Source organism: Longispora albida DSM 44784 (assembly GCF_000379825.1).
GTDB lineage: Bacteria > Actinomycetota > Actinomycetes > Mycobacteriales > Micromonosporaceae > Longispora > Longispora albida.
In genome coordinates, this window is record NZ_KB903839.1 from 55,080 (window position 1) to 109,603 (window position 54,524).

The following is a 54,524-nucleotide window of genomic DNA, read 5'->3' on the forward strand; positions in this document are numbered from 1 at the left end:
GGTGCAGGTCAACCTGCCGACCGCCGACCCTGACGAGCTGCGGGACGTGATCACCGAGGCCTGGCGGCGGACAGCCCCGAAGAAGCTGGTCAGGGCGTTCGACGCGGAGAACTCACAGCAGTAGCAGCACGAGGGCCGCCGTCGCGGCCACCTCCACACAGGCGCCGAGCACGTCGCCGGTGACGCCGCCGAACCGGCGTACACAGTGGAAGGTCAGGGCGGCGGCAGCCAGCAGTGAGCAGGCGACGGCGAGCGGCGCACCCACGGCCAGGGCCAAGGTCAAGAGCAACACCCAGACCCATTTCGTCGTACCTGCGACGAGCGCGCCCAGCCCATCCGGCCGCGCGCTCGGCACGCCAGCCCGGCAGGCCCAGGTCACGGCCAGCCGCCCGGTAGCCGTGGCGATGGCGAGCCCGGCGACGAGCCGGCCGGACGGCAGTGCGGAGATCGCCGCCACCTGGATCAGCAGCGTGAGCACGATCGCCACCACGCCGAACGGGCCGACGTCCGGCTTCTTCATGATCTCCAGTGCCCGCTCGCGGCTCGCGTACGAGCCGAGGCCGTCCACTGTGTCCGCCAGCCCGTCGAGGTGCAGCCCCCGGGTGAACAGTGCTCCGAGCCCGACCGTGATCGCCGCTCCGACCAGCGGCGGCAGCCCGGCCAGCCGCAGCCCCCAGGTGGCGAGCCCGAGGACGGCACCGAGGGCGGCACCGACGACGGGAGCCCAGTACATCGCGGAGCGCGCGGTGTCCCGGTCGATCCGGCCCGCCCGGACCGGCAGCACCGTGAACGTGGTGAGGGCGAGCCTCAGCCCGTGCACAGGTTCGCGGCGAGGGACAGGCTCGACTGGAGCATGGGGAGGGCCGCCAGGGCGTTGGCGCCCTCGCCGAGGCCGAGTTTGAGGTCGAGCACCGGGTAGACGCCGAGCACGTCGGCGGCGAGCTTCACCGTCGGGTGGCCGCCGTGGTCGAGCAGCAGCAGCCAGTGCCGGGTCTGGCCGGCGATGTCCCTGGCGAGCAGGCCGGCCGCGACCCCGAGCGGGCCGTCGATCAGTACCGGAGTGCGGCGGGCTGTCGCGCCGAGGACCAGCCCGGTCGCCACGGCCAGTTCCGAGCCCCCGAAGGCCGCGAGCAGGGTACGAGGGTCGCGGGCACCGGCCCGCACCCGCCGGAGCGTGTCCCGGACACCGGCGGCCCGGTCCATCCACGCGTTGTCGTCCACGGAACCGTCCGCCAGGGCGACCGTGGCGAGCAGCGCGGCGGGTTCCGCGCCGGTCAGCAGCGCTGTGACGGCGGCAGCTGCCTGGCCGTTGTCCGAGGTGGAGCCGAGGATCAGCAGGTCGGCGCCGGAGTCGGCCGCGCGGGTGGCGAGCGTGCGGCCGTGGTCGATGGCCGCCTCGACCTGCTCGGCGGTGAGCACGTCCTCCTTGGCCGGGTCCACGTCGTCGGCTGCCATGACGGCGACCTCGACCCTGACCCCGGCCCGGTCGGCCAGCAGCGGGAAAGCGCCCTCGCCCCGGGCAGGCTTCGGGTCAGCGGCCGAGTTGAGCAGGACGAGCCGCACGTCGGTGAACTCCGAGGGCGTCGGCGTGCCCTGCAGCGCGGCGGCCAGTGCGACCTGACCGGCCATCCTGCCGAGCCCGGCACCGGAAACGTCCAGTGTGGACAGCCGGGCGCGGGCGGCCTCGCGGGCCTCCTCGTCGGGCAGTGGCAGGGTCAGCGGGTCGAACGGGTCGGGCAGCTCGCCCAGTTCCGTACCGGTGACGAGCACCCCGGGCCTGGCCGACGTCCGCTCGGGAGCCGTCCGGATCCGCCGGGTCAGGTCACTCGCCGACGGCGGCGTGCCCTTGAGCCAGATCGGCGCACCGGCCACGACGAGCACCACCCCGTCGCAGACCTCGGCGAGGCGGCGGTTGAGCGTGCCGAGCGCGTCGGCGAACCTGCGGCCCGACTCGGTGGCCGGCACGACAGCCAGGCCGACCTCCGGGCTGACCATGACCAGCGGCCCGCGCCGGGCGGCCACGGCGTCGACCAGCGCGCCGAGTTCAGGGGCCTGCTCCCACCGCACGGCGTCGAAGGCGGCGGTGAGCCACGAGCCGAGGTCGTCGACGAGCAGCGGCGCCGGGGAGTCCAGCTCGGCGGCCAGGTCCGTCGTCTCCCGGGTCGTCCAGTGCGCGGGACGCCGCTCGGCGTGCGCCTTGATCCGCTCGGCCCAGGCGTCGTCGTCGGCACTCGGGCCGGTGGCCAGGTAGGTGACGGCCGGAGCGCCGGACAGCAGCGACTCGGCGTACTCCGACTTGCCCGAGCGGATCCCGCCGAGCACGAGCACCCGCCCGTAAGCCTCAGTCATGAGCAGCATCCTGCCACCTTCGGGTTACGGCTGGACAACCGTGGGCCTATAGGCTGGTGCTCCGGCGATCATCGGCGACGAAGGGGTGCGCAATGGCGTGGATCTGGCGGTACGAGGACGCTGACGGCCAGTCGGTGACTCCGCAGGACGCTGACGGCAATCCGGTGGAGGGCTCGGCGGAGAGCTACCCGGCCCAGGGTGACGCCGAGAGCTGGCTCGGGCAGAGTTTCCGCGATCTCCAGGCCGCCGGGGTCACGAAGGTGGTCCTGCTGGAGGACGACCGGGTCGAGTACGACATGAGCCTGCTCGCGGGCTGAGCACCCAGGTGACCAGGCCCAGCCCCGTCTTCGCCTCGCTCGCCGCGGTCACCGTGGCGGGCGGGGTGATGGCGTACCTGCCGTACGGCAACGTGCGGTTCAACGTCTTCCTGCTGGTCATCGGCGGCTGGCTCGTGTCGCTGTGCCTGCACGAGTACGCGCACGCGCTGACCGCGTACCGCTCGGGGGACCTGTCGGTGGCCGACCGGGGCTACCTGACGCTCAACCCGCTCAAGTACACCCACGTCGTGTACTCGATCATCCTGCCGCTGCTGTTCGTCCTGCTCGGCGGGATCGGCCTGCCAGGTGGTGCGGTGTGGATCGACCGGCACGCCGTGCGCGGCCGGTTCCGGCGGAGCCTGATCAGCGCGTGGGGACCCGCGACGAACCTGCTGCTGGGCGTCGCCCTGTCGGTGCCGTTCTGGTTCGGCCTGCCGAGCGAGGAGCACCGCGGGTTCTGGGCCGGCATCGCGTTCCTGGCGTTCCTCCAGTTCACGGCGGGCATCCTCAACCTGCTGCCGATCCCGGGGCTCGACGGCTACGGCATGATCCAGGAGTACCTGCCGCGCGACTGGCGCAGCGCTCTCGACAAGGCCCAGCCCTTCGGCATGCTGATCGTGTTCGCGATCTTCTGGACGCCGTCGATCGCCGGAGTGTTCTTCGACGTCGTGTACGGGCTGTGCGAGCTGGCAGGCATCCCGCCGTGGCGGGCGAGCGAGGGCTCGCGGCTGATCCGGTTCTGGCTGTAGACCAGGTTCTCCTGGATAGGGTGGGGTTCATGGAGTTTCGTCATCTCGGCCGTTCCGGCCTGCTCATCAGCGAGATCTCTTACGGCAACTGGATCACCCACGGCTCCCAGGTCGAGGAGGACGCCGCGCTGGCCTGCGTGCGCGCCGCGCTCGACGAGGGCATCACGACCTTCGACACCGCGGACACCTACGCCGGTACCAGGGCGGAGGCGGTGCTGGGCCGGGCGCTGAAAGGCGAGCGGCGCGAGGGCCTGGAGATCTTCACGAAGGTGTACTGGCCGACGGGCGACGGGCCGAACGACCGTGGCCTGTCCCGCAAGCACGTCATGGAGTCGATCAACGGCTCGCTCCGCAGGCTCGGTACGGACTATGTGGACCTCTACCAGGCTCACCGCTACGACTACGCGACCCCGCTGGAAGAGACGATGGTGGCCTTCGCCGACATCGTCCGGCAGGGCAAGGCCCTCTACATCGGCGTGTCCGAGTGGCGGGCGGAGGAGATCAGGGCCGCCGCCGAGCTGGCCAGGGAGCTGAGGATCCAGCTGGTGTCGAGCCAGCCGCAGTACAACATGCTCTGGCGGGTCATCGAGGCTGAGGTCATCCCGGCCTGTGAGGAGCTGGGCCTGTCCCAGATCGTCTGGTCGCCGATCCGGCAGGGCCTGCTGACCGGCAAGTACCTGCCGGGCCAGGCGCCGCCGGCCGGCTCGCGGGCCACCGACGAGAAGTCGGGCGCGCACTTCATGAAGAACCTGGTCAGCGACGACGACACCCTGTCGCGGATCCAGCAGCTCAAGCCGCTGGCCGAGGCTGCGGGCCTGACGATGGCCCAGCTCGCCGTCGCCTGGACCCTCCAGAACCCGAACGTCGCCTCGGCGATCGTCGGCGCCTCGCGCCCCGAGCAGGTCCGGGACAACGTGAAGGCCGTCGGCGTCAAGCTCGAAGCCGAGCTGATGAAGCGGATCGACGAGATCCTCGACCCGGTCGTCGAGCGCGACCCGGCCAAGACGGTCTCCCCGGCTGGCCGTCCTTAGTGGACGAACGTGCGGGTGGTGGCGCGCCTGTGCGTGCCACCACGGGGGAGCTGCTCAAGATCGCGGAGGAGTGCTGCCGGGAGGCAGTGCGTTTTCTGCGTACCGGGGGAGCGGACGTCACCACCACCGCCAAGGGCCCCTTCGACTACGTGACCGGCGCGGACACGGCCGTCGAGGACCTGATCGTCGCGGCGCTGCGTGCCGCGCTGCCCGGGTCGGCGATCGTCGCCGAGGAACGCGGTACGCGGCCCGGCGACGGCGTGACCTGGTATCTCGACCCGATCGACGGTACCGGGAACTTCCTGCGCGGCCTGCCGATGGCGTGCGTCTCGCTCGGTGCGGCTGTGGACGGCCGGATGGTCGCCGGCTGCGTGTACGACCTGTTCCGCGACGAGTGCTTCACGGGCGGTGCCGGCGAGCCGTTCCGGGCCGAGCCCGCGAGCTGGCTGCCCGAGCCGCAGATCGCCGACCGGCCGCTCGTGCTGACCGACCTGCCGTTGCCCGGCCAGGTGAACGGGCCGGCGATGGAGCTGGTCGCGACGCTGCTGGGCACAGCTGAGGTACGCCGGCTGTACTGCACGGCGCTGTCGCTGGCCTGGGTCGCGGCCGGCCGGGCCGACGTGGCCTGCAACCTCGGGATCTGGCCGTGGGACGTGGCAGCCGGGGCCGCGCTGGTCGAGGCGGCCGGCGGCACGTACATCCCGGTGGGCGGGGAGAGCGCCCAGACGGCCCGGGGATTCGTGGCTGTCGCGCCGGGGCGTGACCTGGGATTCGGCGAGTGGCTCGCCGGGGAGCTGGCTGGTGTGGGACCCCTCATGTCGCTATAGCGACATGAGGGGTCCCACGATCTAGATGACGGGCCGGGCGTCGGAGAGCAGCCGTTCGACGTGCTCGATCACTTCGGCCCGGGAGGCGAACACCGGCTCGATGATCTCCTCGCCGCGCCGGTCGAGCGCACCCCAGCGGTGCTCGGCGGACACGACCAGGTACGCGACCGGGTGGATGACCAGGCCACGGTACGCGGGCTGGAGCAGCACCTTTCCCTGCCGGTCCACGACGCCCTTCCGGCCGCCCCGCTCGACGACCGCCAGGCCCTCCTCGGTGAACCCGTCCACGTACCTGCCGTCAGCCAGCGCCGTGCAGAACTGGTCGTACGAGCAGGACAGCACCACCTTGCCGTGCACGTCCACGGCACCCCAGCCACCGGCCCGCCTGACGATCGCGACCCCGTGCCGGAAGGGCCGCACGTCGTCGTACCCGGCGGCGATCACGGTCCGGCCCTCGCCGTCGATCGCCACCCACTCGTCGTCCTCGGTGTGCCGGACCCAGGCCCGGTCGTCCCGGTACGGCTGCGCGTCGAAGTAGTCACCCTCGGGCATCCGCTGCTCCGGCGGGTCGGCAGCCTCCGGTACCGGGCCGAAGCCTGAGCGTTCCGCCCGGGCTGCGATCGCGTCGAGCGCCGTCTCGACCTCGGTGACGAACTCCTGGTCGAAGGTGAGGCGGCGCAGTTCGAGGGCGCGTTCGAGCAGGTTGGCGGCCTCGACGAGGTGACCCTGTTCGAGGGCCGACCGGCTGGCGTGCGCGTACAGTGACGCCCGCAGCGGGGCCGGCAGCTCGGAGGAGTTGGCCTTCGCGTACAGCTCGTCGGCCTCCGCGTGCTCCTCCCGCCACTGGTGCACCCGGGCCAGCCTGGCCCGCGACAGCGCGATCCGGCGCAGCTGGCCGGTCAGCTCGGCCTGCGCGAGGGCCATCTTCGCGTCGCTGAGCGCCGAGTCGAGATCCCCGAGCAGCCGGCGGCAGACCGCGCGCAGCCCGAGCAGCCTGGCCCGCACCCCGGCGTCGCCCGCCTCGGTCAGCCGCTCGGTGAGCGCGTCGCGTACCGACCGGATCAGCCCGGGATCGGCGACGATCTCCCGGAGCGTGTCCGGGTCGAGGTCGAAGCGGATCGCGGCGAGGGTGCGCTCGGGGTCGCCGGTGAGGGGCTCGCTGGGATATTCGGCGAGCCGGGGCGCCGGAACGGGAACGGGATCGGGCTCCGGTTCGGGTGCGGATTCCGGTTGCGGTGCGGGTTCAGCGGGAGTGGCCGGGGTGGCCCAGGACCACGACAGGCCCGAGGGGAGCTGGGGAGGCTCGCCGAACGTGAACGGTGCTGGTTCCTCGGGCTCCGAGGTGTCAGGCTGGGCGGGCTGCGGGGGCTGAACGGCGGTCTGAGCAGGGGTTTCGGTGTCGGCGGGCGCGTCGGATTCCGGCGCAGGCTGCGCGGGGCGAACGGCGAACCAGCCGCCTGCCACATCCGTCTCGCTCATGTCAGATCGCTCATGTCCGCATCCCGAAATTGACACGACGGCAGACGCCACGAAGCGTAGGCTCGCACGCTTGTGTGTCGGAAAGGAGGGTACGACGTGTCCGCACCCGCCGCCAGTATTCCCGCCGGTTCGTTACGTGCCTTTCTAGCCCTGGTGGGCGCTGGTTATAGACGGTTTTCTACCTACAGGCAGGCGGCTCTCGGCTCCGCCTTCACCAATGCCGTGTTCGGTTTCCTCAGATGCTCGGTCCTGCTGACCGTGGCCGCGGCCGGAGCCGGGGGCACCCTCGTCGGCTACAACCCGGCCCAGCTCGCCACCTACGTGTGGGTCTCACAGGGCCTGATCGGCGTGATCAACTTCTGGACGCAGCTCGACCTGGTCGAGCGGATCAAGTCCGGCAACATCGCCGCTGACCTGCTCCGCCCGATGGACATCATGTGGATGCAGCTGGCCACCGAGCTGGGCCGGTCCCTGTTCGGGCTGGTGCTCCGCTTCACCCTGCCGATCACCGTCGGCGCGATATTTTTTGATTTGTACCTGCCGGGCAAGCCCCACGTCTACCTGCTGTTCGTGGTCGCGATGGTGCTGTCGGTGCTCGTCGGCTTCCTCTGCCGGTACATCCTGTGCTTGTTGTGTTTCTGGTTTCTGGACATCCGCGGGTTCTGGACGGCGTGGGTGCTGTGCTCTGGGCTGCTCGGCGGGCTGCAGTTCCCGCTGCCGGTCTGGCCGGACTGGCTGGTGACCACGTTGTGGGTGGCCACGCCGTTCCCGTTGCTGCTGCAGGGCCCGCTGGACGTGCTGGTCGAACGGGAGTCGGGCGCGGTGATCGGGCTCCAGGTGGTCTGGCTGGTGATCCTGTTCGGCGTCAGCAGGCTCATGCAGGGCCGGGCGCTGCGCAAGCTGGTGGTGCAGGGTGGCTAACCCCTACGTGAAGCTGCTCGGCGCGCAGATCCGCAGCCAGCTGCAGTACCGGGCCTCGTTCTTCCTCGACCTGTCGATGGCGACCCTGCTGTCCGCTGTGGACATCGGCGCGCTGTTCCTGCTCTTCCGCGTGACGCCGGCCCTCGGGGGCTTCGGGTGGCGGGAGGTCATTCTGATGACGGCCATCTCCGGGGCCGGGTTCTGCATGGCCGACCTGGCGGTCGGGGAGATCGAGCGGCTGAAGCACTACATCCGGACCGGGCTCCTGGACACCGTGCTGCTGCGGCCCATGTCGGCCCTCGGCCAGCTCCTCGTGCTCGACTTCGCGACCCGGCGCGCGGGCCGGGTCGTGCAGGGAACGCTGTTCTACCTGGTCGCGCTGACTGTCGCTCCGGTCAAGTGGGACGCCGCGCGGGTGGTGTACGCGATCGTGGCCCCGATCAACGCCGCCGTCTTCTTCTCGGCGGTGTTCGTCACCCTGGCGGCGATCGCGTTCTGGTGGATCGAGTCCGGCGACATCGCCAACGCGTTCACGTACGGCGGGCGGGACTTCACGGCGTACCCGTCGACGATGTTCCACGGCTGGTTCCGTGGCCTGTTCGCCTTCGGGCTGGGCTTCGCCTTCGTCGCGTACCTGCCGGCCCTGGCCCTGCTCGGGCTGAGCGAGCCGATCGGCCTGCCGGACTGGGCCCGGTGGTGCTCCCCGCTCGTCACGCTGGTCGTTGTCCTCATCGCCCGGGCCACGTGGCTGGCCGGGCTCCGCCGCTACGGGAGTACCGGATCATGATCATCAAGACGGCTGGGCTGCGCAAGGACTTCGAGGTCAGGAAGAAAGCCGGGCGGCTGCGCCGGGTGACAGAGACCGTGACAGCCGTGGACGGCGTCGACCTGACGATCGAACGCGGCGAACTCCTCGGCTACATCGGGCCGAACGGGGCCGGCAAGTCCACGACGCTGAAGATGCTGACCGGGATCATGGTGCCCTCGGCCGGGGAGGTGACGGTGTGCGGGCTCCGGCCGGTACCGGACCGCGTGGCCCTGGCCCGCCGGATCGGCTCGGTCTTCGGCCAGCGGTCGCAGCTGTGGTGGGACCTGCCGCTGCGCGACTCGTTCGCCCTGCTCCGGCACGTGTACCGCGTCCCGGAAGCCGAGCACACCACCCGGCTGAAAGCCTGCCGGAAGCTCCTCGAACTGGACGAGTTCATGGACACGCCCGTCCGGCAGCTCTCCCTCGGCCAGCGGATGCGCGGGGAGATGACGGCCGCGCTGCTGCACGGCCCCCAGGTGCTCTTCCTGGACGAGCCGACGATCGGGCTGGACGTGGTCAGCAAGCAGGCCGTCCGCGAGTTCCTGGCGTCACTGCGGGACAAGGGCGACACCACGATCGTGCTGACGACCCACGACCTCGCCGACATCGAGAAACTGTGCGAGCGGCTGATCGTGATCGACCACGGCCGGGTGGTGCACGACGGGAGCCTGGCCGCCCTGCACGACAGGTACCAGATGAAGAAGCAGATCGTCGTCGAGCTGGAGGAACCCTGGGCCGGTGACCAGCGGCTGGACGGCGCTGCGCTCGTCGGCGTGGAGGGGCTGCTGATCCGGCTCGAACTGGATGGTGCCTCGGTCGGGCAGGTCGTCGCCCAGCTGCCGGCCTTCCGGGACCTGGCGGTGGTGGAGCCGGGGATCGAGGACGTGATCACCCGGCTCTACGGCAGCGACAGGGGCTAGGACGGGTCGGGGTGCTCGGTGACGTTCTGGAGGTAGAGCTGCTCACCGAGCTTCTCGATCAGCGCGAGCTGGGTCTCGAGGTAGTCGATGTGGTGCTCCTCGTCGGCGAGGATGTGCTCGAAGAGCGCCGCCGAGGTCACGTCACCGATCTTGCGCATGTACTCGATGCCCTTGCGCAGCCGGTCGACGGCCTCCTGCTCGACCAGCATGTCGCACTCGAACTGCTCCTTGACCGACTCGCCGATCCGCAGCGGGAAGAGCCGCTGGTAGTTCGGCAGCCCGTCCAGGAACAGGATCCGGTCGGTGAGGATGTCGGCGTGCTTCATCTCGTCGATCGACTCGTGCCGGGTGAACTTGGCGAGCTTCGTGTGCCCCCAGTTCTCCTGCATCTTCGAGTGGAGGAAGTACTGGTTGATCGCCGTGAGCTCGGCGGTCAGCTGCTCGTTGAGGAACTCGATGACTTTCGGATCTCCCTGCATAATTGCAGGATACGAGGGGGTATGCCCGAGTTCCGACTAAGGGTATGCAATGCCCGAATTAGGATAGGCAAGGGTTAGAGCGCGCGGGGGGTGGCCGGCTACGCCGCGGCCGTGGCCAGCGCGGGGTGCTCCTCGTCGATCAGGTCTGCGATCCGGTCCAGGCAGGACCCGCATCCGGTACCGGCACCGCAGGCGTCTCCGACGCTGTCCTCGCACCGCGCGCCGCGCTGGATCGCCGAGCGGACCTCGCACTCGCGGACACGCGCGCAGATGCAGACATACATCTGAGAACACCCTTTCGCTCGCCCCGTGATGCCTGGCCGGTTTACCCATGTTTTCGCCCGGCGTGGCGAGTTGCTTAGCCTGGCCTAAGCAAGGATGGCCTAAGCCCTGGGGGCCGTCAAGCCTTTGCGCAGCTCAGCGACCAGATCACACCCGGAAGGATGAGCCGTTGACGACGGCACTGGTCGATTCCTGCCCGGGAGTCGGGTTCTCGGGCTCTCGGCTCTTGACCCTCGCTCTTGATCTAGCGTGAAGTGGCCCGGTGAGCGGAAATCTGACAAGCAGAGCAAAAGCCCTCGCACTGGTTGTACGTGGGCTTTTGTTCTGTGCAGCTCAGATTTCCGCTCACCGGGTCCAAACGGCCTAGTAGAGCCAGAGGCTGATGGTTGTGCCTTTGGGGACCTGGGTGCTTGCCGCGGGGGATTGGGTGTAGACGACATTGCGGCCGCCCGGCCAGTTGAACGCCCTGTTCGCCACCAGCCCGATCGCGTCGAGTGACTTCTTCGCGTCGTCGAAGGACAGGCCCGCGAGGTCCGGCACGACGACCATCGCCGGGCCGGTGCTGACCGTCAGGGTGATCTCGGTGCCGGGCTCGACACCCTTACCCGACGGGAGGCTCTGCCCCACGACGTGGTCCTTGGGCTGGTCGCTCTCCTGGGTCGTCACCTTGACCACCAGGCCGAGGCGCTCCAGCTCGGCCTTGGCCTCGTCGAGCTTCTTGCCGGTCACCTTGGGCACGCTGATCGGCGGCGGGCCCTTGCTGACCACCAGGGCGACAGCGGCTCCCCTGGCGAGCACCGCTCCGGCCGGCGGGTCCGAGGAGATGACCTTGCCGGCCGCCGCCTCGTTGTACTGCTGGGTCTGCGTCGTCTTGAGCCCCATGCTGCCGAGCAGCTTCACGGCCTCGGCGGCGTCCATGCCGATCAGCTCGTTCGGCAGGGTGTAGCGCTCCTGGCCCTTGGAAACCGTCAGCGCGATCGTGCCGCCCCGGGAGATCGGCTTCCGGGGCTCCGGGTTCTGCGCCATGACGGTGCCGGCCGGGATGGTCTCGCTGTACTTCTCGGTGCTCGTCACGCGGAAACCGGCCTGCCCGGCCGTCGTCATCGCCTTGTCCTGGGACATCGCGAGCAGGCTCGGCGTGTCCACGTACCGGCCGGCGCCGAACCACCAGCCGCCGAGTGCGGCGATCAGGCCGATCGTGACGAGCACCGCGGCGATCACCAGCGGCGGGCGGCGGAGCGGCCTGCGCTTTGCCTTGACCGTCTGAGGCGGCCTGACCACCGGGATGAGCTGCGTGGCTGCCGAGGAGGTCTGCGGCGGGGGCTGGTGCCCCGGGTACTGGCGGAGGGGAACGAGATCCTCACGGGCTGCGGTCAGCTCGGCCAGCAGCGCCCCGGCGTCGGTGGGCCGGGCGCCCGGGTCGCGGCGGGTGGCCCGCGCGATGAGCTCGTCCACGATGGCGGGGGTACCGGGGGCGTAGGCCGAGGGCGGCGGGACGTCCCGCTCGACGTGCTGCCATGCGACCTCGACGGCCTTGTCCCCGTCGTAGGGCACGCGGCCGGTGATCAGCTCGAACAGCATGATCCCGGCCGAGTACACGTCGGCGCGCGGGTCGGCGTGGCCGGCGCTGACCAGCTCCGGCGCGACGTAGGCGACCGTGGCCAGCAGCTGCCCGCTGGAGTGGTCGTCGCCGCTGGCCTCGACCGCGCGGGCCAGGCCGAAGTCGGCGACCTTGATCTGGCCGTCGTCGGCGAGCAGCACGTTCTCCGGCTTGACGTCCCGGTGGACCATGCCGGAGCGGTGCGCGGCGGCCAGTGCCGCCAGCACGGGGGCCATGAGGCCCAGCGCCTCGGCAGCCGGGAGCCGGTGCCGCTCGGTGAGCAGGTCGCGGAGCGTCCGGCCGCGGATGTACTCCATGACCAGGTACGGCAGGCCCTCGTGGCGGCCCTCGTCGTACACGGCGACGATGTTCGGGTGCGCGAGACGGGCGATCATCTTCGCCTCACGCTCGAACTTCTCGGTGAACTGACGGTGCCCGGCGTGCGTGGCGTGAATGATCTTGATGGCGACCGTGCGCTCGAGGCGCTCGTCGATCGCGTGGTACACCGTCGCCATGCCACCACGGGCGACCCGGCCGCGAATGCGGTACCGGTCGTCCAGCAGGGCCCCGATCAACGGATCGGCAACAGTCGTGTCCATCGCAGGCAGTGTACGGGCCACGCGCCGCCGTGTGGCCGAGCCTGGCCGTCTGGCATAGGTCGGCGCTGGCGGGAGTAACCGGCTCACCGCCGCGGCGCCACGGAACCGGGCGAACCCGGCGTGCTCGGACCCGTCGTCGGGGCTGGCGAGGAACCAGAAGGCGAGGGCGTCGGCGTGGGAGACGGCGAGGCCGTCGGCTTCGGAGTGCTCTCCGGCGGCTGGGTACCAGGGGTGGTCGGCTGGGGGCCGGGGAGCGTGGGCACGGCGGTGGCTGGCCTGGCCGGCGTGCCGGTACCGGATGAGGGTCTGGCGCCGGGGGTTGAGGTGGGTGCCGTGGTGCCCCTCGGCGTGGGAGTGGTGCCGGCCGGGCCGCGGCTGGCGCGCGGAGTCGAACGTGCGCCGCGCGCCGGGCCGCCCTCGGCCCCGTTGACGACCTCGCCCGGCCCGGGCGGCGCCGCGGCGGGCGGTTCTGGTGCGCGCATGTGCCCGGCGACGGCGAGCACGATGGCGTACGACACCACCGCGACCACGCCGACCAGGAAGGCGAGCCCGGCCAGCGCCACGCCGCGGTGCGCAGGACGGCCAGGCTGGATACCCCGGCGGAGCAGGTCGTAGCGGAGTGAGCGCACGATGCCGCCAACCTCTCGTCGGAGGTTCATGATCGATTCCCTTCCAGCGGCCAGCCTGAGGGGAGGGGAGGACAGGCCCTAACCTGTGGATGTGACTACGGAAATTCCGCCAGCCGGATGGCTGACTCTGCCCGACGTTGCCGATCTTCTCGGCCTGCCGATCCTGAAGGTGCGGCAGCTGCTCAAGGACGGGGCGATCCTTGCCGTCCGCCGGGACGGGGTGCTGCGGGTGCCCAGCGAGCTGCTCGCTGGTCCACTCGTGATCAAGCACCTCCCGGGTGTGCTGAACGTGCTTCGGGACGCTGGGTATAACGACGAAGAAGCACTCAGGTGGCTCTATACCCCGGACGAAACGCTGGGCGGGACGCCTGCCGAGGCGCTCAACCACAGGTCGACCGAGGTCAAGCGCCGCGCGCAGGCGATGGGCTTTTGAGGCATCTGTCCTTCCTGGCCGTGCTGGCCGGCTGCCTCGTGTGCGCGCTGTGGCTCGAACCGGTGCTCCGGGTCGGCGTCCTCCGCCAGTGGCGCCGGCTCGCGCTGGCCATCGCGCCGGTCGCGGTGGTGTTCGTCGCGTGGGACGTGGCGGCCATCGCGGCCGGTCACTGGTGGTACGACCCGGCCCAGATCCTCGGCCTGCGCCTGCCCGGCGGCCTCCCGCTGGAGGAGCTGCTGTTCTTCCTGGTCGTCCCGCTGTGCGCGATCCTGGGCTACGAGGCTGTCCGGACCAGCCTGCCCAGGGTCCGGGCGGTGCTCGCCAGGAGCAGGCGCGGCCGATGAGCTACACCCTCGCCGCCGGCCTCGGCCTGACCGTCGCGGTCCTGCTCGATTTCTTTGTACTCCGTACGAGAGTCCTGCGATCCGCGGCGTTCTGGTGCACCTACCCGATCGTGCTGTTCTTCCAGCTCGTGAGTAACGGAATCCTCACCGGCCGTGGCATCGTGCTCTACGATCCTGGTGCGATCGTCGGCTGGCGGCTGGCCAACGCACCCGTGGAGGACCTGGTCTTCGGCTTCGCCCTGGTGCTGGTGACGCTGTCCCTCTGGACCAGGCTGGGTACCCGTGAATAGTAAGAAGAAGACCGGCCTGCTCCTGGCCGGCCTGCTGGTACTGGCGGCCATCGCCGGTGCGGTGCTGATCGGCAAGTACAGCGGCACTCCGGACGCGCGCCCGACGGCCACCGCCACTGCTGTGGTGTCGGCGTCGGCGACGCCCAGTTCCCGGCTCGCCACCATCAGCGCCGCGGAACTGCCCGCGGAAGCCCGGGACACGCTGGCACTGATCGACCAGGGTGGGCCGTTTCCCTACCGGCAGGACGGCGTCGTCTTCGAGAACCGGGAGAACCGGCTGCCGAAACGGGCGGGCGGCTACTACCACGAGTACACGGTGAAGACGCCCGGAGAGCGCGACAGGGGACCACGGCGGATCGTCGTCGGCTCGGACGGCGACACCTACTACACGGCCGACCACTACGCGAGCTTCCGGCACGTGCTCCGGTAGCCGCCGATACTGTCGGACCCGGCTGGAATACTCGCACACATGTACGAAGCTTTCGGTGTACTGCTGCTCCGGTACCGGCTGGCGCTCGGCTGGAGCCAGCGTCGCCTGGCCACCCGGCTGTGCGAGGCCGCAGGCACGGCGACGCTGAGCCGGCACGAGGTGTCGCGCTGGGAGCGCGGCCAGCGGGTGCCGGGGCCGTTCTGGCTCGGCTGGCTGGCCGACGTGCTGTCCGTACCGGAGCCTCAGCTGGCAGCGGCGGCAGCCCGCGCGGCCCGGCAACACCGGCCGGCGCGACGGCTGCGCGCGAGGGCCGCCCGGCAGCCGGTGACGCCCCGCGCCGCCGTCCGCAGGCCCCGCAACGGCGTCACCAGGCCAGGACCGGCTGTGCGTCGCGGGCGGAGCACCCCGAGCCGGCGAGCCACCGCCGGCACGCTAGCGTCGGATCCGTGACAGACGAGCACACCAGCCTCTTCCGGCACCGGGTCAGCGCGGCCCTCGAAGGCTTCCTGGCCGCACAGCACGCCCGGCTGGGGACGATCGACCCGGCGCTGATCCCGGTCGCGGAGACCCTGGCTGAGTTCGTGCTCGGCGGCGGCAAGCGGATGCGGCCGGCCTTCGCGTACTGGGGCTTCCGTGGCGCGGGCGGCACCGACACCGACGAGGTCGTCGCCTGCCTGTCAGCCCTGGAGCTGGTGCAGGCCAGCGCGCTCATCCACGACGACGTCATGGACTCCTCCGACACCCGGCGCGGGCTGCCTGCCGTGCACCGGAGGTTCGCGACGCTGCACAGCGCCGAGGGCTGGGCCGGTGACCCGGAGAGCTTCGGCCAGTCGGCGGCCATCCTGCTGGGTGACCTGTGCCTGTCCTGGTCGGACGAGATGTTCGACGGTTCCGGGGCCGACCCGGTGGCTGTGGCCAGGGCCCGCCCCCTCTTCGACGAGATGCGCACCGAGGTCACAGCCGGTCAGTACCTGGACGTGCTGGCGGTGGCCACCCGGGACACGAGCCTGGAGCGGGCCAGCAAGATCGCGGTGTACAAGTCGGCGAAGTACACAGTGGAGCGCCCGATCCTGATCGGCGGCGCGCTGGCCGGCGCCCCCGCGAGCCTGATGGCCAGCTACTCGGCCTACGGGCTGCCGCTGGGCGAGGCGTTCCAGCTCCGCGACGACGTGCTCGGCGTCTTCGGCGACCCGGCTGTCACCGGCAAGCCAGCCGGGGACGACCTCCGTGAGGGCAAGCGCACGTACCTCGTGGCCGCGGCGATGGCCGCCGGATCAGCCGCGGAACGGGAAGCGGTCAGCACCCTGCTCGGCGACCCGGGCCTCGACGAGCCCGGCATCGACCGGCTCCGCGAGATCATCGTGTCGACCGGCGCGCTCGCGGCGGCGGAGGCGCGGATCGCCGAGCTGACGGCAGCGGCGTACGCGGCCCTCGAAGCGGCAGAGGTCGCCGACGACGCCCGCAAGGTACTCGCCAGCCTGGTGGAAGCGGCCACCCGCCGCACCGTCTAGCCCCCGCCCGGCCAGCCACCCCACCGACCCGGCCTAGTCCCACCCGCCCACCCGCACCCGGCACCCACACAACACCGGCCACCCCTCACCGCACCGCAAACGGCCGATCCTGCGGCACCTCAATCCGCAAACGGCACCTCCAGGCCCAAGCCGCGCACCTCCATGCCTGACCGGCGCACCTCCAGGCCTGAGAAGTGCACCTCCAAGCCCAAGCAGCACACCCCATGCCGGAGCGGCGCACCTCAACCACCAACGGGCACCGTCCAAACCCAACCGGCATCACCCCGCCCACGTCGGTGTTCACCACGCTCCACCCAAGCTGGATTGTCGCCACTCATGACCACCACGTGAGCGCCGTTCACCCTGCCCGCACAGTGCCCCGAAAAAGATGATTCGCACGCAATAGCCGACCCCACCCACCTGGATTGTCCGATCAGGACGCCACTCCTGACCACACCTTCGCCCCGCCTCCCCGGTTCGTTCGCTGGCTACTCCCACGCCCCGCCCCGACCGGTTGGATGAACGGTGTCACTGGCTCACCTGCCCGAACAGGAGGCCCAGCAATGGTTGACCCCGGCATGCCACCGCACGGCGTGACGCATCCGATGTCGTGGCGCCTGGCCGCACTGCTCTACACCAGTCACGACATGCGCCCGCAGGTACCAGGTGAGCGTGCTGCCGGACCACCACGGTGCAAGGAGTGCGGGCAGGCGTGGCCCTGTTTCGGCCGGCAGCTGGCCGAGCTCGGCCTGGCGCGGTCCGGGACGACCCAGTCCGGCCCCCAGCCCGATCCCTGGAGCGATGTCGAACACACTGACCAGGCCAATCCTGACCCGGATTCTGGCTGGAATGAGTACTTCGGCCCCGAAACGGCGCCGGAGGGGCCATGATGGCTGCAATGGTCAGCGCACCGGTCATCACGCCACGCTGTGAGACGCCCACTGCGTGCTTTATCGAAGCACGGAGTGGCCGCTACCCTGACCCCGTGGCCTTCACCAATCCGTACCTGGCAAGCCCTGCCTCGATCGGCGACCTCGTGCGCGCCGGTGAGCCCACGTTCTCCTTCGAGTTCTTCCCGCCGAAGAACGCCGACGGGGAGCAGGTGCTGTGGCAGACCATCCGTGAGCTGGAGCAGCTCCGGCCGACGTTCGTCTCCGTGACCTACGGGGCCGGCGGCACGACCCGTGACCTGACCGTCGAGGTCACCGAGCGGCTGGCCACCGAGACCACGATGCTGCCGATGGCCCACCTGACGGCCGTCGACCACTCCGTCCGCGAGCTGCGCCATGTCGTCGGCCGGCTCGCCGCCGCCGGCGTGCACAACATCCTCGCGGTCCGTGGCGACCCGCCCGGCGACCCGAACGGCGAGTGGATCCGGCACCCGGAGGGCCTGCTCTACGCAGCCGACCTCGTCCGGCTGATCAAGGAGTCCGGTGACTTCTGCGTCGGCGTGGCGGCGTTCCCGTACAAGCATCCGCGCTCGGCCGACGTCGCCAGCGACACGCGGCAGCTGATCAGCAAGCTGCGGGCCGGCGCCGACTTCGCGATCACGCAGATGTTCTTCGATGCCGACGACTACCTGCGGCTGCGCGACCGGGTCGCGGCCGCTGGCTGCGACGCCCCGATCCTGCCGTGCATCATGCCCGTCACCAGCTTCGGCACGATCGCCCGTTCGGCGCAGCTGTCCGGCGCGCCGTTCCCGCCGGCGCTCGCTGCGGAGTTCGAGGCGGTCAAGGACGACCCGAAGGCCGTCCGCGCGCTCGGCATCGAGCACGCTGGCGAGCTGTGCAGGCGCCTGCTGGACGAGGGCGCCCCGGGGATCCACTTCATCACGTTCAACCGGTCGACCGCGACGCGGGAAGTGTGGCAGAACATCACGGGGGTTGGTGCGCATGCCCGATGAGGGAATCACTGTCCTGGGGGCCGGCCTGGTGCCGGTCACGCCGGACGTGCTGGTGGCGAGGTTCGGCGCCGAGGTGACGGCGGAGTCCGTCCAGGCGGCGCTCGACCGGTGCTCTTCGGCGCTGGCCAAGATGAACGGCGTGCTGAAGGCAGCCGAGATCGCCGCGAAGGACCGGCAGACCGCCGGTGCCCGGGTGTACCAGGCCTATGACGGCAATGGTTCCCCGCGCGGCTGGACGGCCAGCCAGCAGCTCACCGCCCGGCTGCGCGACCTCGGCACGGCTGGCGACCTGATCAGCTCGGTCATCGGCGCGGCTGGTGACGCCGCCCGCCTCCACGACCTGAGCTTCACTGTGGACGACCCGGCCGAGGCGCGGAACGCGGCCAGGGACCTGGCGTACGCCGACGCGAAAGCGAAGGCCGAGCGCTACGCGCACCTGGCCGGCCGCAGGCTCGGCCCGGTCGAGGCGATCCGCGAGTCCGACGGCGGCGGGTCCTCCCCGATGCCGGGCGGCGCGCGCATGATGGCGTTCGGCGGGGCTGCCCCGCCGGTCGAAGCAGGCGAACTGGAGATCTCTGCGTCGGTGGAGGTGCGATGGGGGTTGCTGAGCTGACCACGCTGAGCTGGGACGGGTACGCGGCGCGCTGGGCGACGCTGCACGGCGAGGATCCCCGGCTGGTTCCCCAGCCGAACAGGTTCTGGCTGCGGCTGTCCTACGCTCTGGCCAGGCCGCTGGCTCGTTTCGGGGTGACGGCTGGCGCGGTGACGGTGTTCGCCCTGGTGGCGAGCCTGATCGCGCCGGGTCTCGCCGCGCGGGGCGGTGGCTGGCCGGTCCTGTCGGCTGTCGCGGTGGTTCTCACCGTCGCGGCCGAGGGCGTGAGCCGGGCGCTGTCCGTCCTCACCGACCGGATCACACGGCTGGGCTACGTCTACGCTGCGCTCTGCGAGCGGATCGCCGAGGCGGCCTGGCTGGCCACGCTCTGGGTGCTGGGCGCGCCCGGTGGCCTGCTGGTCGCCTGCGGTGGGCTGACGCTGCTGCACGAGTACCTGAGGAGCCGCACTGCCGAGACCGGGTCGGTGCTCCCGCCCGGGCAGACCCTCGGCGACCGGGCGGGCCGGGCTGCGGTGGCTGCCGGCGGCCTGCTGGTCTGCGGGCTCAGCGGGCTGCTCTCCGACACGCTGGCCAAGGGTGCGGCGACGCTGGCCGGGGCTGCCTGGCTGCTGCTCGCGGTCCTGGGCTTCGCGTCCCTCCTGACCGCCGTCCGCCGCACCCTGAGCTAGGACCTCTAAACCTCCGAGGAAAGCTCCAGCGGGAGGGTCCGGCCCAGTACCGCGAACGGCCGCTCGTCCCCCGGGAAGTGGAAGTCGCGCAGCACGTCGCGGAAGCCGACCCGGCGGTAGAGCCGCCAGGCCCGGGAGGCCTCGCGGGGTACCTCCGGTGTGGACAGCAGCACCGTCCGCTGTGGAAGCCCGGACAGCAGGGCGGTGAGCTGCTGGTACCCGGTGCCGTGCCCCTGGGCTCCCGGCGCGACGTGCAGTTCGACGAGTTCGAAGCAGTCGCCCAGCCAGCCGGTGTAGTCCGGCTGGCTCAGGGCGCCCTTCACCTGCTCGTGCCACCACTGTCCCGGCGAGGACTGGTACCCGTAGCCGAAGCCGAGGAGCGTCCCGTCGTTGTCGTCCACGGTCGCGACGGCCCGGAAGCCCGGCCGGCGGGTGTGCCCGGCGACGAAGGTCCGGCGGGTCAGGATCAGGTCGGCCGGGTAGGACATGGCCGCCCCGTACACCCCGAGGACGTCGTCGAGGCGGCGGATCAGGTCGTCGGGTCCCCAGCTAATGAGCGGCACGACTACACATCTTGGCGGATCACGACAAGGTCTGGGGAGCGGCCAGCCGGGAGGACATCCAGTCGAAGGCTCCCGGGATGAGGATCACCCAGGGGGCCAGCGTGTGCCCGCCCTTCGGGATGAACTCGGTGGTCAGCCGCATCGGGGCCTTCACGAGCGCCCCGAACTCCCTGATGTTGCTGACCGACCGGGTGTCGTCGAGCGGCGCGCCGTACCAGAGGTCCATGTCCGGGACCGGCAGGTTCTGGATACGCCACAGCGGGGCGTGTTCCTTGCGCAGCTGCTCGTTGCCCCGGAAGAGGTCCTGGTTGCCGCCGGGGCCGCCGGGCATCGTGGTGAAGTACCCGGCCAGCGAGGCGGCCACCCTGTACTTGTCGGGGTGCCGCATCGTGTGGTTCACCGCGCAGTACCCGCCGAGCGAGAAGCCGATGATGCCCCAGGCCGCGGCTTCGGTCCGCGCGCGGTACCTGCTGATCACCGCGTTGCGCACGTCCACGGTCAGGTACGTCTCGAACTGCGGCCCGCCGACGGCGTCCACGCACTGGCTGTCGATCTTGGGGTCGGGGTGGTGTACCGGCCAGATCACGATCGTCGGGGCCATCCGGTGTTCCCGGATCTCCTTGTCCAGCGTGGCCTGCGCCTGCACCTCGGAGATGATCCAGGTCTGCGGGGTGCCCGGGAAGCCGGAGTACGCCGTGATCACCGGGTATCGCATGTTCGGCGACTGGTCGTAGCCGGGCGGCAGGTACACGTACACCGGCAGGCTCACCCCGGACTTGCCGACCGGCGGGTTGAACACGTCCATCCGGCTCGCGCCGGGCTTCGCCGCGATCGGCACCCCGTCGTCGTCCCGGGGGACTGGCGGCGCGGCGGCGGCCTTGGCGTCCTGGCCGAGCAGCGCGTCCCAGGTGGGGTAGAGGAACAGGATCCGGTTGACCAGCACGCCGACGACAGCCAGCGCGGTCAGGGAGCACAGTGTCAGCAGGGCTGGCCGGACGAGCCACCGGAATCTCCGGTTGCGCGCCCATGCCCAGGCCGCGAACGTGCTCGCGGCGACGGCAGCGCCGAGGCAGATGTAGAGCAGGCTGGTGCTGGTCGGGCTCACGGTAGGGGTGACTCCACAGTTCCGGGGCGGCTGACTTTATGGCCGGGGCGTCGTGCCCGGCTTCGTCGGCGTGGCCGGCGGCGCGGTCACGCTCGGGGTGGGCAGGGGCGGCGGGATGCTCGGCGGCAGGGTCGAATGACTGACCTTCCCTGCGGTCTGTGCCGGGTCCAGCGGCGCGGGCAGCTGCGCTGTGGCCCACCGCAGTGCCGCCACGATCGGCTCCTTGCCCGCTTCTGGTTCTTTCTCTTTCTGGGTACCTGCGGAGGCAGTCGCCCTGCCACCAGCCCGGCTCGTCGGCGGCCGGCTCGCGGCACTCGTCGCCGGCGCGGCGCTCGTCGGCGGGACGCTCCCCGTCGGTACGGCTGACGGATACACCGGGGGTGTCGGCAGCCCGGCCGGTGGCTGGGCGCCCTGCGGCATGAACACGGCCAGCGGCTTGTGCGCGGCCGTCAGTGCCTTGCCCGGCCCGGCCAGCTCCCCGGGAGCTGAGGGCAGCAGCGCCGCCGCAGCCCGGTACCGCTCGGGGTGCCTCGTGACCAGTTCCAGCCCCCCTGCCGCGTGCTTGCCGACCCCGACCACGCTCCACCGGTCGGTCAGCGCGCGCAGGTCCCGGGTCAGCTCGACCGGCAGTTCCGTACCGAGCAGCCTCACGCTCGCCTGGTCGGCGGCCTTGGACCGGACGAAGACCACGATCGCCGGGTCGGCCTGCCGCCCGGTGACCCTGGCATCGGCCCAGCCGCCCGCCGCCGGCGTGACCCCGGGCGCAGCGACAACCACGATCACGGGGAACCGGCTGCTCACCTGGCTGAAGTACTGCGGCGGCAGGCTGACGACCGGGTGCTCGGCCAGCGGCCAGTTCCCGCCGCCGGCCGGCTGCCAGGGGAAGGCCAGCCCGGCCCGGCTGCCCTGCTGCGAGCGGGCCTTGAGCCACTCGTCGAGCCCGCCGCTGGACACGCCCTCTGCCACCACGGGCTGCTGCTTCTTCTTCGGCGGGCTGATCAGCGTCTCGAGCGTCGGGTACAGCTGCTCGGACGTGTTGAACACCAGTCCGGCGGACACCAGCACCATCGCCTGGCTGAGCAGAAGCGACAGAGTGCGAAGGACCAGCCTGCCCCGCCGGGGCCACCGCCGCCAGAGCAGCGAGGTGGAGACGATCACGGCGGCGGTGAGCACGAAGGCCGCAACGAGCGTCGATGTGGCGGTCAGGGACATGCGACCACTGTAAGAGCCGCGTTCGGCGTGCTCGCCGGAAAGTGATCTCCATGACAGCCGGTGTTCGCCGTGCGCGGCATAGAGCCAGCTTTATCCCTTCCGTCACGTGCGGTGCCCGGAATGGGGCTTGCTGCCTGGGTGCCGGACGCGTTACTGTGCGCTTGTTCGAACATTAGTTCGATAAGGAGCCTCGCATGCTGACCATCCCGGCGCACGCCTTCCCCCACCGCACCCCTCTCGAACTGTTCGCTGTGGCCCGTCGCGGGCTGGCCGAGGCAGCCGCCGCGAAGACAGCCGAGGAGCGCTACGCCACCGCCCACCTGGCGGCCCTGCGCGCCGCCGCCGCGATCCTGGCGGCCAGGGCCCGGCCGGCCCCCGGTGGCCGCGGCCGCCCCACCAGCGTCTGGGGCCTCCTCAGCCAGGTCGCTCCGGAGCTCACGGACTGGGCGTCACTCTTCGCCGCAGGCGCACGCCGCCGTGCCGTCGCCGAGGCGGGCGTGCCGGGCGTGGTCACGGCGGAGGAAGCGGCCACGCTGCTGCTCGACGCCGAGCGTTTCATCGCCGTCGTCGCGGACGCGCTGTCCATCACGTACCGCTCGGCCGGCATCCTCGGCCAGGCGGCCTAAGTCGTCAGAACCTCAGCCACCGGGCTCTCTGGGGAGGGCAGCCCGGCGCACGGCGCGAGACGCGCCTTGGGAGCGGCGGGGGCCGTGTCCACCCTTGCGGACACGGCCCCCGCCCCCAGAACCATCCTCAGCCGGATACTCCGCAGTTGACCCAACCAGAGACAGTCCGGCACTACCCAGCCAGCCGGTTTACTGCTTCGGTGAGCACCTCGGGGCGCTTGCAGTAGGCGAAGCGGATCAGATGCCGGCCCGCCGACTGGTCGTCGTAGAAGACCTGGGCCGGGACGGCGACCACGCCGCTGCGTTCCGGGAGGGAACGGCAGAAGTCGAGCCCGTCGACGCCGCCGAGCGGCCTGATGTCGGCCGTGACGAAGTACGTGCCCTCGGCTGGGAGCACACCGAAGCCGGCCTTGGCCAGGCCCGCCGACAGCGCGTCCCGCTTCGCGAGCAGCTCGGCGCGGAAGCCGGTGTAGTAGCTGTCTGGCAGGGCGAGGGCCACGGCGACGGCGGGCTGGAAGGGGCCGGCGTTCACGAACGTGAGGAACTGCTTGACCCGCAGTACGGCCGATACCAGCCGGGCCGGGCCGCAGACCCAGCCGACCTTCCAGCCGGTACACGAGAAGGTCTTTCCCGCCGACGAGATCTGCAACGTGCGATCACGCATGCCGGGGAAGGCGGCCAGCGGCAGGTGCTCGCCGTCGAAGACCAGGTGCTCGTAGACCTCGTCGCAGAGCGCGGTGACGTCGTGTTCCGCGCAGAGTTCCGCGATGAGGGCCAGTTCCTCGCGGGTGAAGACCTTGCCGGTCGGGTTGTGCGGGGTGTTGAGCAGGAGCAGCCGGGTACGCGGCCCGAAAGCCGCCCGCAACTCGTCCGGGTCGAAGGAGTAGCCGTCCTCGCCGGCCCGGAGCGTCACCGGCCTGCGCACGGCACCGGCCAGCGCGATCGAGGCCGCGTACGAGTCGTAGTACGGCTCGAAGCACACCACCTCGTCGCCGCTCTCGCACAGCGCGAGGATGCTCGCAGCGATGGCCTCCGTCGCACCCGCCGTGACCAGCACCTCGCCGTCCGGGTCGTACTCCAGGCCCCAGAACCGGCGCTGGTGGTCGGCGATCGCCTGCCGCAGCACCGGCTGACCCGGCCCCGGCGGGTACTGGTTGTATCCACTGTGGATGGCCGAGACGGCTGCGTCGAGCATCTCCTGTGGACCGTCGGTGTCCGGGAAGCCCTGTCCGAGGTTGACCGCGCCCGTCCGGGCGGCCAGCGCGGACATCTCCGCGAAGATCGTCGTGCCGAACGGGCGCATCCGCGCGATGAGCGGATCGGCTGCGGGGTCGGTCATACCGGGAGTGTACGGGGATTCAGGGCCTTCGGACCCCAGTCGAGCCACGCCCCGTGCGCCCCGGTACCGGCCAGCGCCCGGGCCCTGACGAGCTGCCCGCCGCTGATCTCGGCGCTGACCAGGACGCCGGGCGCGTCGAACGGCACCGGGTCATCGGTCAGGAGCGCCAGGCCGGCCGGGGGCGCCTCGTTCAGGATCAGCACGAGGTCGCGTCCGGTCGCGGCGAGCGCCTGGACGAGCCGGGCCGGCTCGTCCAGGTAACAGACCGCGTTCGACGCGAACACGACTGGCAGGTGATCGCCGGGCACAGCGCCGATCGCGCCGGGGACGGCGTCGACCATGTCACCGGCGATCCAGGTGATATCGGCCGTCGCGCGCGTGGCCAGTGCCGCGTCGAGCCGGGCCAGCCGCTCGGTGTGCTCGGGCCAGACGCAGGCCCGCAGCCAGGTCTCGCCCTCGGTGTCCCCGGGCCGGACCGGGGCCAGGTCGATGCCGGTCCGGCCGCCGATCCGCAGGTCACGGTCGAGGTAGCCGGGCTCGGGGCCACGCAGTTCCGTCTCCTGTTCCGTCAGGTCGGGGACCAGCAGGACACCCGCCGACGTGCCCAGCTCGACCAGGCTCAGCGGCCGGTCGCCGGCCAGGCTCGCCGCGTAGCCGAAAGCCGGGCGGAGCTGGGCGGCGCGCCGCACCTCGTTCGTCTGCGTGGTCCGCCGCGCGCACAGCCCGCTGAGCACGTCCCAGTGCGTCTTCACCAGGTCCGTGAACGCGTCCACCAGCCCGGCGCCCGGCGAGGCCGTCCCGCCCAGCGCCGGGTAGTAGCCAGCGAGCGGATGACCGGCAGCCGTCGTCCGCAGCGCGTACTGCACCGCGCCGAACAACAGGAGTGGCCGCCGCAGCGGCTCCGGCGCGCTCAGCAGGGGAGAGGCCAGCTCGGGCCGCTCGGCGATCACCCGGGCGAGCAGGGCGTAGGTCGGCGAGGAGCCGTCGAACTCCCGCTCGGCGCCGAGCAGGAAGGCCGCACGAAGATCCGTCATGGCACGAAAGCTTGCGGCCGTGCCGCCCGTTCGCGCAGCGACCTGGGTCACTGTCTTTCGCAAAACCCACCATTTGGTACCGGGCGGTAGCGGCACCCCCGCATCGTCGCCTACGGTCCCAAGTCGTGGACGGACAACGGAACTACCCCGACGAGCGCTGGTACCCGGAAGAGCGGCCCGAACGACCCGCCGCGGCCTGGGACGCCCCGCGCCCCGACTACCGCGGCCCGGCCGGTCCCGCCGGACAGCCCGAACCCGAGGGCTACCGGGTACCCGAGCCGCGCGGCAACCAGCAGTCCTGGGGCGAGCCCCGCCCCGAGCCCGGCACCGGCTGGGGCGAGGCCCGCACCGAGCCGCCCGCCGGCCGGTACTCCGACGCGCCGCCGGCCCCGCAGGCCTACGACGCCCCGCAGGCCTACCCGGCCGAGCGCCCCACCTCAGGCTCCGGCTACGACAGCGGCGCCACCGCGTACCAGCCGGAGCCGGCCACGGCCGGAGGCTCGGTCCGCCGGGAAGCCGAGCGCATCCCGCAGCTGAAGCCGCAGCGCAGCACCGGCCCGGCGCCGATGGCTCCCGTACCGCCGCAGGCCGAGCCCGAGCGGCCCTTCGACCCGCCGACCAGCCGCATCCCGCTGGTCAGCGCGCCGCAGCAGCCGCAGTACGAGCAGCAGGCCCCGGCACCCGCCGCGCCGCAGCAGCCGTACGCGACCGAGGTCGTCCCCCCGCGCCGCCCCCAGGCCGAGCCCTCGGCCGACGGCGACGGCGTGTACCGCACCCGCCGCCCGATCGTCGGCATCGGCCTGGCCGTCATCGCGGCGGTGTTCTCGATCCCGGCCCTCGTCCTGCTGGTCGGCGCGCTGACCACCAAGGGCACGACCCCGCCGTCGAGCGTCGTGGCCGGCACGCTGCTCCTGCTGGGCCTGCCGGCCCTGGCCGCCGGGATGTACGGCCTGATCACCGGGGCCGGGCGGGCCGGGGAGAAGCTCGGAGCCCGGGTCCTCCTGCGTACCCCGCTGGCCTACCTGGTCATCGGGCTGACGCTGCTGCTCGGGGCGGCGCTCGCGACCGGGTGACCGCGCAGCGGGTACACAGGTAAAAGGTTTGCGGTTTTCGTGTCGGGCTGGGCGGGTCTCCGGGCCTGTCCAGCCCGATTTCGCTGCTGACCTGCCCGCACCGTAGACTTCCTTCTGGCGGCTGCCCATGCGGCCGACCTCGCGCGCCCTCCGCACGTCAGGTGCGGCGACGGCCCCCTGGTCCGCGAAGCGGGATTCCGCTCGCGGTCCGACAGGCCGGCGACCAGGCGCTAGGGCCCCGGCACCTGCCGGGGCACAACCAGGGAACAACACAAGGAGACACCGTGGCAGTCGTCACGATGCGTCAGCTCCTCGAGAGCGGCGTGCACTTCGGTCACCAGACCCGGCGCTGGAACCCGAAGATGAAGCGGTACATCCTCACGGACCGCAACGGCATCTACATCATCGACCTGCGTCAGAGCCTCGACTACATCGAGAAGGCCTACACGCACATCAAGAACACCGTCGCCTCCGGTGGCACCATCCTGTTCGTCGGCACCAAGAAGCAGGCCCAGGAGGCCATCGCCGAGCAGGCCACCCGCGTCGGCATGCCGTACGTGAACCACCGCTGGCTCGGTGGCATGCTCACCAACTTCCAGACCATCTACAAGCGGCTCCAGCGCATGAAGGAGCTCGAGGCGATGGAGCAGACGGGTCAGGGCGCGACCGGCCTGACCAAGAAGGAGCTCCTCACCCTCTCGCGTGAGAAGGACAAGCTGACCCGCACCCTCGGTGGCCTGCGGGACATGCAGAAGCTCCCGGCCGCGGTGTGGATCGTCGACACGAAGAAGGAGCACATCGCCGTCGACGAGGCCCGCAAGCTGAACATCCCGGTCATCGCGATCCTCGACACCAACTGCGACCCGGACGAGGTCGACTTCCCGATCCCGGGTAACGACGACGCGATCCGTTCCGCCGCGCTGCTGACCCGCGTGGTCGCCGACGGTGTCGCCGCCGGCCTCATGGCCCGCGCCGGCAAGGGTGGCAAGGACGAGAAGCCGGAGCCGGGCGTTGTCGCCGGCGACGAGCCGCTCGCCGAGTGGGAGCAGGAGCTGCTGGCCGGCAAGACCGCCGAGGGTGAGGCCGCAGCCGCCCCCGAGGCGCCCGCCGCTGAGGCCGAGGCCCCGGCCGCCGAGTAGTCCTGACCTCCACTTTCGCTCACTCACAGTCAGAGAGAGAACCATGTCTAACTACACCGCTGCGGATGTCAAGAAGCTCCGCGACCTGACCGGTGCCGGCATGATGGACTGCAAGAAGGCCCTCGAGGAGTCCGCTGGCGACTTCGACAAGGCTGTCGAGATCCTGCGGATCAAGGGTGCCAAGGACGTCGGCAAGCGCGCCGGCCGTACCGCGGCCAACGGCCTGGTCGCCCAGTCCGGCAACGCCCTGCTCGAGCTCAACTGCGAGACGGACTTCGTCGCGAAGAACGGCGCGTTCATCGAGCTGGCCCAGGCGCTGGTCGAGCACGTCGCCGCGGTCAAGCCGGCCGACATCGACGCCCTGCTCGCCTCCGAGCTCGGTGGCAAGAAGGTCGCCGACCTGGTCCAGGAGGAGTCGGCCAAGATCGGCGAGAAGCTGGTCCTGAACCGGTTCGCCGTCCTGGACGGCCAGACCGCGGTGTACATGCACCGCAAGGCCGCCGACCTGCCGCCGGCCGTCGGCGTCATGGTCGAGTTCACCGGTGACGACATCGACGCCGCCCGGGGCGCCGCGATGCAGATCGCGGCGATGCGGCCGAAGTACGTCACCCGTGACGAGGTGCCGGCCGAGATCGTCGAGTCGGAGCGCCGGATCGCCGAGCAGACCTCCCGCGAGGAGGGCAAGCCGGAGGCCGCGCTGCCGAAGATCGTCGAGGGCCGGGTCAACGGCTTCTTCAAGGACGTCGTGCTGACCGAGCAGGCTTCGGTCGTCGACTCGAAGAAGACGGTCGCCCAGGTCCTCAAGGACGCCGGCGTGACCGTGACCCGGTTCGTCCGCCTCGAGGTCGGGCAGGCCTAAGCACGTTTTACGGGGCCGCGGTGGTGTGTTTGGACGCGCCGCTGCGGCCCCTTCGCACGTAGGGAATCATGGACCCGGGAGGTATGCCGCAGATGACTGAGACCGAGACGATCAAGTACCGCCGGGTCGTGCTGAAGCTGTCCGGCGAGATGTTCGGTGGCGGGGCCGTCGGCGTGGACCCGGATGTCGTCTCGGGTATCGCGCGGCAGATCGCCAAGGTCGTCACCGACAAGGGCGTGCAGGTCGCCGTGGTGGTCGGCGGCGGCAACTTCTTCCGGGGCGCCGAACTGCAGAAGCGCGGCATGGACCGGCCGCGTGCCGACTACATGGGCATGCTGGCCACCGTCATGAACTGCCTGGCCCTCCAGGACTTCCTGGAGAAGGAGGGCATCGACACCCGGGTACAGACCGCGATCCACATGGCGCAGGTCGCCGAGTCCTACATCCCGCGCCGGGCGATCCGGCACCTGGAGAAGGGCCGGGTCGTGATCTTCGGCGCCGGTGCCGGCATGCCGTTCTTCTCCACCGACACCGTCTCGGCCCAGCGGGCGCTGGAGATCGGCGCGGACGCGGTGCTGATGAGCAAGCACGGTGTCGACGGCGTCTACACCGCCGACCCGCGGACCAACCCCGACGCCGTGAAGCTCGATACCCTCTCCTTCGAGGAGGCGCTCAGCCGTGGCCTGCGGGTGGTCGACGCCGCCGCGTTCAGCCTGTGCATGGAGAACCGCCTCCCGATGCTGGTGTTCGGGGCCGAGGGCGACGACATCATCGTCAAGGCGGTCGGCGGCGAGCGGATCGGCACCCTGATCACGTCGGCTTCGGCCTGAGTCCAGCTCTGCTAGCAGCCAGCCACACATTCTTTAAGGAGACGCGAGCCAGGTGATCGACGAGACACTCCTCGAGGCCGAGGAGAAGATGGATTCGGCAATCGAGCACGCCAAGCAGGAGTTCGCCGCGATCCGCACGGGCCGGGCGAGCGCCGCGATGTTCTCCAAGATCGTCATCGACTACTACGGCACGCCCACCCCGCTGCCGCAGATGGCCTCGATCGGCGTGCCCGAGGCCCGCATGGTGATCATCAAGCCGTACGACGCCGGTCAGCTCGGCAACATCGAGCGGGCGATCCGCGACTCGGACCTGGGCGTGAACCCGAACAACGAGGGCACCCAGATCCGGATCAACATCCCGCCCATGACCGAGGAACGCCGCCGGGACATGATCAAGATCGCCCGGCAGAAGGGCGAGGACTCCAAGGTCGCGGTGCGCAACGTCCGCCGCAAGGCCAACGACGAGCTCGGCCGGATCCAGAAGGACGGCGAGGCCGGCGAGGACGAGGTCAAGCGGGCGGAGAAGGAGCTGGACGCGCTGACGGCCAAGTACGTCGCGCAGGTCGACGAGCTCCTCAAGCACAAGGAAGCCGAGCTCCTCGAAGTCTGATGACGGACTTCGACCCCTTCGCGGACCAGGGCGGGCGTGCCTCACGCCGTGAGCGCGCCGCCCAGGCCCCGGAAGACGATCACCCAGGCTGGATGGACCAGGCGTGGGACACCACGACCCCGGACCAGGCCCCGGAGCCCCGGTGGAGCCAGGCCGAGGACGAGTTCGACCCGTTCCACCTGCCACAGGAACACGCTCCCGAGCCTGAGCCTGTGGCGGTGCCCGAGGCTCCTCAGCCGAAGGCTTCCAAGGCCGGCCGGAACCTGCCGGCCGCGATCGGCGTCGGCGTCGGGCTCGGCTCGCTCGTGGTGGCCTCACTGTTCGTCCAGCGGGAAGGCGCGCTGTTCCTGCTGGCAGCCGCAGTACTGATCGGCATCTGGGAACTGGTCCGCGCCCTGGGCGAGGGCCCGCGGCGCCCGCCGTTCACCCCGCTCGCGGCCGGCGGCGTGCTCATGATCGGCCTAGCCTGGTACGGCGGGCTGCCAGCCCTCGTGATCGGCCTGCTGCTGACCATTTTCGCGGCGGCGGTGTGGCGGATCGCGGACGGCCCGCCCGGTTACCAGCGGGCGACGACGTCAGCGGCCCTCGTAGCCGCGTACGTGCCGTTCCTGGGCTCGTTCTTCGTCCTGCTGCTCCGTCCCGAGGACGGGGCGCTGCGCGTGGTGGCCGTCGTCGCGGCGGTCGTGCTGTCCGACACGGGCGGTTACATCGCCGGTGTCCTGTTCGGCAAGCATCCGATGGCCCCGACCGTGAGCCCGAAGAAGTCCTGGGAGGGCTTCGGCGGCTCCGTGCTCGCCTGCGCCGTCGGCGGCTCCCTGATGCTGTACTTCATGCTCGACGCTCCGTGGTGGTCAGGCATCATCTTCGGCGTGCTCCTGGCCGCCGGATCGACCCTCGGAGACCTCGCCGAGTCGTTACTGAAACGTGACCTCGGCATCAAGGACATGGGCACGCTGCTCCCCGGCCACGGCGGCGTGATGGACCGGCTGGACTCCCTGCTCGTAGCAGCACCCCTCGGGTACATGTTGCTGAGCGTGTTCGCGGCTCCGACGGTGTGAAGTGGCCCGGCTCATCCCGGCTGGGGCGGTCCCGGCGTGACTGACGTGGGACACTAGCTTTTGTCATGACGACCCTGCCTCTGCTTTCGGAGCCACGCGGCACAGCCCGCCGTGGCCTGCCGTCACGCCATCTCGCCGACCTTGACCTGGCCGCTCGCCGTGCCGCCGTCGAGGCGCTCGGCGAGAAGGCGTTCCGCGCGAACCAGCTCTCCAGCCACTACTTCGGCCGCCTGGTCAACGACATCGGTCAGATGACCGACATCCCGGCCAAGGTCCGCGACCGGCTGGCGGCGGAGCTGTTCCCGCCGCTGCTCACGCCGGCCCGCAGGCTGGCCACCGACGACGGCACCACCCAGAAGACCCTCTGGCGCCTGCACGACGGCTCCCTCGTGGAGAGCGTCCTGATGGGCTACGCCGACCGGGCGACCGTGTGCATCTCGTCACAGGCCGGCTGCGGCATGGCCTGCCCGTTCTGCGCCACCGGCCAGGCGGGCCTCACGAGGAACCTGTCCACGGCCGAGATCGTCGACCAGGTCGTCGACGCGGCCCGCTCGGCTGCCAGCGGCTCACTGGGCGGCGAGCCGACCCGCCTGTCGAACGTGGTGTTCATGGGCATGGGCGAGCCGATGGCCAACTACCAGCGGGTGATCGACGCGGTCCGCCGGATCACCGACCCCGCGCCCGAGGGGCTGGGCCTGTCCCAGCGGCACGTCACGGTCTCCACCGTCGGCCTGGTGCCAGCGATGCGCAAGCTCGCGGCTGAGGGCCTCCAGGTCACCCTGGCACTGTCCCTGCACGCGCCGGACGACGAGCTGCGCGACGAGCTCGTCCCGGTGAACCAGCGGTGGAAGGTCGCCGAGGTTCTTGACGCGGCATGGGAGTATGCCGCACGTACGGGTCGCCGCGTCTCCATCGAGTACGCGATGATCAGAGATATGAACGATCAGCCGTGGCGTGCCGACCTGCTCGGCAGGCTACTGTCTGGTCGGCTGGCGCATGTGAACCTGATCCCGCTCAACCCCACACCTGGCAGCAAGTGGGATGCGAGCCCCAAGCCGGTGGAGCGGGAATTTGTCCGGAGACTGCGGGCGGCCGGTGTGCCGACTACAGTCCGGGACACGCGAGGCCGTGAGATCGACGGGGCATGTGGGCAGCTCGCTGCTGCGGAGGTGGATGAGTGACGAGTCAGGGTGGTCAGCGGTTCCGTCGCAGGGCGCTGCGCCGCGGCTACAAGGTGGTCGAGGTCGACAAGTTCCTCGACCGGGTGGAGGCGACTCTCAACGGAGAGGCGCAGGGCAGCCCGGTGACCGCGCAGGAAGTCCACGACGTGATGTTCGGCGTGCGCTTCGGCGGGTATGACGAGTGGCAGGTCGACCTGCACCTCGACCGGGTGGAGCGCCAGCTCGCCGAGCTCGAGGAGCGCGGCGGCCTCTACCAGCGGGTCGAGCAGCGACTGGCCCCGCAGCCGATGCCGCCTCGCGAGATGCCACCGGCGCCACCGGCCCCCGGCTTCGACCGGCCTGCCGGGCCGCCGCAGGGCTTCGAGCAGCAGCAGCCCGGCGGCTTCCCGCCGCCGGCCGCCCAGCCGCCCGTCCGGGAGGACTTCCCGACCCAGGGTTTCCCGAGCGTGCCGCAGCCCGGCCAGGCCGGCCCGCCCGTGCCGCCGCCGGTGCCAGCCGCGCCCCCGGTGCCGCCGCCGTCCCGCCCCGAGTACAGCCGGCCGGATGTGACCAGCTACAACAGCGGCGGGTACGACGCGCAGGGCCGTCACGGCCGCGCCGACATGACCGGTGAGATCCGGGCCGTCGACGGCGCGTACACGCCGGACGAGGTGGCCAAGGTCGACGCGCTGCGCCGGACCTTCCAGCCGCGCCGGTTCGGCAGCGGCTACGATCCGGCCCAGGTCGACCGGCTCTTCGACGGGGTGATGGCCTTCATGACCGGCCGGTCCTCCGTGCCGGTCGCCGACGGCGAACTCGACCCGGCCCAGTTCAGCCTGGTCCAGGGCGGGTATTTCGAGGCTGACGTCGACGGCGCGCTGAAAGAGGTCCGCGACCTGCTGGCCCGCGGCCGCCGGTAGCCAGGACAAGCGACGAAGAAGGGGAGCCCGCTACTGCGGGCTCCCCTTCTTTCTGCTTGTCAGCCGGTCAGTTCGACTTGAGGCCGTTCTTCCGGAGCAGCCAGTCGCCGATCATGATGATGGCGAGGAGGGCGGCGAGTGCGCCGAGCCACAGGTCCTCGACCCGGCCCTCGTGGTTGCCGATCATCATCACCAGCAGCACGACGATCGTGATGGTGCCGCCGAGCCGGGCGAGCTTGAGGTTCGTCGGCTTGTGCTGGTCCGGCGCGGTCACCGGTTCGGAGCTGCCAGCCACGTTCGTGTCCTTTCCTTTGCTGCGGTCGGGTTCAGTGTGGCATGCCGATCACTGCCCGGTGTCGGCAGCCCGAGGAACTGACCGGGGAATGTGGAGGCTCGCGAGCTCGATCGGAGCGCCGGTGTGAGAGTGGTGGGCCTCGTACTCCACAAGCTCCGGTGCCGCGACGCCGTGCACCTGGCGCAGCGTCTCGACGGCGGCGGACGCGAGGGCGCGGAAGTCCTCCGGGCCCGGGTCGCCCGGCGTGCCCAGGCTCCAGTTCCGCTGGGTACGGCGCGCGAACAGCCTGGCGGGCATGTGCCATCCGAGTGATCGCAGGAGGGCCTCGTCGCCGGGTGTGAAGGCGAGATGCCCGGGCCGGTGGGCGTTGCCCGGCACGTCGGCGAGCAGGTCCTTGTCCTCGTCCCGGACGAACTGCACGATGTTGGCCCGCTCGGCCCGGCTGGCCAGGACGAGGACGCTGTACTCCCCGAGCGCCGCGAGCGCCGCCGACAGGTCGCTGGTGAACTCGTCCCAGGTCTGCGTCATGACTGCAGGGTACGGCCGGACGTATCGCCTGAATAGTCCGCGGGCAGGCGGGTGGCCTCCTTCGGGTAGCGTCTAGACGGTCATGGACGTGGCAGCGATGATCGCGGAAACCAGGAGGTAAGGGCAGTGCGGGTCACCGGAACCGGTCATGCGGGCATGTTCATCGAGACCGGCGCGGGCAGCATCCTGTGCGACCCCTGGGTCAATCCCGCCTATTTCGGGTCATGGTTCCCGTTCCCCGACAACGAGCCGCTCGACTGGGACCGGCTGGGCAAGCCCGACTACCTCTTCGTCTCCCACTTGCACCGCGACCACTTCGACGCCGCGTTCCTCCGGGACCGGATCTCGAAGAAGGCGACCGTCCTGCTGCCGGAGTACCCGACGTCGCAGCTCGAGGACGAGCTGCGCGAGCTGGGCTTCACGTCGTTCCTCCGCACGGTCAGCGACGAGGTGCACGAGCTCGACGGCGGCCTCAAGATCATGATCCAGGCGCTGACGTCCCCGACCGACGGGCCGATCGGCGACTCCTCGATCTGGGTGGAGTACGACGGCGTCCGGCTGCTCAACCAGAACGACGCCCGCCCGACCGACCTGTCCCGCTTCGCCGAGCTGGGCCACGTGCACGCGCACCTGCTCCAGTTCTCGGGCGCGATCTGGTACCCGATGGTCTACGAACTGCCCCACGCCGCCAAGACGGCCTTCGGCAAGCAGAAGCGCGAGCGCCAGTTCGACCGGACGGTCCGCTACATCGACGACCTCAAGGCCTCCTACGTCTTCCCGATCGCCGGCCCGCCGTGCTTCCTCGACGACAAGCTCTGGCAGTTCAACGACATCCACGGCGACGAGGGCAACATCTTCCCCGACCAGCAGGTCTTCCTCGACCACATCGCCGGCCTGGGCTACGACAACGGCGTGCTGCTGCTCCCCGGCTCCGTCTCCGACGTCAGCACGGACGACGTCAAGACCTCTCATCCTGTACCCGACGTGCGCGAGTTCTTCGCCAGCAAGGCGGAGTACCTGCGTGACCTGGCCGAACGCAAGCGCCCGGCGCTCGAGGCCGAGAAGGCCACCTGGTCGCACCCCGAGATCGACGTGCTCGCCGAGCTGAAGCGCCGGATCGAGCCGATCATGGAAGAGTCGGAGTACATCGCCGGCGGCATCGGCGGGCCGGTCCGCTTCGACCTGCTCGGCACCGACTCCGAGGAGGTCGTCGAGAGCATCGTCTTCGACTTCCCGGCCAACGAGATCCGGATCGCGGCCGACGAGAAGGTGCGCTACCGGTTCCGTACCGAGCGCCGCCTCATCGAGCACCTCATCCACATCGACGAGGGCGACTGGGTCAACAGCCTGTTCCTGTCCTGCCGGTTCTCGGCGGCCCGGATCGGCCAGTACAACGAGTTCGTGTACGCCTTCTTCAAGTGCCTCTCCGAGGAGCGGATCAACTACGCCGAGGGCTGGTACGCCGAGCAGAAGCCCGACGCCGAGGACATCGACCTCGACGGCTGGACGGTCCAGCGCCGCTGCCCGCACCTCAAGGCGGACCTGGGCCGGTTCGGCAAGGTCGAGGACGGCGTGCTGACCTGCCAGATGCACGGCTGGAAGTGGAACCTCGGCTCCGGCAAGTGCATCACCAGCGCCGGCCACGAGATCCGCTCCTCCAAAGCCGAATAACTTCTCTCTCGTACCGCCCCCGGAAGCCCTCATCCTCCCTTGTGGAGAGTGGGGGCTCCTTTTTGTCCACAACGGGACAGTTCCGGGTCAGCGAAACTTGCCTATCTCCACTACTGTGTCCACAGAGATGCGGTGTGTGACGAAGGGGCTGGACACGTGCTGGCAAAACGGCTCGCAACGGTCGGCGTACTGGCAACCACGGCCCTCCTGGCCGTACCCACAGCAGCACAGGCGGACACCATCCGGAGCCTGTCCTGGCACCTCGACTACCTGAAGATCCCCCAGGCGCACACGATCAGCCAGGGCGAGGGCGTCATCGTCGCCGTGATCGACTCCGGAGTCGACGCCACCCACCCCGACCTCCAGGGCCAGGTACTTCCCGGCAAGGGCATCGGCCCCGACACCACCCCCGACGGCCGCACAGACCCCGACGGCCACGGCACCGCGATGGCAGGTCTGATTGTCGGTCGTGGCGGTGGCGACGAACACGTCCTAGGTGTCGCACCCCGAGCCAAAGTGCTGCCAATAGCCCTCGGACGTTCAGGAACGAGTGAAGGGACAGCACAGGGGATCCGCTGGGCTGCTGACCATGGAGCACACGTCATTAGCATCTCTCTGGGCGGCCAAGCCGAGGCCACGGCCGACGAACGTGCTGCAGCGGAGTACGCAATGGCCAAGGGCTCTCTTGTTGTCGCGGCAAGTGGTAACAAGGACCAAGGTGACACCCGAGTGACCTCGCTTGGGCGAGTTCCAGGTGTTCTTACTGTGGGCGGGATTTCCAGATCCGGGGCGATGTGGTCAGGGTCGGTGTCGGGTCCCGAGGTTGCAGTGGTGGCGCCTGGAGCGTCGATTGTATCGACTGACCGTCGTTCTGCTACCGGATATGGAAGTTCGAGCGGAACTAGTAACGCGGCGGCCATCGTGTCCGGGCAAGCGGCGTTGATTCGAGCGAAGTTCCCCACTGCGGCCCCGGCAAGCGTCATCAATAGGATCGTCCGCACGGTCAAGGATGTAGGAAGACCTGGCCGGGACGACTCTTCGGGATTCGGAATTATTGACCCGGTGACATCGCTGACTGCGGCTATCCCAGACGTCGGCGTAAACCCACTGAGCACGCAGCCAGTCAAAACGCAGGCTGCGGCCAAGTCTGCCCCCAAGGAACCCCAGATCGGAGTTTCGATCAAATGGCGGATTATGGGGCCCCTACTGGCAGGCGTAGTTCTCCTGGTTGCCCTCGTGCTCTTTGTTCTTGTCCGAGCTAATCGCCGAGCTCGCCGTAGACAGCTTGCCCAGCGGGCGCTCATACCGCCTGGGTACGGACCTTCAGCTAGGTAGTAATCCACAACTTCACACATGGGGAGATCAGCAATGGGCGACGCCAAGCCGCCGCAGACTATGGCGGAAATCGCTGACCAGGTTCGTTCCTCGCGCCGGATTGACGAGAACACCTGGGAACTGACACTCAAAGACGGCTCGATAGTCCATGTTGGCCGAGATGGCAGTCAGCCGGAGGGTGCGTCGGGAACGGTTCCCGTCATGGTACCCGGCTATGGGATGGCAGCTGTTGACGGCGAGAACCGGAGCGTTGCCGCCGCAAAGGTTCCGGATTCGCTCAACTTTGCTTCGCCGGCTGGCGGTCGTGTCCAATACGACCTGCGGTCGATCGCGGATGCTCAGCGCTGGCTACTGGACAATGGCGACTTCATTGTGAGACTCAGTCACGGTATGGCGGATATCAAAGCCTTATTGGACGGGCGAGTGTCGGATGGTTCATCCAGCCTCGGTGAGTTTCCCGAAGCGAAGGCGTTGAAGACGAAACACGATGAGCTGTACAGCAGCTTCCACTCCGGACTGCGTGGCGTTGCCGAGGACCTGTACGACGCTCACGACGCGCTGGGCAAGGTCGTCGAGAACTATCGGACGACGGAGGAGCGGAATCGCATGACCGGTGAACAGATGCAGCAGGTTCTGAACGAGCAGAAGAACAGCCAGCACGACCTGGAGGCGCGGCGATGAGGCTGGACTGGAGCACGATGGTCGAGCACGTGGTCATCGCGGGCCGGCCAGCGGACGTGAAGAGTGCGGCGCTCGGGTGGGAGCAGGTACTCAAGCAGGTTGGCGAGGTAAAGGCCACGTTGGAGCAGGACATTGACGACCTGTCCTCGTTCTGGAGCGGCCCGGCGTTCGAGGCATACAAGAAGCACATGCTGGGCATCGCCAAGCGCCTTGGCGACCTGATGGAGCAGGCGAAGAAGGGCGCGGGCATCGTCGGCTCCCTGAACGAAGCGGCCGGAAAGCTGAGTAAGGCACAGCATGAGATGCCCGTTCCGGCAGGCATGGTTGGCGACTTGTTGGCAGCCCGGAACGGGTCCATCAAGTTCGGCCCGAGCTTCTGCGAGATCAAGCTGACCGGGGACTTTCTTACTCAGAGCGGTGTCAACCCAGCAGTCAAGTTCGTAGGCGGGATGGCCGACACGGTGAGTTCCATGCTGACCAACGTCAAGGCTGAAGCCAAAGCCGCATACGAGAAGGTGAATCGGGAGTACCAAGACGTTAAGAACCGTGCGCCGGGTGAAGCGGAAAGCCGGACTGGTCGGCAAGCTGACCACAGCGCCGTTGGCCCCCAGGGCGCTGGTGCTGGTGGTTACGGGGGTTTCTCCGGTGCTGGGGCCGGGTTGGAGGCTGACGGTGGGGCCGGGGTTGGGCCATTGAATGGGTACAGCCCGTGGCGGGGTACGGGGAGTGAGGGCGGCGCGAAGGTGACCGGCCCGAACAACCCCGAGGCGTGGAACAAGGGCTGGGAGCATCTCGGGGATCACCGGGTCGCGCCGAGCGGCGGGCTGGGGCCGGGGAGCGGTGTGGACCCGGTGGAGCGTGGCTCGGGGCTGGCTGGGTTGAGCCCGGGCTTGCCGGGGCTGGGTTCGCCGGGTTCGCCAGGTGGGATCGGGGGTTCGTGGCCGTTCACGGGTGGTGCGGGGGCACCCGGTGGCGGTGGCGGTCCGGGGTTCCCGGCTGGTGGCGGATTGATGGTGCCGGGTGGCGGCGGGCTGGGGCGTCAGGTGACCGGGCGGCAGGCGTTGCGGGGTTTTCAGGGTACTGCCGGGCAGGGCCGGAGCGGAGCGCCCGCGATGGCTGTCGGTGGCCTCGGGCCCGCGCAGGGTACGGGTGCGGACGAGGGGGAGTACTCCACGTGGCTCAAGGAGGACAAGAGCATCTGGGGCGGCGATGACGAGGAGATCGCCCCGGCTGTCCTCGGCAAGGTGGAGGAACCGGTGTCCGACTGGCCCGAGGGCATGGAGGTGCTGCGGATCGTCCGCCGGGACGTGGAGTCCTGATGGCTGGCCAGCCTGGTAGCGAGACGCTGGCCGAGCGGGCCGCTGAGTACGCGCGGGTGTTCGGTGCCACCGCTGTCACTGTGCTGTCCGAGGGCGGGGAAGTGGCCGTGACGGCCGGCCCGGCTGGCGTACTGCTGGGGATCCAGGTCAACTCTGCTGGCCTGAGTGCGGCCGCACTGTCCACATTGATCAGTGACGCGTTGCGTGCCGCTCAGGCGGTCGTCGGCGAACGGGCGGCGTTGCCAGGTGCGGGTCCTGGGCAGCTGGAGCCGCCGGATACCGATATTCCCGAGGTCGCTGAGCTGCTCGGGCATGCGGAGCGGCATCGGCAGCAGGCCGCACAGCTGGGCGGTCAGGTGACTGTTGTCGAGCATGGTGGCATCACGGTGCATGTCCGGGGCGTGACGCTGGAGCGCGTGGTGCTGGCGGAGGCGGCGCTGGGGCCGGGGCTGCCGGAGCGGATCATGGCTGCCGCCAGGCTGGCGACGAAGCACGCGGCGGAGCGGCTGATGGCAGGTACGCGATGGTGAGAGGGTTTGGGGTTGACGCCGGGCAGCTGGATGCCTGCCGCGACCAGGTGACGGAGCTGAAGCGCCGGGCAGCGGAGATCATCAAGCTCGCCGTGCGCGCGGATCCGGCCGACGGCACATGGGGCCTGCTGGGGCAGCGCCATTTCGAGCCGGGGTACGAGAAGCAGGCTGCGGCGGTGTTCGGGCAACTGCGGGAGCTGGCCAAGGCCTTGCAGGATCGGTCGGACACGCTTGGCAAGACGAGTGCCGCGTACAAGCGTTCCGAGCAGGCGATCGCCGAGGCTTTGCAGGGGCTCGCGACGAAGCTGGAGCGTGACCGGTAATGGGTGAGGCTCCCGACAGCGACGTGACGAACGACCAGCCGTCCGACGACCGGATCAGGGCCGGGCACTTCAGTTTCGGTGCGACGAAAGACGTCCCGGTTGTCTCGCCGCTCGTGCGCGGGTACGCGAAATCGAGTTCTGCCGACGACGAGAGCTGGAAGGAAATCGACGACATCGCCTCGGCGGTCGCCGATGCGGGTTTCACGGTCGCCGCCTACATGGCTGATCCCCTGAACGCCCTGATCAACGCCGGGCTGTCGTTCCTCGTGGCTGTGGTCGATCCGCTGAATGACGCACTGGGCTGGGTGACCGGTAGTCCGCGCAAGATGGACGAGGACATTCAGCAGTGGAACAGGGTCGGTGACGCGCTGGTGCCGCTGGCTGCCGAGATCGGGCAGCTCGCCGAGGCCGGGCTGCTCGGCTGGCAGGGTAATGCGGCGGACAAGGCGCAGGAGAGTTTCACCAGTCTCGCTGAGGGCGTCGCCACACTGGCCGACGACGTGCGGCTCATGACTGCGGCACTCGTCCTCATGAAGTCCATTATGGAATTCGCGCAGCAGTTCCTAATCGGCCTGATGTCCACACTGGTGGAATGGTTGTACTTCACCTGGGTCGCGGCCCTCAACGCCGCAGCGGTCACCGGTGGCGCCTCGACCGCAGCCGCCGCGGTCGCGACGCATACCCGGGCCGGTCAGGTCATGACGCAGGCCGCGCACAAACTCGCCTGGGTCGTCAAGCTGATGCAGCGGCTCGAAAAGCTCATCAACAAGCTGCACGGCAAGGGCACGATGCAGAAAGTCCGGCAGGGCTTCCGAGGACGGACGGAAGGGGGCCAGTACACCAGCGGGTACTCGGCGCAGAAGGGCGTGCGGAACTACGTGACCGACCCGTACACATATGCGCCCGCCGTCACGCAGGCTGGCATCGGGTTCACGGGCCAGGTCGCCGAACATACCCCGTATGACGACGAATAGTGACGGGTGACGACCAGCAGTTCCCGGTGGCAAGCTGGCCCCATGACCGTCGTTTTCCGTACTGAGCGGCTGACCGTCCGCCCGTGGGCAGAGCCCGACGCCGAGCGGCTCTTCGACATGTACTCCAGGATGGACGTCGTCCAGTACCTCGGCGCCACGCCGCAGGTGATGACCGAGCCGGCTCAGGCCCTGCGGACGCTCGCCCGGTGGCACGAGCGCTCCGCCGATCCCCGGTTCGGGATCTGGGCCGTCGAGCGGGCCGATGGCGTGGTCGCGGGTACGGTGCTGCTCGTGCCGTTGCCGGACGACGCCGGTACCGGGAGAGGCGAGGTCGAGGTCGGCTGGCACTTCCACCCCGACTCGTGGGGTAACGGGTACGCGACGGAGGCGGCGCGCGGCGCGATCGAGAAGGGTTTCGCCGAGGGCCTCGACGACATCTACGCCGTCGTCCACCCGCCGAACACCGCGTCGATCCGGGTGTGCGAACGGCTCGGCATGACGGCACTCGGCCGGACATCGCAGTGGTACGGCCTGGAACTCGAGGGTTTCCGCATCACCAGGTGACCCGGAATGTTCCGGTGAGTGGTCCCCGCCTGCCCGGCACCGAACCGGGGTCAGGGAGAATGGCGCGGTGACCCGCGACCTCGTCCTCCTCGGCTCCACTGGTTCCATCGGCACTCAGGCGATCGACGTCGTCCGGGCCAACCCGGACAAGTTCCGGGTGGTCGGCCTGGGCGCTGGCGGTGGCAGTGTCGGCCTGCTCGCCGAGCAGGCGCTCAGTCTCGGGGTCGAGGTGGTGGCCGTCGCCAGGTCGAGCGTGGTGCAGGATCTCCAGCTCGCGTTCTACGCGGAGGCGCAGCGGCGGGGCTACGCGCAGGGCCAGTTCAGGATCCCCCGGATCCTCGCCGGGCCGGAGGCGATGACCGAGCTGGCCGCGCACCCCTGCGACCTGGTGCTCAACGGGATGACCGGCTCGATCGGCCTGCGCCCGTCCCTCGCAGCCCTCGCGGCTGGCCGGATGCTCGCGCTCGCCAACAAGGAGTCGCTGGTGGCCGGCGGCCCGCTGGTCCGCAAGGCTGCCAAGCCCGGCCAGCTCGTGCCGGTGGACTCCGAGCACACGGCGCTCGCCCAGTGCCTGCGGGCCGGAGCGCCGCACGAGGTCCGGCGGCTGATCCTGACGGCGAGCGGCGGCCCGTTCCGGGGCAGGCGGCGCGAGGAGCTGGCCGATGTCACCCTCGAACAGGCGATGGCCCATCCGACCTGGGACATGGGCCCGGTGATCACGATCAACTCCGCGACCCTGGTCAACAAGGGGCTGGAGGTCATCGAGGCGCACGAGCTGTTCGGCACGCCGTACGACGACATCGAGGTCATGGTGCACCCGCAGTCGGTGATCCACTCGATGGCGGAGTTCACGGACGGCTCGACGATCGTGCAGGCCTCCCCGCCGGACATGCGGCTGCCGATCGCGCTGGCGATGGGCTGGCCCGACCGGGTACCGGGGGCCACGGCGGCCCTCGACTGGACCCGTTCGCACGAGTGGACCCTGGCCCCGCTGGACAACGAGGCGTTCCCGGCCGTGGAGCTGGCGAAGGCCGCCGGGCGGGCCGGGCAGTGCCGTCCGGCGATCTACAACGCGGCCAACGAGGAGTGCGTGGAGCTGTTCCGGGCGGGGCGGCTGCCGTACCTGGGGATCGTGGACACCGTGGCGCGGGTGCTCGACGGAGCGCCCGGCTACGCTGAACCGGGTACCGTCGAAGAGGTGCTCGCTGCCGAGGACTGGGCGCGTGCTCGCGCCCGGGAGCTGGCCGGGGCGTACTAGAGAGGGTTTTCATGGCGTTCACGCTCGGGGTGATCTTGTTCGCCCTCGGGATCTTTCTCGCGGTCTGCCTCCACGAAGCCGGGCATATGTGGACGGCGAAGAAGTTCGGGATGAAAGTCACCCGGTACTTCGCCGGTTTCGGCCCGACCCTGTGGTCTTTCCGGCGCGGCGAGACGGAGTACGGCCTGAAAGCCATCCCGGCCGGCGGGTTCGTGAAGATCGTCGGGATGACGCCGCTGGAGGAGGACGAGGAAGAGCTCTCCGAGGCGGACAAGCAGCGCGTCTTCTGGCGTAAGCCGCTCTGGCAGCGGACGGTCGTCCTTGCCGCCGGTTCGGTGACCCACTTCATCATCGCTTTCCTCGTGCTGTGGATGTGCGCGCTGTTCTTCGGCCTGCCCAACCCGGTCTACGCCGACGCGGCGACCGGCAAGAACGCGGCGCAGATGAAGATCCTCGAGTGCGTCGTGCCAGCCAACGAGGTCCGCGAGTGCAAGGCCGGCGACCCGGTGTCCCCGGCGAAGCAGGTCGGCCTGGCTGACGGCGTCACGATCGTGGCGGTGGCCGGCAAGCCCGTCGTCTCGTACATGGACGCGGTCATGGCCATCCGGGAGCACCCGGCAGGCAAGACGAGCTTCACGGTGAAGGACCGGGGCGCGAGCGCGACCCGCGAGGTCACGCTCGACCTGATCGCGGCCCAGCGGCCCTCGCTCACCAAGAAGGGCGCGACGGTCACCGTCTCCGCGATCGGCGTGACCGGCTGGATCGACCCGGCCATCCCGGAGACGGTCACGTACGGCCCGGTGGACAGCATCGGCAAGTCCGCCGAGTTCTACGGCACGATCGTGACCGGCACGTTCGAAGCGCTGAAGAAGTTCCCGGAGAAGATCCCGAAGCTCTGGGAGGCCATCACAGGCGGCGACCGGGACGCCGACACCCCGATCAGCGTGATCGGCGCCAGCCACATCGGCGGGCAGTTCGCCGAGCGCGGGCTGTGGTGGGCGTTCGCGCTGACGTTCGTGTCGCTCAACATCTTCGTCGGCATCTTCAACCTGCTGCCGCTCCTGCCGCTGGACGGCGGGCACATCGCGATCGCCTGGTTCGAGCGGGCCCGGTCGTGGCTGGCAGCCCGGCGCGGCAGGCCGGATCCGGGCAGGGTCGACTACGCCAAGCTGATGCCGCTCACGTACGTCGTGATCGTCATCTTCCTCGGCTTCACCCTGCTGACGGCCGGGGCTGACATCATCAACCCGATCAAGCTCAGGTGACGGCGGGCGGCCGGGTGACCCATGAGACCTCAGGTAACAGCGGTAACTGAGAAGTAGTGAGAGAGACAGTGACTTCGATCAGCCTTGGTATGCCCCCGATGCCGCTGCCCGCTCTCGCGGAGCGGCGGAAGTCCCGTCAGCTGATGGTCGGCAGTGTGCCGGTCGGCGGCGGGGCTCCGGTGAGCGTGCAGTCGATGACGACGACGCTGACCTCCGACGTGAACGCCACGCTTCAGCAGATCGCCGAGCTGACGGCTTCCGGCTGCCAGATCGTGCGGGTGGCTGTGCCCTCGCAGGACGACGTGGAGGCGCTGCCGGCGATTGCCCGCAAGTCGAACATCCCGGTTATCGCGGACATCCATTTCCAGCCGAAGTACGTGTTCGCGGCGATCGACGCTGGCTGCGCTGCCGTCCGGGTGAATCCGGGCAACATCCGCCAGTTCGACGACAAGGTCGGCGAGATCGCGAAGGCGGCGGCTGCTGCCGGCACGCCGATCCGGATCGGTGTGAACGCCGGCTCCCTCGACAAGCGGCTGCTGGAGAAGTACGGCCGGGCGACGGCTGAGGCGCTGGTCGAGTCGGCGCTGTGGGAGTGCTCGCTGTTCGAGGAGCACGGTTTCCGCGACATCAAGATCTCGGTGAAGCACAACGACCCGGTGGTCATGATCCGGGCGTACCGGCAGCTCGCCGCGCAGTGCGACTACCCGCTGCACCTGGGTGTGACCGAGGCCGGTCCGGCCTTCCAGGGCACGATCAAGTCGGCGGTGGCGTTCGGCGCGCTGCTGGCCGAGGGGATCGGCGACACGATCCGGGTCTCGCTGTCGGCCCCGCCGGCCGAGGAGGTCAAGGTCGGTAACCAGATCCTGGAATCCCTGGGCCTGAAGGAACGCGGGCTGGAGATCGTGTCCTGCCCGTCGTGCGGCCGGGCGCAGGTCGACGTGTACAAGCTGGCCGAGGAAGTGACCGCCGGGCTGGAGGGCCTGCCGGTGCCGCTGCGTGTGGCGGTCATGGGCTGCGTCGTCAACGGCCCCGGCGAGGCGCGGGAGGCCGACCTGGGTGTCGCCTCCGGTAACGGCAAGGGCCAGATCTTCGTGAAGGGCCAGGTCATCAAGACCGTGCCCGAGTCGCAGATCGTCGAGACCCTGATCGAGGAGGCGCTTCGCCTGGCCGAGGAGATGGGCGCCGACCTGCCGGAGGAACTGCGCGGCCTGACGCCTTCGGTCACCGTTCACTGAGGACAGTGGTCTGCTGTGCGGCGCTGCCTGGTCAGCGCCGCACATTTTTTGTACCTGTGAGCAGGTACCCTCCTGCTCATGGGAAACGGGGTCCTGGTCGCGTACCGCAAGTTCGACGGCAAGCTGCACTACAACGTGGACATGATCCGGCTGGGTGAGGACGAGCACGGCACGTGGCTCGGCGCCCCGCTCGGTACCCGGGTGCGCAAGGGCCTGTTCGACGGGTTCACCCCGCGCTGGGCCAGCGTCAAGCTGGTCCCGGAGGGCCAGAGCTGGTGGACGGCCTCGTTCATCACCGGCGAGTCCGAAGTGGACATCTACTGTGACGTCACCACCCCGCCGGCCTGGTCCGGCGACGACGAGGTGACGATGGCTGACCTCGACCTCGACGTGGTACGCGACCGGGCCACCGGCCTGCCGAGCATCGTCGACCAGGACGAGTTCGCCGAGCACCAGGTCACCTACGGTTATCCGGCGGATGTGATCGCCGCTGCGGAGGCAGCCGCCGAGTGGCTGCACGCCAGCATCAGTGCCGGGAGTGGCCCGTTCGGCGGGGCCCACCTGCCCTGGCAGCGCGTGCTCGACGCGCAGGTCACGGCCCGTCGCTGACTCTTGGTCAGCCAGCCGTGACAGGCTGAGCTACCACCGCTGCCGGCCGGGTCCGGAGTCCCCACTGGACGATCGCCTGGTACGCGAGGCCGCACACCGCGAACATCACGCCGAGCCCCACCCAGCCGGCCGTCCCGCTCGCGACGACGAGCATGGTGAGCACCGGGGGAGCGATCATGTTCCCGATCTGGCGGCCCATCGTGTAGGCGCCCTGGTACTGGCCCTGCGCGTTGTCCGGTGCCAGCCCGTAGACCACGGCCCAGGTGGCCGTCGACGACCAGATCTCGCCGATCACGTGTACGACGGCCGCCGCCAGGACTAGCCCGATGACCGCCCAGGACGGCAGCCCGGCCGTGAGCCCGAAGAGCACGCAGGACGCGCCGACGACCAGTGCGCCGCGCCGTCCGGTACGGATACCGGCCTGCGGGGTGTCCACGCCCTTCGACGCCCAGAGCTGGAGCGTGACGCAGCCGATCGTGTTGACCAGGAGCGCGGCCGGTACCAGCCACAGTGGCCCGTCGGCCTGCGCGACCAGCCACAACGGCAGCGCGATGCTCAGCATCTCGTTGTACATGCTCGCCATCAGCCCGTCGACCAGCGCGAACGTGAGGAACGGCTTGTCGCGCAGCGCGACCATGCGCGGCCCATCGGCGGGCTTCGGTACCGGCGGCACAGCCCTCGCCCGGGTCAGGATCGCTGCTGCGGCGACGAAGGACACCGAGTTACCCAGCAGCAGGACCACGTACCCGGCCCGCGAGTCGAGCATCAGCGGGACGCCGCCGAGCAGCGCGCCGATCGCGATGCCGCCGTTGTTGACCGTGCGGTACATGGCCCGGAGGCGGAGCCGCTGCTCCGGCGGGACGGCGCTGGCGATCATCGCGCCGTTCGCCCCGCGTACCGTCGCGTCCCCGGCCGCGATCAGGCAGGCCAGCAGCGTGAACGTCCAGAACCCCGTGACGGCGAGCAGCCCGGCGTAACAGGCTGCCAGGCCGAGCATCGCGCCGATCTGCACGCCTTTCGGCCCGAGCCGGTCGGCCAGGTACCCGAGCGGGGTGCTCAGCACGATGCCGGTCACCGCCGCCGCGCCGAGCCCGATGCCCAGCTCGGCGGCGGTGAGGCCGGCCGAGCGGGTGAGGAAGAGGGTGCTGGTGGCCAGGTACGCGCCGTTGCCGAGCGTATTGACGAGGGTGGCCAGGAGCAGGATGCGCGGGGTACCGGGCGGGGGAAGCATGATCACGATTCAACAGTACGTACGTACGGTTTGTAAAGCCGCCGGGGAGGAACCCGGCCGGGATGGTGCACGATCTTGGGCGGAACATGGCACGCTACTGCTGTGCTGACGTCCACGGTGCCGGTCAGGCTGCTGGGCGACGGTGACCGCGCCGACGTGCTCCGCGTGCTGGCCCGGACGCCGGTCGCCGCCGCGCCGATCGCCGAGCGGGTCGAGGCCGGCGGGATCGCCGCCTGGCGTACCGGCGGCCAGATCTTCGGGCACGGCCAGCGCGGCAGGCTGGAGGCGGTCTGCTGGCGCGGCGCGAGCCTGATCCCGACCGGGGCGGCCCGGCCGTTCGCCGACCTGCTGGCCGGCCAGCCCCGTACCGTCGGCTCGATCGCCGGGCCCGCCGACACTGTGCTGGAGCTGTGGCGCGGGCTCGAACCGGCCTGGGGCCCGGCGCGCAGTGTCCGGGAGTGCCAGCCGTTCCTGGTCACGGGCAGCCCGGCGGCGGTCGAACCCGACCCGCACGTCCGGCTGGTCCGCCGCCGCGAACTCGCGGTGCTCTACCCGGCCGCGGTCGCGATGTACTCGGAGGAGCTTGGGGTCCAGCCATCCGCCGACGAGTACCGGGAAAGGGTTTCGGGGTTGATCCGGGCCCGGCGCTGCTACGCGCGCATCGAGAACGGTGAAGTCATCTTCAAAGCTGACCTGGCGGTGGTCAGCCGCAGCACCGCGCAGGTGCAGGGGGTGTGGGTCGCGCCGTCGCATCGGGGGCGCGGGCTCGCCGCCGCGGGCATGGCCGCCGTGATCGCCGATGGCCTCAGACGGCTCGCCCCGACGATCAGCCTCTACGTGAACGACTACAACGCGGCGGCCCGGCGGGTCTACGCACAGTGCGGATTCCGGCAGATCGACACCTTCGCCACAGTGCTCTTCTAACGGCAAAGTGGGCCGGATCCAACGTGAGTGAATGACTCGCTTACCGGCAAGCCGTGATTTAGACCACGCCTGCCACTACTGTAGGTAACGACAGTAGGGCTCACGAGTGACGGGGTGACGCTGCCATGGGGAGGATCGTCAAACAGATCTCCGAGAACACCACGAAATATTATTGGTATCCCGGGGACAAACAGGACTGGATCCGGGCCGCTATCGCGGTCGGCGCGGGCGTTGCCATGTTCGTCATCACGCGGGCACTCACGGACGGGCCACTGTGGGGTGCCGTGCTGGGTGCTTCGACGACACTTGCGGTCGCAGGATTCAATTTCGGACGGCGCGACGCCAGAGCGCTGGCCACGTTCCCGGACATCGCGGCCGCCCGGCGCGCCGCGATGGTCGACACGGGGCGGGCCGCGTGGCGTGCGCTGGTGGAAGGCTTCGGTGCCGCCGCCGCCGCGGTGCTGATCGTCAACATCCCCCGGACCGGCTTCGCGTACAACTGGATCCTTCCGGTTGTGCCTGCCGTGATCGGGGCGCTCGGCCACCAGGCCGGCATGCTGTACGAGCGGATGCAGCAGACGGCCGCAGCGGCAGCCGCCGCGACGAAGGAAGCCAGCCCGGTGCCCGCTCCGCCCGCCGAGGCAGAGGCCGGAGCCGCGCCCGAGCCGGCCGCCGCAGCAGCGGGGAGCTGAGGGAATGTCGTAGGCCGGGGCTAGATTGGGCGGATGGCGAAGACCTACGAAGGCACAGATGCTGGGCTGCGAGTCTCCCTCGCGGCCCAGCGGCTTTTCCGCACGCTGGAGGGGGTTCTGTGATCAGCGAACTCCGCGAGCGCGCCGAGGAGCTGCTGCGTGACCTCGCCGGTCCGCAGGCTGTCCTCCGCCCCGACCAGTGGACGGCGATCGAGGCTCTGGTCGAGGGCAGGCACCGCGTGCTGCTCGTCCAGCGCACCGGCTTCGGCAAGTCCGCCGTGTACTTCGTCGCGACGGCCCTGCTCCGCGAGGAGGGCGCTGGCCCGACCGTCATCGTGTCCCCGCTGCTCGCCCTGATGCGCAACCAGGTCGAGGCCGCGGCCAGGGCCGGGATCCGCGCCGCAACGATCAACTCCGCGAATCTGGACGAGTGGGGCCAGATCGAGGCCAGCATCCTGGCCGGAGAGGTCGACGTGCTGCTCGTCAGCCCGGAACGCCTGAACAACCCCGACTTCCGCGACCGCGTCCTGCCGACCCTCGCCGCGACCTGCGGCCTGCTCGTCGTCGACGAGGCGCACTGCATCTCCGACTGGGGCCACGACTTCCGTCCCGACTACCGCCGGATCGCCACGTTCCTGGCCGGGCTGCGTGAGGGCGTGCCGGTGCTGGCCACGACCGCCACCGCCAACGAGAGGGTCAGCGCTGACGTCGCCGAGCAGCTGACCGCCAGCCACGACGGCACCAGTCCGCACGTGACGGTGCTGCGCGGCTCGCTCGACCGCGACTCGCTCCGGCTCGGCGCGCTCCGGCTGCCCGGCACGACCGACCGGCTGGCTTGGCTCGGCGAGCACCTGGCCAGCCTGCCGGGCTCCGGCATCGTCTACACCCTCACGGTCGCCGCGACCGAGGAAGTCGCCGCGTACCTGCGGTCCTGCGGCTACGAGGTCGCCGCCTACTCCGGGAAGACCGACCAGGCCGAGCGGCTCGCCGCCGAGGAGGCCCTCCTCCAGAACAAGGTCAAGGCGCTGGTGGCCACCTCGGCACTCGGCATGGGCTACGACAAGCCGGACCTCGGGTTCGTGGTGCACCTCGGCGCGCCCAGCTCGCCCATCGCGTACTACCAGCAGGTCGGCCGGGCCGGGCGTGCCGTGGACAACGCCGACGTGCTCCTGCTGCCCGGCCCGGAGGACGAGGCCATCTGGCGGTACTTCGCCTCGGTGTCCTTCCCGGCCGCCGACCAGGTGAACGTGGTGCTCGCCGCGCTCGGCGACTCCGGCACCCCGCTGTCCACCCAGGCGCTCGAAGCGAAGACCGACCTGCGCCGGACCCGGCTCGAACTGCTGCTCAAGGTGCTCGACGTGGACGGCGCCGTCCGCCGGGTCAAGGGCGGCTGGGTGGCAACCGGGCAGCCCTGGGAGTACGACGCGGAGCGGTATGGCCGGGTCGCGGCCGCCCGGGAGACCGAGCAGCAGGCGATGCGGGACTACGCGGCGCTGACCAGCTGCCGGATGGAGTTCCTGCGGCACCAGCTCGACGACCCCGACGCCGTCCCTTGTGGACGGTGCGACGGCTGCACCGGCTCCTGGTACCCGGTGGAGATCTCCCCGGCCGCCCGTGCCCAGGCCGCCACGTTTCTCGGCAAGCCGGGTGTCGAGCTGGAGCCGCGCAAGCTGTGGCCCGGCGGCCCGGCCAAGGGCAAGATCGCGGAGCAGGCCGAGTCCGGCCGTGCCGTCGGCCGCCTGTCCGACCTCGGCTGGGGACCGCGCCTCCGTGAGCTGCTCCAGGCCGACGCCGAGATCCCGGACGACGTGTTCGCCGCGGCGGTCGGCGTGCTCAAGGGCTGGGGCTGGGCCGAGCGCCCGGTCGGAGTGATCTCCATCCCATCCCGTACCCGGCCCCGGCTCGTGTCCTCCCTGGCCCGCCGCCTCGCCACCGTCGGCCGCCTCGCCGACCTGGGCGAGCTGCGCAGGATCGGCGGCGGCCCGCCCGGCGCGTACGCGGACGCCAACAGCGCCCACCGGCTCGGCGCCGTGTACGGAGCCTTCGAGGCGCCTCCGATCGAGATTGCCGGCCCGGTGCTCCTCATCGACGACTACCTGGACTCCGGCTGGACGATGACGGTCGCGGCCCGCGAACTGCGCCTGGCCGGAGCCCCAGCGGTACTCCCGTTGGTACTGGGGCTGGTGGGGTAGCCGGTCTCCCGGACCTGGGCCCCGCCGGCCAGTCCAGCCCGCCACGGGTTTTCCGAGCGCCACAACCGGGCTGACCGTGAAGCGCCGGCAGGCGTCGTAACGGCGCCCGGGCACGGGTTGGGTGGAGCCGTCCTGGTTCACTTTGTGCTCCGGCCCCCAGGCCGGAGTGCAAAGGGAACCTGCGGGAGGACGGCTCCACCCAACCCCAGCCAGCCCAGTACGCTCAAGGGATGACCGTTCGCGCTCCGTTGACTCCTGGTGTTCAGTCTCCCTGGCGGGACGTTCCGTCCCAGATCGTCCGGCCCGAGTATGTCGGGAAGAAGCAGTCGAAGAAGATCGGCTCGGACGTCCAGACCCCGGAGATCATCGAGCGGATGCGCTTCGCCGGGAAGCTGGCGGCGCAGGCGCTCCAGGAGGGTGGCCGGGCCGTCAAGCCGGGGGCGACGACCGACGAGATCGACCGGGTGGTGCACGAGTTCCTGTGTGACCACGGCGCCTACCCGTCGACCCTCGGCTACCCGGGCCGTAACTCCCCGCCCTTCCCGAAGTCGTGCTGCACCTCGCTCAACGAGGTGATCTGCCACGGCATCCCCGACTCGACGGTGATCGAGGACGGCGACATCGTGAACATCGACGTCACCGCGTACATCAACGGCGTGCACGGCGACACCAACGCCACGTTCTTCGCCGGGGAGCCGGCCGAGGAGGTCCGGCTGCTCGTCGAGCGGACCCAGGAGGCGACGATGCGCGGGATCAAGGCGGTCGCGCCGGGCCGCCCGATCAACGTGATCGGCCGGGTGATCGAGTCGTACGCGCGGCGTTTCGGTTACGGCGTCGTCCGTGACTTCACCGGGCACGGTATCGGCCAGACCTTCCACACCGGACTGTACGTGCCGCACTACGACAACCCGAACCTGACGACGGTCATGGAGCCGGGGATGACGTTCACGATCGAGCCGATGATCACGCTCGGCACGCACGACTACGACATGTGGTCCGACAAGTGGACGGTCGTCACCAAGGACCGGAAGTGGACGGCCCAGTTCGAGCACACGCTGGTGGTGACCGACTCCGGGTACGAGATCCTCACCCTGCCGTGACCACCACCATCGACCACCAGCACGCTGACGTCTCCGGTGGCTGGCTGCGGCCGGCCACCTTCGGGGCGATGGACGGGCTGGTCACCAACATCGGCCTGATCGCCGGTGTGGGTGGTGGCAGGCTCGACCCGGACGAGATCGTCATCACGGGCCTGGCCGGCCTGGTGGCTGGTGCGATCTCGATGGCGCTCGGCGAGTACACGAGCGTGCGGACGCAGAACGAGCAGATCGCCTACGAGGTCGACAAGGAGCGCCGCGAGCTCGCGGTGAATCCGGAGGCCGAGGCCGAGGAGCTGGCCCAGGCCTGGATCGGCCGTGGCATGCGCCCGGACCTGGCGCACGAGGTGGCCAAGGAACTCGCGAAGAATCCGGGGGAGGCCCTGCGGGTCCACGCGCAGGAGGAGCTGGGGGTGAATCCGGCTGACGTGCCCAGCCCGTGGGTCGCGGCGTTCTCCTCGTTCGTGTGTTTCTCGATCGGCGCGCTGATCCCGCTCCTGCCATACCTGCTGGGCGCCGACAAGCTCTGGCCAGCCCTGACGGCCGGCGGCCTCGGCCTGTTCGTGGCCGGCGCGATCGTGTCCCGGTGGACTCGCCGCCGCTGGTGGACGAGCGGTGCACGGCAGCTGGCGCTCGGCGCGCTGGCGGCCGGCGCCACGTACCTGATCGGCTCACTCTTCGCCTGATCGCCGGATGACTGGCCTGACGGTACAACTGGCGGGCCGTGGCTGCTCCGGCCGGGACAGCTGTACCGTCAACTGCCCGCCTGACGGTACAAGTAGCCGCACGCTCCACAGGGGACGGTCGGGCTCAGCTCAGCAGGTCCGTGACGTCCCCGTCGACCGGGCGTCCGCGTTTGTCCAGCTCGACGGCCTGCGCGTCGAGTTTCTCGCCGAGTTCGGCGCGGTTGGAGTCGCCGAGCCCGGTACGCCGGACCGCGTCGGCCGGCCCCCGGAAGTACGTCCGGGTGAGCAGCCCCTCCACTGTGGCCAGCGCGATGCGCGCCTGGGCCAGCAGGAGCACCGCGCCGTCGGTGTCGTACCAGGAGGCCAGCCGCCCCGCCCTGGCCAGCACCGACGCGGCCTCGTACCAGCCGGCCCTGGCCAGCGCGGCGAACTCACCCCCGGGCGCCTCGGCCAGCCGGGCCAGGTGGGTGTCGCGGAGCTGGTCGAGCCAGTTGTCCGGGTCGTACAGCGGCCGGGTGCTCAGGTACTGGTCGGCGGCCAGCGGCCAGCTCGTCGACAGGGTCCGCGCGTGCTGGAGGTACTCGTCGGCGCTGATCACGCCGAGGTCGACGATGATCCCGTCGATCCGCCGGCTGCCCGGGCGCGGGCCACGGCCCGGCTGGTACGTCACCACCACCAGGTCGATGTCGCTGCCGGTCGTGTCGTCGCCGTGTGCGAGAGAACCCTGTACCCCGACGGCCAGGACGTCGGCGGCCCACCGGCGGCGTACCGCGTCGGAGATCTCCTCGGTGAGTTCCCACCGGGGGCCCGACAGGCCGTCATCCTCACTGGACATCCGCGCAGCAGACATAGGGCCATTCTGCGGCAGTTTCGGCTCAGCGGGGCGGACTCGGGCAAGCCGGGGACGGAAACTCCGTTATGGACCGGGGCGGGCGGCATGGCCCGGGCACGCCGCGTCCACGGAGTACACGAAAACGAAGTACAGGAAAGAAGAAGGTCAGACCGTGGCCGGGACGCGGCGGGGGCCGACAGGGCTGATGCCCGCGAGGTTGACGAAGACCGTCCGCTTGGTGATCGCCTGGCCAGCCGTGTCGAGCTGGTAGCCCTCTATCCACGCCCACCCGGAGACGCTCGACCGGCGCTCCGAGATCTTGGTCAGCCGCAGCACGAGCGGGCTGCCGAACTGGGGGCTGGCTGCCTTGGTGAGGCGGACGACGTCGCCGGGTGCGAGCTTCATCGGCTGTAGACCTTTGCTCGGGTGCCTGTGCTCTGCGGGAGAGCTCTACTGCTGTGAGCTGTGCTGCGGGGTGCTGCTGCTTGCGAGGCGCTGGCGGCTGGACGAGGTGCCGTCTGGCTGCCGGGAGCTGGAAGACGATGAGCTGGGCGGGTGTCCGCACTGGATCGACGGGCGCCGTACTGGATCGCTTTGCTGGGAATCGCGCCGTCAGATCACTTTTTGCACAGTGTGAAAGCTCAACGACGTGATCGGCTTGTTGGTATAAGTTCGAGCTTGAGCGTACGGTGACGGGTCCCGTACGTCAAGACGCGCTGTAGTTTTGTCGGTACAAGTAGTGATCGTTTCGGAGGCGTTATGCCGTCTTTGTACGCCACACTCGCGGACACCCTCCGTGCCGAGATCACGGCAGGAGCCCTTCCACCAGGCACGCAGCTCCCGAGTGAGCACGAATTGGTCGATGCGCACCACGTGAGCCGCAATACGGTCCGCAAAGCATTAGGCCAACTTGTCCACGATGGATTAGTGATCTCGCGTCAGGGCAGCGGGTACTTCGTCCGGGAGCACCAGCCGGTGATCTGGCACGCCTCCCGCCCCGAGCGCAACATCCAGATGGGCATGCTGCCCGCCGACGCGTGGAGTCACTGCGTGCGTGAGCAGGGCCGCAAGCCGGAGGAGATCATCCACATCGAGCAGTACGTGCCCAACGCGCGGATCGCTCAGGCGCTGCTGCTCGGGCCGGGCGAGGAGGTGCTGGTCCGCAAGCGGGAAAGGTATGTCGACGGGGTGCTCAGCACGCTCGCCGACTCCTATTACCCCTACTCGCTCGTCAAGGACAGCCCGATCATGGAGCCGTACGACGTGCAGCCGGGTGTCTACGCGATCCTCGCCAGCCGGGGCGCGGGCTTCACCCGGAACCGGGACGAGATCATCACCCGGATGCCCAGCAGGGACGAGGCGGCCCGGCTCAAGCTCGGGCCAGGTACGCCGATCGCCGAGCACCTGCGGGTCAGCTTCACCCCGAACAACCGGCCGGTGCGGCTGCTGCTGTCGATCCTGCCCGGTGACAAGGTGACGATCGCGTACGAGAGTTTCGCGGCCTAGCGGGTAGCGCACAGTGGATGGCCTGCCGGGTCAGCGTGGACCCGGCGCCGTCTTCCCCGCCGCCGGG

61 protein-coding genes (1 of these 61 only partly in view) are annotated in these 54,524 nt (G+C 70.1%); 44 read left to right on the top strand and 17 right to left on the bottom strand.

Features of this window, described 5'->3' with window-relative positions:
* On the top strand, positions 1-124 hold the 3' end of the coding sequence (locus tag A3G1_RS0131490; protein ID WP_018353487.1) for an MmcQ/YjbR family DNA-binding protein. The gene continues 233 nt to the left of window position 1, outside the view; the window shows 124 of its 357 coding nt (coding positions 234-357); its start codon lies off the left edge, out of view; the stop codon is at positions 122-124.
* On the opposite strand, the gene A3G1_RS0131495 is transcribed toward A3G1_RS0131490, so the two are convergent.
* On the bottom strand, positions 113-820 hold the full coding sequence (locus A3G1_RS0131495) for an adenosylcobinamide-GDP ribazoletransferase (protein WP_018353488.1): 708 nt from the start codon (positions 818-820) through the stop codon (positions 113-115). The two genes, A3G1_RS0131490 and A3G1_RS0131495, sit on opposite strands and share 12 nt — an antisense overlap.
* A complete protein-coding gene (locus tag A3G1_RS37795) occupies positions 808-2,349 on the bottom strand; it encodes a bifunctional adenosylcobinamide kinase/adenosylcobinamide-phosphate guanylyltransferase (protein ID WP_169437637.1) in 1,542 nt (513 codons plus the stop codon). Before A3G1_RS37795 ends, A3G1_RS0131495 begins: the two co-directional genes overlap by 13 nt.
* Positions 2,350-2,441: 92 nt before the next feature.
* Here A3G1_RS37795 and A3G1_RS0131505 point away from each other — a divergent pair, with 92 nt between their 5' ends.
* Genes A3G1_RS0131505 through A3G1_RS0131520 form a run of 4 tightly spaced genes read left to right on the top strand, consistent with a single transcriptional unit; the run spans position 2,442 to position 5,273 of the window.
* The gene (locus tag A3G1_RS0131505) at positions 2,442-2,666 is read left to right on the top strand and encodes a hypothetical protein (protein ID WP_018353490.1); all 225 of its coding nucleotides are present in this window, start codon (positions 2,442-2,444) and stop codon (positions 2,664-2,666) included.
* Between the two features lie 8 nt (positions 2,667-2,674).
* Positions 2,675-3,415, top strand: a complete 741-nt coding sequence (locus A3G1_RS0131510) for a site-2 protease family protein (protein WP_018353491.1) — start codon at positions 2,675-2,677, stop codon at positions 3,413-3,415.
* A 29-nt stretch (positions 3,416-3,444) separates the two neighbouring features.
* The gene (locus A3G1_RS0131515; RefSeq protein WP_018353492.1) at positions 3,445-4,446 is read left to right on the top strand and encodes an aldo/keto reductase family protein; all 1,002 of its coding nucleotides are present in this window, start codon (positions 3,445-3,447) and stop codon (positions 4,444-4,446) included.
* 29 nt (positions 4,447-4,475) lie between these two features.
* A complete protein-coding gene (locus A3G1_RS0131520; RefSeq protein WP_018353493.1) occupies positions 4,476-5,273 on the top strand; it encodes an inositol monophosphatase family protein in 798 nt (265 codons plus the stop codon).
* Positions 5,274-5,294: 21 nt separating this feature from the next.
* Here A3G1_RS0131520 and A3G1_RS37800 read toward each other — a convergent pair whose 3' ends face one another.
* Positions 5,295-6,752, bottom strand: coding sequence for a WG repeat-containing protein (locus A3G1_RS37800; protein ID WP_018353494.1), 1,458 nt, complete (start codon positions 6,750-6,752; stop codon positions 5,295-5,297).
* A 222-nt stretch (positions 6,753-6,974) separates the two neighbouring features.
* On the opposite strand from A3G1_RS37800, the gene A3G1_RS0131530 reads away from it, so the two are divergent.
* Genes A3G1_RS0131530 through A3G1_RS0131540 form a run of 3 tightly spaced genes read left to right on the top strand, consistent with a single transcriptional unit; the run spans position 6,975 to position 9,401 of the window.
* Positions 6,975-7,673, top strand: a complete 699-nt coding sequence (locus tag A3G1_RS0131530; protein WP_018353495.1) for an ABC transporter permease — start codon at positions 6,975-6,977, stop codon at positions 7,671-7,673.
* Positions 7,666-8,460, top strand: a complete 795-nt coding sequence (locus tag A3G1_RS0131535; protein WP_018353496.1) for an ABC transporter permease — start codon at positions 7,666-7,668, stop codon at positions 8,458-8,460. The genes A3G1_RS0131530 and A3G1_RS0131535 overlap by 8 nt, the downstream gene beginning before the upstream one ends.
* Complete coding sequence (locus A3G1_RS0131540; RefSeq protein WP_026212712.1) at positions 8,454-9,401, top strand: ABC transporter ATP-binding protein; 948 nt, start codon at positions 8,454-8,456, stop codon at positions 9,399-9,401. The genes A3G1_RS0131535 and A3G1_RS0131540 overlap by 7 nt, the downstream gene beginning before the upstream one ends.
* Here A3G1_RS0131540 and bfr read toward each other — a convergent pair.
* The 4 genes from bfr to A3G1_RS41050 form a co-directional block, all read right to left on the bottom strand.
* The gene (gene bfr, locus A3G1_RS0131545) at positions 9,398-9,880 is read right to left on the bottom strand and encodes a bacterioferritin (RefSeq protein ID WP_018353498.1); all 483 of its coding nucleotides are present in this window, start codon (positions 9,878-9,880) and stop codon (positions 9,398-9,400) included. The two genes, A3G1_RS0131540 and bfr, sit on opposite strands and share 4 nt — an antisense overlap.
* Positions 9,881-9,978: 98 nt before the next feature.
* Positions 9,979-10,164, bottom strand: a complete 186-nt coding sequence (locus A3G1_RS0131550; protein WP_018353499.1) for a (2Fe-2S)-binding protein — start codon at positions 10,162-10,164, stop codon at positions 9,979-9,981.
* A 361-nt stretch (positions 10,165-10,525) separates the two neighbouring features.
* Positions 10,526-12,361 (bottom strand): Stk1 family PASTA domain-containing Ser/Thr kinase, encoded by a 1,836-nt coding sequence (gene pknB / locus A3G1_RS0131555; protein ID WP_026212713.1) that lies wholly within the window; start codon positions 12,359-12,361, stop codon positions 10,526-10,528.
* An 83-nt stretch (positions 12,362-12,444) separates the two neighbouring features.
* Positions 12,445-13,020, bottom strand: coding sequence for a hypothetical protein (locus A3G1_RS41050; protein ID WP_157641545.1), 576 nt, complete (start codon positions 13,018-13,020; stop codon positions 12,445-12,447).
* A gap of 55 nt (positions 13,021-13,075) precedes the next feature.
* Between A3G1_RS41050 and A3G1_RS0131565 the strand changes: the two genes are divergently transcribed.
* From A3G1_RS0131565 to A3G1_RS0131615, 9 genes are all read left to right on the top strand, one after another.
* Positions 13,076-13,423 (top strand): Rv2175c family DNA-binding protein, encoded by a 348-nt coding sequence (locus A3G1_RS0131565; protein ID WP_018353502.1) that lies wholly within the window; start codon positions 13,076-13,078, stop codon positions 13,421-13,423.
* Complete coding sequence (locus A3G1_RS0131570) at positions 13,420-13,767, top strand: lycopene cyclase domain-containing protein (protein ID WP_018353503.1); 348 nt, start codon at positions 13,420-13,422, stop codon at positions 13,765-13,767. The genes A3G1_RS0131565 and A3G1_RS0131570 overlap by 4 nt, the downstream gene beginning before the upstream one ends.
* A complete protein-coding gene (locus A3G1_RS0131575) occupies positions 13,764-14,057 on the top strand; it encodes a lycopene cyclase domain-containing protein (protein WP_018353504.1) in 294 nt (97 codons plus the stop codon). Before A3G1_RS0131570 ends, A3G1_RS0131575 begins: the two co-directional genes overlap by 4 nt.
* Positions 14,050-14,487: a guanyl-specific ribonuclease gene (locus A3G1_RS0131580; protein ID WP_018353505.1), complete on the top strand. Its 438-nt coding sequence runs from the start codon at positions 14,050-14,052 to the stop codon at positions 14,485-14,487. The genes A3G1_RS0131575 and A3G1_RS0131580 overlap by 8 nt, the downstream gene beginning before the upstream one ends.
* A 39-nt stretch (positions 14,488-14,526) precedes the next feature.
* A complete protein-coding gene (locus A3G1_RS39275) occupies positions 14,527-14,937 on the top strand; it encodes a helix-turn-helix domain-containing protein (RefSeq protein ID WP_018353506.1) in 411 nt (136 codons plus the stop codon).
* Positions 14,934-15,998 carry a polyprenyl synthetase family protein gene (locus A3G1_RS0131590; protein ID WP_018353507.1) on the top strand — a complete coding sequence of 355 codons (1,065 nt, stop codon included), beginning with the start codon at positions 14,934-14,936 and terminating at the stop codon, positions 15,996-15,998. The genes A3G1_RS39275 and A3G1_RS0131590 overlap by 4 nt, the downstream gene beginning before the upstream one ends.
* A gap of 985 nt (positions 15,999-16,983) precedes the next feature.
* Positions 16,984-17,901 (top strand): methylenetetrahydrofolate reductase [NAD(P)H], encoded by a 918-nt coding sequence (gene metF / locus A3G1_RS0131605; protein ID WP_018353510.1) that lies wholly within the window; start codon positions 16,984-16,986, stop codon positions 17,899-17,901.
* Positions 17,891-18,514, top strand: coding sequence for an SIMPL domain-containing protein (locus tag A3G1_RS37810; protein ID WP_018353511.1), 624 nt, complete (start codon positions 17,891-17,893; stop codon positions 18,512-18,514). Before metF ends, A3G1_RS37810 begins: the two co-directional genes overlap by 11 nt.
* The gene (locus tag A3G1_RS0131615) at positions 18,496-19,182 is read left to right on the top strand and encodes a hypothetical protein (RefSeq protein ID WP_018353512.1); all 687 of its coding nucleotides are present in this window, start codon (positions 18,496-18,498) and stop codon (positions 19,180-19,182) included. The genes A3G1_RS37810 and A3G1_RS0131615 overlap by 19 nt, the downstream gene beginning before the upstream one ends.
* Before the next feature lie 5 nt (positions 19,183-19,187).
* Here the strand turns inward: A3G1_RS0131615 and A3G1_RS0131620 are convergent, their stop codons facing one another.
* Genes A3G1_RS0131620 through A3G1_RS0131630 form a run of 3 tightly spaced genes read right to left on the bottom strand, consistent with a single transcriptional unit; the run spans position 19,188 to position 22,062 of the window.
* A complete protein-coding gene (locus A3G1_RS0131620) occupies positions 19,188-19,745 on the bottom strand; it encodes a GNAT family N-acetyltransferase (protein ID WP_018353513.1) in 558 nt (185 codons plus the stop codon).
* A gap of 19 nt (positions 19,746-19,764) precedes the next feature.
* Positions 19,765-20,850 carry an alpha/beta hydrolase gene (locus A3G1_RS0131625; RefSeq protein WP_018353514.1) on the bottom strand — a complete coding sequence of 362 codons (1,086 nt, stop codon included), beginning with the start codon at positions 20,848-20,850 and terminating at the stop codon, positions 19,765-19,767.
* Between the two features lie 36 nt (positions 20,851-20,886).
* On the bottom strand, positions 20,887-22,062 hold the full coding sequence (locus A3G1_RS0131630) for a hypothetical protein (RefSeq protein ID WP_026212715.1): 1,176 nt from the start codon (positions 22,060-22,062) through the stop codon (positions 20,887-20,889).
* A 194-nt stretch (positions 22,063-22,256) separates the two neighbouring features.
* Here A3G1_RS0131630 and A3G1_RS0131635 point away from each other — a divergent pair, with 194 nt between their 5' ends.
* Entirely contained in the window at positions 22,257-22,688 is a 432-nt protein-coding gene (locus A3G1_RS0131635; RefSeq protein WP_018353515.1) for an SAV_6107 family HEPN domain-containing protein, read from the top strand.
* Positions 22,689-22,860: 172 nt separating this feature from the next.
* Here A3G1_RS0131635 and A3G1_RS0131640 read toward each other — a convergent pair whose 3' ends face one another.
* Complete coding sequence (locus tag A3G1_RS0131640; protein ID WP_018353516.1) at positions 22,861-24,027, bottom strand: pyridoxal phosphate-dependent aminotransferase; 1,167 nt, start codon at positions 24,025-24,027, stop codon at positions 22,861-22,863.
* The gene (locus A3G1_RS0131645; RefSeq protein WP_018353517.1) at positions 24,024-25,061 is read right to left on the bottom strand and encodes a DUF2332 domain-containing protein; all 1,038 of its coding nucleotides are present in this window, start codon (positions 25,059-25,061) and stop codon (positions 24,024-24,026) included. The genes A3G1_RS0131640 and A3G1_RS0131645 overlap by 4 nt, the downstream gene beginning before the upstream one ends.
* A 125-nt stretch (positions 25,062-25,186) precedes the next feature.
* On the opposite strand from A3G1_RS0131645, the gene A3G1_RS0131650 reads away from it, so the two are divergent.
* The 8 genes from A3G1_RS0131650 to A3G1_RS0131685 all read left to right on the top strand — a co-directional run bounded on the left by A3G1_RS0131650 (position 25,187) and on the right by A3G1_RS0131685 (position 32,710).
* Positions 25,187-26,134 (top strand): hypothetical protein, encoded by a 948-nt coding sequence (locus A3G1_RS0131650; protein WP_026212716.1) that lies wholly within the window; start codon positions 25,187-25,189, stop codon positions 26,132-26,134.
* 284 nt (positions 26,135-26,418) lie between these two features.
* The gene (rpsB, locus tag A3G1_RS0131655; protein ID WP_018353518.1) at positions 26,419-27,273 is read left to right on the top strand and encodes a 30S ribosomal protein S2; all 855 of its coding nucleotides are present in this window, start codon (positions 26,419-26,421) and stop codon (positions 27,271-27,273) included.
* Between the two features lie 43 nt (positions 27,274-27,316).
* Positions 27,317-28,132, top strand: a complete 816-nt coding sequence (gene tsf / locus A3G1_RS0131660) for a translation elongation factor Ts (RefSeq protein WP_018353519.1) — start codon at positions 27,317-27,319, stop codon at positions 28,130-28,132.
* 83 nt (positions 28,133-28,215) lie between these two features.
* On the top strand, positions 28,216-28,962 hold the full coding sequence (gene pyrH, locus A3G1_RS0131665) for a UMP kinase (RefSeq protein WP_018353520.1): 747 nt from the start codon (positions 28,216-28,218) through the stop codon (positions 28,960-28,962).
* Positions 28,963-29,014: 52 nt separating this feature from the next.
* Entirely contained in the window at positions 29,015-29,572 is a 558-nt protein-coding gene (gene frr / locus A3G1_RS0131670) for a ribosome recycling factor (RefSeq protein ID WP_018353521.1), read from the top strand.
* Positions 29,572-30,630 (top strand): phosphatidate cytidylyltransferase, encoded by a 1,059-nt coding sequence (locus A3G1_RS37815; protein ID WP_051110731.1) that lies wholly within the window; start codon positions 29,572-29,574, stop codon positions 30,628-30,630. Before frr ends, A3G1_RS37815 begins: the two co-directional genes overlap by 1 nt.
* Before the next feature lie 65 nt (positions 30,631-30,695).
* Positions 30,696-31,811 carry a dual-specificity RNA methyltransferase RlmN gene (gene rlmN / locus A3G1_RS0131680; RefSeq protein ID WP_018353522.1) on the top strand — a complete coding sequence of 372 codons (1,116 nt, stop codon included), beginning with the start codon at positions 30,696-30,698 and terminating at the stop codon, positions 31,809-31,811.
* A complete protein-coding gene (locus A3G1_RS0131685; RefSeq protein ID WP_018353523.1) occupies positions 31,808-32,710 on the top strand; it encodes a DivIVA domain-containing protein in 903 nt (300 codons plus the stop codon). The genes rlmN and A3G1_RS0131685 overlap by 4 nt, the downstream gene beginning before the upstream one ends.
* A gap of 67 nt (positions 32,711-32,777) precedes the next feature.
* On the opposite strand, the gene A3G1_RS0131690 is transcribed toward A3G1_RS0131685, so the two are convergent.
* Positions 32,778-33,005: a DUF2631 domain-containing protein gene (locus A3G1_RS0131690; protein WP_018353524.1), complete on the bottom strand. Its 228-nt coding sequence runs from the start codon at positions 33,003-33,005 to the stop codon at positions 32,778-32,780.
* A gap of 48 nt (positions 33,006-33,053) precedes the next feature.
* Positions 33,054-33,533, bottom strand: coding sequence for a TY-Chap domain-containing protein (locus A3G1_RS0131695; protein WP_018353525.1), 480 nt, complete (start codon positions 33,531-33,533; stop codon positions 33,054-33,056).
* Positions 33,534-33,689: 156 nt separating this feature from the next.
* On the opposite strand from A3G1_RS0131695, the gene A3G1_RS0131700 reads away from it, so the two are divergent.
* The 12 genes from A3G1_RS0131700 to A3G1_RS0131755 all read left to right on the top strand — a co-directional run bounded on the left by A3G1_RS0131700 (position 33,690) and on the right by A3G1_RS0131755 (position 45,297).
* Positions 33,690-35,204: a Rieske 2Fe-2S domain-containing protein gene (locus A3G1_RS0131700; RefSeq protein ID WP_018353526.1), complete on the top strand. Its 1,515-nt coding sequence runs from the start codon at positions 33,690-33,692 to the stop codon at positions 35,202-35,204.
* A gap of 156 nt (positions 35,205-35,360) precedes the next feature.
* Positions 35,361-36,539 (top strand): S8 family serine peptidase, encoded by a 1,179-nt coding sequence (locus A3G1_RS40010; protein ID WP_157641546.1) that lies wholly within the window; start codon positions 35,361-35,363, stop codon positions 36,537-36,539.
* Between the two features lie 33 nt (positions 36,540-36,572).
* Positions 36,573-37,220 (top strand): hypothetical protein, encoded by a 648-nt coding sequence (locus A3G1_RS41055; RefSeq protein WP_157641547.1) that lies wholly within the window; start codon positions 36,573-36,575, stop codon positions 37,218-37,220.
* Between the two features lie 17 nt (positions 37,221-37,237).
* A complete protein-coding gene (locus A3G1_RS39280) occupies positions 37,238-38,539 on the top strand; it encodes a hypothetical protein (RefSeq protein WP_157641548.1) in 1,302 nt (433 codons plus the stop codon).
* Positions 38,539-39,069 carry a hypothetical protein gene (locus tag A3G1_RS0131720; RefSeq protein WP_018353529.1) on the top strand — a complete coding sequence of 177 codons (531 nt, stop codon included), beginning with the start codon at positions 38,539-38,541 and terminating at the stop codon, positions 39,067-39,069. Before A3G1_RS39280 ends, A3G1_RS0131720 begins: the two co-directional genes overlap by 1 nt.
* Entirely contained in the window at positions 39,063-39,392 is a 330-nt protein-coding gene (locus A3G1_RS0131725) for a hypothetical protein (RefSeq protein ID WP_018353530.1), read from the top strand. Before A3G1_RS0131720 ends, A3G1_RS0131725 begins: the two co-directional genes overlap by 7 nt.
* Positions 39,392-40,366, top strand: coding sequence for a hypothetical protein (locus tag A3G1_RS0131730; protein ID WP_018353531.1), 975 nt, complete (start codon positions 39,392-39,394; stop codon positions 40,364-40,366). Before A3G1_RS0131725 ends, A3G1_RS0131730 begins: the two co-directional genes overlap by 1 nt.
* A 42-nt stretch (positions 40,367-40,408) precedes the next feature.
* Entirely contained in the window at positions 40,409-40,930 is a 522-nt protein-coding gene (locus A3G1_RS0131735; RefSeq protein ID WP_018353532.1) for a GNAT family N-acetyltransferase, read from the top strand.
* A 67-nt stretch (positions 40,931-40,997) separates the two neighbouring features.
* A complete protein-coding gene (dxr, locus tag A3G1_RS0131740; protein WP_018353533.1) occupies positions 40,998-42,188 on the top strand; it encodes a 1-deoxy-D-xylulose-5-phosphate reductoisomerase in 1,191 nt (396 codons plus the stop codon).
* Between the two features lie 11 nt (positions 42,189-42,199).
* Positions 42,200-43,453: a M50 family metallopeptidase gene (locus A3G1_RS0131745; RefSeq protein WP_018353534.1), complete on the top strand. Its 1,254-nt coding sequence runs from the start codon at positions 42,200-42,202 to the stop codon at positions 43,451-43,453.
* A gap of 68 nt (positions 43,454-43,521) precedes the next feature.
* Positions 43,522-44,688 (top strand): flavodoxin-dependent (E)-4-hydroxy-3-methylbut-2-enyl-diphosphate synthase, encoded by a 1,167-nt coding sequence (gene ispG, locus A3G1_RS0131750; protein WP_026212719.1) that lies wholly within the window; start codon positions 43,522-43,524, stop codon positions 44,686-44,688.
* A 78-nt stretch (positions 44,689-44,766) separates the two neighbouring features.
* Positions 44,767-45,297 (top strand): ribonuclease FAU-1 family protein, encoded by a 531-nt coding sequence (locus A3G1_RS0131755; protein ID WP_018353536.1) that lies wholly within the window; start codon positions 44,767-44,769, stop codon positions 45,295-45,297.
* Between the two features lie 7 nt (positions 45,298-45,304).
* Here A3G1_RS0131755 and A3G1_RS0131760 read toward each other — a convergent pair whose 3' ends face one another.
* Complete coding sequence (locus A3G1_RS0131760; RefSeq protein ID WP_157641559.1) at positions 45,305-46,528, bottom strand: MFS transporter; 1,224 nt, start codon at positions 46,526-46,528, stop codon at positions 45,305-45,307.
* Positions 46,529-46,630: 102 nt separating this feature from the next.
* Here A3G1_RS0131760 and A3G1_RS0131765 point away from each other — a divergent pair, with 102 nt between their 5' ends.
* The 5 genes from A3G1_RS0131765 to A3G1_RS0131790 all read left to right on the top strand — a co-directional run bounded on the left by A3G1_RS0131765 (position 46,631) and on the right by A3G1_RS0131790 (position 52,119).
* Positions 46,631-47,452 carry a GNAT family N-acetyltransferase gene (locus tag A3G1_RS0131765; RefSeq protein WP_018353538.1) on the top strand — a complete coding sequence of 274 codons (822 nt, stop codon included), beginning with the start codon at positions 46,631-46,633 and terminating at the stop codon, positions 47,450-47,452.
* A 125-nt stretch (positions 47,453-47,577) separates the two neighbouring features.
* Positions 47,578-48,144 (top strand): hypothetical protein, encoded by a 567-nt coding sequence (locus tag A3G1_RS37825; RefSeq protein WP_051110732.1) that lies wholly within the window; start codon positions 47,578-47,580, stop codon positions 48,142-48,144.
* A 119-nt stretch (positions 48,145-48,263) separates the two neighbouring features.
* Entirely contained in the window at positions 48,264-50,336 is a 2,073-nt protein-coding gene (locus A3G1_RS0131780; RefSeq protein ID WP_018353541.1) for a RecQ family ATP-dependent DNA helicase, read from the top strand.
* Between the two features lie 230 nt (positions 50,337-50,566).
* On the top strand, positions 50,567-51,436 hold the full coding sequence (map, locus tag A3G1_RS0131785; protein ID WP_026212722.1) for a type I methionyl aminopeptidase: 870 nt from the start codon (positions 50,567-50,569) through the stop codon (positions 51,434-51,436).
* Positions 51,433-52,119 carry a VIT1/CCC1 transporter family protein gene (locus tag A3G1_RS0131790; RefSeq protein WP_018353543.1) on the top strand — a complete coding sequence of 229 codons (687 nt, stop codon included), beginning with the start codon at positions 51,433-51,435 and terminating at the stop codon, positions 52,117-52,119. Before map ends, A3G1_RS0131790 begins: the two co-directional genes overlap by 4 nt.
* A 124-nt stretch (positions 52,120-52,243) precedes the next feature.
* On the opposite strand, the gene A3G1_RS0131795 is transcribed toward A3G1_RS0131790, so the two are convergent.
* Positions 52,244-52,954 carry a nucleotidyltransferase domain-containing protein gene (locus A3G1_RS0131795; RefSeq protein ID WP_018353544.1) on the bottom strand — a complete coding sequence of 237 codons (711 nt, stop codon included), beginning with the start codon at positions 52,952-52,954 and terminating at the stop codon, positions 52,244-52,246.
* Positions 52,955-53,116: 162 nt separating this feature from the next.
* Positions 53,117-53,356, bottom strand: a complete 240-nt coding sequence (locus A3G1_RS0131800; protein WP_018353545.1) for a hypothetical protein — start codon at positions 53,354-53,356, stop codon at positions 53,117-53,119.
* 354 nt (positions 53,357-53,710) lie between these two features.
* On the opposite strand from A3G1_RS0131800, the gene A3G1_RS0131805 reads away from it, so the two are divergent.
* Entirely contained in the window at positions 53,711-54,457 is a 747-nt protein-coding gene (locus A3G1_RS0131805; RefSeq protein ID WP_040480498.1) for a GntR family transcriptional regulator, read from the top strand.
* Positions 54,458-54,524 lie beyond the last annotated feature (67 nt).

Excerpts from the sequence above, each read along its gene's own strand:
- A3G1_RS0131805 (WP_040480498.1), top strand. The coding sequence starts at position 53,711 with ATGCCGTCTTTGTACGCCACACTCGCGGACACCCTCCGTGCCGAGATC.
- A3G1_RS0131725 (WP_018353530.1), top strand. The coding sequence starts at position 39,063 with ATGGTGAGAGGGTTTGGGGTTGACGCCGGGCAGCTGGATGCCTGCCGC.
- A3G1_RS0131755 (WP_018353536.1), top strand. The coding sequence starts at position 44,767 with ATGGGAAACGGGGTCCTGGTCGCGTACCGCAAGTTCGACGGCAAGCTG.
- bfr (WP_018353498.1), bottom strand. The coding sequence starts at position 9,880 with ATGCAGGGAGATCCGAAAGTCATCGAGTTCCTCAACGAGCAGCTGACC.
- A3G1_RS0131575 (WP_018353504.1), top strand. The coding sequence starts at position 13,764 with ATGAGCTACACCCTCGCCGCCGGCCTCGGCCTGACCGTCGCGGTCCTG.
- pyrH (WP_018353520.1), top strand. The coding sequence starts at position 28,216 with ATGCCGCAGATGACTGAGACCGAGACGATCAAGTACCGCCGGGTCGTG.
- A3G1_RS0131795 (WP_018353544.1), bottom strand. The coding sequence starts at position 52,954 with ATGTCCAGTGAGGATGACGGCCTGTCGGGCCCCCGGTGGGAACTCACC.
- A3G1_RS0131630 (WP_026212715.1), bottom strand. The coding sequence starts at position 22,062 with ATGTCCCTGACCGCCACATCGACGCTCGTTGCGGCCTTCGTGCTCACC.
- A3G1_RS37810 (WP_018353511.1), top strand. The coding sequence starts at position 17,891 with ATGCCCGATGAGGGAATCACTGTCCTGGGGGCCGGCCTGGTGCCGGTC.
- rlmN (WP_018353522.1), top strand. The coding sequence starts at position 30,696 with ATGACGACCCTGCCTCTGCTTTCGGAGCCACGCGGCACAGCCCGCCGT.
- A3G1_RS0131640 (WP_018353516.1), bottom strand. The coding sequence starts at position 24,027 with ATGACCGACCCCGCAGCCGATCCGCTCATCGCGCGGATGCGCCCGTTC.
- A3G1_RS37825 (WP_051110732.1), top strand. The coding sequence starts at position 47,578 with ATGGGGAGGATCGTCAAACAGATCTCCGAGAACACCACGAAATATTAT.
- A3G1_RS37800 (WP_018353494.1), bottom strand. The coding sequence starts at position 6,752 with ATGAGCGAGACGGATGTGGCAGGCGGCTGGTTCGCCGTTCGCCCCGCG.
- A3G1_RS41055 (WP_157641547.1), top strand. The coding sequence starts at position 36,573 with ATGGGCGACGCCAAGCCGCCGCAGACTATGGCGGAAATCGCTGACCAG.
- A3G1_RS0131550 (WP_018353499.1), bottom strand. The coding sequence starts at position 10,164 with ATGTATGTCTGCATCTGCGCGCGTGTCCGCGAGTGCGAGGTCCGCTCG.
- A3G1_RS0131760 (WP_157641559.1), bottom strand. The coding sequence starts at position 46,528 with ATGCTTCCCCCGCCCGGTACCCCGCGCATCCTGCTCCTGGCCACCCTC.
- map (WP_026212722.1), top strand. The coding sequence starts at position 50,567 with ATGACCGTTCGCGCTCCGTTGACTCCTGGTGTTCAGTCTCCCTGGCGG.
- pknB (WP_026212713.1), bottom strand. The coding sequence starts at position 12,361 with ATGGACACGACTGTTGCCGATCCGTTGATCGGGGCCCTGCTGGACGAC.
- A3G1_RS0131720 (WP_018353529.1), top strand. The coding sequence starts at position 38,539 with ATGGCTGGCCAGCCTGGTAGCGAGACGCTGGCCGAGCGGGCCGCTGAG.
- A3G1_RS0131505 (WP_018353490.1), top strand. The coding sequence starts at position 2,442 with ATGGCGTGGATCTGGCGGTACGAGGACGCTGACGGCCAGTCGGTGACT.
- A3G1_RS0131615 (WP_018353512.1), top strand. The coding sequence starts at position 18,496 with ATGGGGGTTGCTGAGCTGACCACGCTGAGCTGGGACGGGTACGCGGCG.
- A3G1_RS41050 (WP_157641545.1), bottom strand. The coding sequence starts at position 13,020 with ATGAACCTCCGACGAGAGGTTGGCGGCATCGTGCGCTCACTCCGCTAC.
- A3G1_RS0131735 (WP_018353532.1), top strand. The coding sequence starts at position 40,409 with ATGACCGTCGTTTTCCGTACTGAGCGGCTGACCGTCCGCCCGTGGGCA.
- A3G1_RS39280 (WP_157641548.1), top strand. The coding sequence starts at position 37,238 with ATGGTCGAGCACGTGGTCATCGCGGGCCGGCCAGCGGACGTGAAGAGT.
- tsf (WP_018353519.1), top strand. The coding sequence starts at position 27,317 with ATGTCTAACTACACCGCTGCGGATGTCAAGAAGCTCCGCGACCTGACC.
- A3G1_RS0131695 (WP_018353525.1), bottom strand. The coding sequence starts at position 33,533 with ATGACGCAGACCTGGGACGAGTTCACCAGCGACCTGTCGGCGGCGCTC.
- A3G1_RS37795 (WP_169437637.1), bottom strand. The coding sequence starts at position 2,349 with ATGACTGAGGCTTACGGGCGGGTGCTCGTGCTCGGCGGGATCCGCTCG.
- A3G1_RS0131745 (WP_018353534.1), top strand. The coding sequence starts at position 42,200 with ATGGCGTTCACGCTCGGGGTGATCTTGTTCGCCCTCGGGATCTTTCTC.
- A3G1_RS0131635 (WP_018353515.1), top strand. The coding sequence starts at position 22,257 with ATGCTGACCATCCCGGCGCACGCCTTCCCCCACCGCACCCCTCTCGAA.
- A3G1_RS0131645 (WP_018353517.1), bottom strand. The coding sequence starts at position 25,061 with ATGACGGATCTTCGTGCGGCCTTCCTGCTCGGCGCCGAGCGGGAGTTC.
- A3G1_RS0131730 (WP_018353531.1), top strand. The coding sequence starts at position 39,392 with ATGGGTGAGGCTCCCGACAGCGACGTGACGAACGACCAGCCGTCCGAC.
- A3G1_RS37815 (WP_051110731.1), top strand. The coding sequence starts at position 29,572 with ATGACGGACTTCGACCCCTTCGCGGACCAGGGCGGGCGTGCCTCACGC.
- A3G1_RS0131700 (WP_018353526.1), top strand. The coding sequence starts at position 33,690 with ATGTTCATCGAGACCGGCGCGGGCAGCATCCTGTGCGACCCCTGGGTC.
- A3G1_RS0131800 (WP_018353545.1), bottom strand. The coding sequence starts at position 53,356 with ATGAAGCTCGCACCCGGCGACGTCGTCCGCCTCACCAAGGCAGCCAGC.
- A3G1_RS39275 (WP_018353506.1), top strand. The coding sequence starts at position 14,527 with ATGTACGAAGCTTTCGGTGTACTGCTGCTCCGGTACCGGCTGGCGCTC.
- A3G1_RS0131515 (WP_018353492.1), top strand. The coding sequence starts at position 3,445 with ATGGAGTTTCGTCATCTCGGCCGTTCCGGCCTGCTCATCAGCGAGATC.